At 35.9% G+C, this 57,671-nt stretch carries 50 protein-coding genes; 38 read left to right on the top strand and 12 right to left on the bottom strand.

Annotation, left to right across the window (positions count from 1 at the left end; all coding sequences use genetic code 11):
• Positions 1–71: 71 nt before the first annotated feature.
• Positions 72–980 (top strand): AEC family transporter, encoded by a 909-nt coding sequence (locus A5880_RS06435; RefSeq protein WP_086331036.1) that lies wholly within the window; start codon positions 72–74, stop codon positions 978–980.
• Positions 981–1,044: 64 nt separating this feature from the next.
• Here the strand turns inward: A5880_RS06435 and A5880_RS06430 are convergent, their stop codons facing one another.
• On the bottom strand, positions 1,045–2,568 hold the full coding sequence (locus tag A5880_RS06430; protein ID WP_086331037.1) for a UDP-N-acetylmuramoyl-L-alanyl-D-glutamate--L-lysine ligase: 1,524 nt from the start codon (positions 2,566–2,568) through the stop codon (positions 1,045–1,047).
• A gap of 458 nt (positions 2,569–3,026) precedes the next feature.
• Here A5880_RS06430 and A5880_RS06425 point away from each other — a divergent pair, with 458 nt between their 5' ends.
• The 5 genes from A5880_RS06425 (at position 3,027) to A5880_RS06405 (ending at position 8,879) form a co-directional block, all read left to right on the top strand.
• A complete protein-coding gene (locus A5880_RS06425; RefSeq protein WP_086331038.1) occupies positions 3,027–4,676 on the top strand; it encodes a putative polysaccharide biosynthesis protein in 1,650 nt (549 codons plus the stop codon).
• 515 nt (positions 4,677–5,191) lie between these two features.
• Entirely contained in the window at positions 5,192–6,127 is a 936-nt protein-coding gene (locus A5880_RS06420; protein ID WP_086331039.1) for an alpha/beta fold hydrolase, read from the top strand.
• Between the two features lie 187 nt (positions 6,128–6,314).
• Positions 6,315–7,037 (top strand): pseudouridine synthase, encoded by a 723-nt coding sequence (locus tag A5880_RS06415; protein ID WP_086331040.1) that lies wholly within the window; start codon positions 6,315–6,317, stop codon positions 7,035–7,037.
• Positions 7,038–7,173: 136 nt separating this feature from the next.
• Entirely contained in the window at positions 7,174–8,061 is an 888-nt protein-coding gene (locus A5880_RS06410; RefSeq protein ID WP_086331041.1) for an ABC transporter ATP-binding protein, read from the top strand.
• Complete coding sequence (locus tag A5880_RS06405) at positions 8,058–8,879, top strand: ABC transporter permease subunit (RefSeq protein WP_086331042.1); 822 nt, start codon at positions 8,058–8,060, stop codon at positions 8,877–8,879. Before A5880_RS06410 ends, A5880_RS06405 begins: the two co-directional genes overlap by 4 nt.
• Positions 8,880–8,896: 17 nt before the next feature.
• Here A5880_RS06405 and A5880_RS06400 read toward each other — a convergent pair whose 3' ends face one another.
• Positions 8,897–9,754, bottom strand: coding sequence for an NAD(P)H-hydrate dehydratase (locus tag A5880_RS06400; RefSeq protein WP_086331043.1), 858 nt, complete (start codon positions 9,752–9,754; stop codon positions 8,897–8,899).
• Between the two features lie 151 nt (positions 9,755–9,905).
• Here A5880_RS06400 and pepV point away from each other — a divergent pair, with 151 nt between their 5' ends.
• The 5 genes from pepV (at position 9,906) to A5880_RS06375 (ending at position 17,953) form a co-directional block, all read left to right on the top strand.
• On the top strand, positions 9,906–11,321 hold the full coding sequence (gene pepV / locus A5880_RS06395) for a dipeptidase PepV (protein WP_086331044.1): 1,416 nt from the start codon (positions 9,906–9,908) through the stop codon (positions 11,319–11,321).
• Between the two features lie 430 nt (positions 11,322–11,751).
• Complete coding sequence (locus tag A5880_RS06390; RefSeq protein ID WP_256924825.1) at positions 11,752–12,255, top strand: WxL domain-containing protein; 504 nt, start codon at positions 11,752–11,754, stop codon at positions 12,253–12,255.
• Positions 12,256–12,448: 193 nt separating this feature from the next.
• The gene (locus tag A5880_RS06385) at positions 12,449–13,402 is read left to right on the top strand and encodes an ABC transporter ATP-binding protein (RefSeq protein WP_086331046.1); all 954 of its coding nucleotides are present in this window, start codon (positions 12,449–12,451) and stop codon (positions 13,400–13,402) included.
• Between the two features lies 1 nt (position 13,403).
• Complete coding sequence (locus A5880_RS06380; protein ID WP_086331047.1) at positions 13,404–14,921, top strand: ABC transporter permease/substrate-binding protein; 1,518 nt, start codon at positions 13,404–13,406, stop codon at positions 14,919–14,921.
• 2,201 nt (positions 14,922–17,122) lie between these two features.
• On the top strand, positions 17,123–17,953 hold the full coding sequence (locus A5880_RS06375; protein ID WP_256924826.1) for a hypothetical protein: 831 nt from the start codon (positions 17,123–17,125) through the stop codon (positions 17,951–17,953).
• Positions 17,954–18,102: 149 nt separating this feature from the next.
• On the opposite strand, the gene A5880_RS06370 is transcribed toward A5880_RS06375, so the two are convergent.
• The gene (locus A5880_RS06370; RefSeq protein WP_086331048.1) at positions 18,103–19,353 is read right to left on the bottom strand and encodes a Fic family protein; all 1,251 of its coding nucleotides are present in this window, start codon (positions 19,351–19,353) and stop codon (positions 18,103–18,105) included.
• 391 nt (positions 19,354–19,744) lie between these two features.
• On the opposite strand from A5880_RS06370, the gene argR reads away from it, so the two are divergent.
• Both argR and A5880_RS06360 read left to right on the top strand, forming a co-directional pair.
• A complete protein-coding gene (argR, locus tag A5880_RS06365) occupies positions 19,745–20,200 on the top strand; it encodes an arginine repressor (protein WP_086331049.1) in 456 nt (151 codons plus the stop codon).
• Between the two features lie 37 nt (positions 20,201–20,237).
• Positions 20,238–21,758, top strand: a complete 1,521-nt coding sequence (locus A5880_RS06360; RefSeq protein ID WP_086331050.1) for a phosphohexomutase domain-containing protein — start codon at positions 20,238–20,240, stop codon at positions 21,756–21,758.
• A 180-nt stretch (positions 21,759–21,938) separates the two neighbouring features.
• Here A5880_RS06360 and A5880_RS06355 read toward each other — a convergent pair whose 3' ends face one another.
• The gene (locus A5880_RS06355; RefSeq protein WP_086331051.1) at positions 21,939–22,799 is read right to left on the bottom strand and encodes an RluA family pseudouridine synthase; all 861 of its coding nucleotides are present in this window, start codon (positions 22,797–22,799) and stop codon (positions 21,939–21,941) included.
• 46 nt (positions 22,800–22,845) lie between these two features.
• Entirely contained in the window at positions 22,846–23,433 is a 588-nt protein-coding gene (locus tag A5880_RS06350) for a YcxB family protein (RefSeq protein WP_086331052.1), read from the bottom strand.
• A 732-nt stretch (positions 23,434–24,165) separates the two neighbouring features.
• Between A5880_RS06350 and A5880_RS06345 the strand changes: the two genes are divergently transcribed.
• The 9 genes from A5880_RS06345 to A5880_RS06305 all read left to right on the top strand — a co-directional run bounded on the left by A5880_RS06345 (position 24,166) and on the right by A5880_RS06305 (position 35,162).
• Complete coding sequence (locus tag A5880_RS06345; protein ID WP_086331053.1) at positions 24,166–26,343, top strand: PBP1A family penicillin-binding protein; 2,178 nt, start codon at positions 24,166–24,168, stop codon at positions 26,341–26,343.
• A gap of 68 nt (positions 26,344–26,411) precedes the next feature.
• Positions 26,412–26,753: a YlbF/YmcA family competence regulator gene (locus A5880_RS06340; protein ID WP_086331054.1), complete on the top strand. Its 342-nt coding sequence runs from the start codon at positions 26,412–26,414 to the stop codon at positions 26,751–26,753.
• 231 nt (positions 26,754–26,984) lie between these two features.
• A complete protein-coding gene (locus A5880_RS06335) occupies positions 26,985–27,590 on the top strand; it encodes a CDP-alcohol phosphatidyltransferase family protein (protein ID WP_086331055.1) in 606 nt (201 codons plus the stop codon).
• Between the two features lie 18 nt (positions 27,591–27,608).
• The gene (asd, locus tag A5880_RS06330) at positions 27,609–28,478 is read left to right on the top strand and encodes an archaetidylserine decarboxylase (RefSeq protein ID WP_086331056.1); all 870 of its coding nucleotides are present in this window, start codon (positions 27,609–27,611) and stop codon (positions 28,476–28,478) included.
• Entirely contained in the window at positions 28,471–29,601 is a 1,131-nt protein-coding gene (locus tag A5880_RS06325) for a metallophosphoesterase (protein WP_086331057.1), read from the top strand. The genes asd and A5880_RS06325 overlap by 8 nt, the downstream gene beginning before the upstream one ends.
• 208 nt (positions 29,602–29,809) lie before the next feature.
• Complete coding sequence (locus tag A5880_RS06320; RefSeq protein WP_086331058.1) at positions 29,810–31,042, top strand: metallophosphoesterase family protein; 1,233 nt, start codon at positions 29,810–29,812, stop codon at positions 31,040–31,042.
• A complete protein-coding gene (locus A5880_RS06315; protein WP_086331059.1) occupies positions 31,039–33,735 on the top strand; it encodes an ATP-binding protein in 2,697 nt (898 codons plus the stop codon). The genes A5880_RS06320 and A5880_RS06315 overlap by 4 nt, the downstream gene beginning before the upstream one ends.
• Before the next feature lie 2 nt (positions 33,736–33,737).
• The gene (locus tag A5880_RS06310; RefSeq protein WP_086331060.1) at positions 33,738–34,682 is read left to right on the top strand and encodes a 3'-5' exoribonuclease YhaM family protein; all 945 of its coding nucleotides are present in this window, start codon (positions 33,738–33,740) and stop codon (positions 34,680–34,682) included.
• 18 nt (positions 34,683–34,700) lie between these two features.
• On the top strand, positions 34,701–35,162 hold the full coding sequence (locus tag A5880_RS06305) for an ASCH domain-containing protein (protein WP_086331061.1): 462 nt from the start codon (positions 34,701–34,703) through the stop codon (positions 35,160–35,162).
• A 39-nt stretch (positions 35,163–35,201) separates the two neighbouring features.
• On the opposite strand, the gene A5880_RS06300 is transcribed toward A5880_RS06305, so the two are convergent.
• From A5880_RS06300 to A5880_RS06290, 3 genes are all read right to left on the bottom strand, one after another.
• A complete protein-coding gene (locus A5880_RS06300) occupies positions 35,202–36,224 on the bottom strand; it encodes a peptidylprolyl isomerase (RefSeq protein WP_086331062.1) in 1,023 nt (340 codons plus the stop codon).
• A 305-nt stretch (positions 36,225–36,529) separates the two neighbouring features.
• On the bottom strand, positions 36,530–36,874 hold the full coding sequence (locus A5880_RS06295; protein WP_086331063.1) for a YtxH domain-containing protein: 345 nt from the start codon (positions 36,872–36,874) through the stop codon (positions 36,530–36,532).
• Positions 36,868–37,299 carry an HIT family protein gene (locus A5880_RS06290; RefSeq protein WP_086331064.1) on the bottom strand — a complete coding sequence of 144 codons (432 nt, stop codon included), beginning with the start codon at positions 37,297–37,299 and terminating at the stop codon, positions 36,868–36,870. The genes A5880_RS06295 and A5880_RS06290 overlap by 7 nt, the downstream gene beginning before the upstream one ends.
• 135 nt (positions 37,300–37,434) lie before the next feature.
• Between A5880_RS06290 and A5880_RS06285 the strand changes: the two genes are divergently transcribed.
• From A5880_RS06285 to A5880_RS06235, 11 genes are all read left to right on the top strand, one after another.
• Entirely contained in the window at positions 37,435–38,172 is a 738-nt protein-coding gene (locus A5880_RS06285; RefSeq protein WP_086331065.1) for an ABC transporter ATP-binding protein, read from the top strand.
• A 1-nt stretch (position 38,173) separates the two neighbouring features.
• A complete protein-coding gene (locus A5880_RS06280; protein WP_086331066.1) occupies positions 38,174–39,391 on the top strand; it encodes an ABC transporter permease in 1,218 nt (405 codons plus the stop codon).
• Between the two features lie 3 nt (positions 39,392–39,394).
• Complete coding sequence (gene dat / locus A5880_RS06275) at positions 39,395–40,258, top strand: D-amino-acid transaminase (RefSeq protein WP_086331067.1); 864 nt, start codon at positions 39,395–39,397, stop codon at positions 40,256–40,258.
• Positions 40,259–40,523: 265 nt separating this feature from the next.
• Positions 40,524–41,303, top strand: a complete 780-nt coding sequence (locus A5880_RS06270; RefSeq protein ID WP_086331068.1) for a phosphotransferase family protein — start codon at positions 40,524–40,526, stop codon at positions 41,301–41,303.
• Between the two features lie 114 nt (positions 41,304–41,417).
• Positions 41,418–42,074 carry a tRNA (guanosine(46)-N7)-methyltransferase TrmB gene (gene trmB, locus A5880_RS06265; protein ID WP_086331069.1) on the top strand — a complete coding sequence of 219 codons (657 nt, stop codon included), beginning with the start codon at positions 41,418–41,420 and terminating at the stop codon, positions 42,072–42,074.
• 250 nt (positions 42,075–42,324) lie between these two features.
• Positions 42,325–43,146 (top strand): PRD domain-containing protein, encoded by an 822-nt coding sequence (locus tag A5880_RS06260; protein WP_086331433.1) that lies wholly within the window; start codon positions 42,325–42,327, stop codon positions 43,144–43,146.
• 126 nt (positions 43,147–43,272) lie between these two features.
• Positions 43,273–44,040, top strand: coding sequence for a chitin disaccharide deacetylase (gene chbG / locus A5880_RS06255; RefSeq protein WP_086331070.1), 768 nt, complete (start codon positions 43,273–43,275; stop codon positions 44,038–44,040).
• A gap of 71 nt (positions 44,041–44,111) precedes the next feature.
• A complete protein-coding gene (locus A5880_RS06250; RefSeq protein ID WP_086331071.1) occupies positions 44,112–45,533 on the top strand; it encodes a PTS transporter subunit EIIC in 1,422 nt (473 codons plus the stop codon).
• 9 nt (positions 45,534–45,542) lie between these two features.
• A complete protein-coding gene (locus A5880_RS06245; protein WP_086331072.1) occupies positions 45,543–46,871 on the top strand; it encodes a family 4 glycosyl hydrolase in 1,329 nt (442 codons plus the stop codon).
• Positions 46,872–46,884: 13 nt separating this feature from the next.
• Positions 46,885–47,343, top strand: a complete 459-nt coding sequence (locus tag A5880_RS06240; RefSeq protein ID WP_086331073.1) for a PTS sugar transporter subunit IIA — start codon at positions 46,885–46,887, stop codon at positions 47,341–47,343.
• A gap of 112 nt (positions 47,344–47,455) precedes the next feature.
• On the top strand, positions 47,456–48,313 hold the full coding sequence (locus tag A5880_RS06235) for a GRP family sugar transporter (RefSeq protein ID WP_086331074.1): 858 nt from the start codon (positions 47,456–47,458) through the stop codon (positions 48,311–48,313).
• A gap of 170 nt (positions 48,314–48,483) precedes the next feature.
• On the opposite strand, the gene A5880_RS06230 is transcribed toward A5880_RS06235, so the two are convergent.
• Entirely contained in the window at positions 48,484–48,825 is a 342-nt protein-coding gene (locus A5880_RS06230; RefSeq protein ID WP_086331075.1) for a peptidase, read from the bottom strand.
• Between the two features lie 240 nt (positions 48,826–49,065).
• On the opposite strand from A5880_RS06230, the gene pepA reads away from it, so the two are divergent.
• The 4 genes from pepA (at position 49,066) to ytpR (ending at position 51,762) form a co-directional block, all read left to right on the top strand.
• A complete protein-coding gene (gene pepA / locus A5880_RS06225; protein WP_086331076.1) occupies positions 49,066–50,142 on the top strand; it encodes a glutamyl aminopeptidase in 1,077 nt (358 codons plus the stop codon).
• A 10-nt stretch (positions 50,143–50,152) separates the two neighbouring features.
• A complete protein-coding gene (locus A5880_RS06220; protein WP_086331077.1) occupies positions 50,153–50,467 on the top strand; it encodes a thioredoxin family protein in 315 nt (104 codons plus the stop codon).
• Between the two features lie 47 nt (positions 50,468–50,514).
• Complete coding sequence (locus tag A5880_RS06215; protein ID WP_086331078.1) at positions 50,515–50,973, top strand: universal stress protein; 459 nt, start codon at positions 50,515–50,517, stop codon at positions 50,971–50,973.
• 171 nt (positions 50,974–51,144) lie between these two features.
• Entirely contained in the window at positions 51,145–51,762 is a 618-nt protein-coding gene (gene ytpR, locus A5880_RS06210) for a YtpR family tRNA-binding protein (RefSeq protein WP_086331079.1), read from the top strand.
• 68 nt (positions 51,763–51,830) lie between these two features.
• Here ytpR and A5880_RS06205 read toward each other — a convergent pair whose 3' ends face one another.
• Positions 51,831–53,135 (bottom strand): S1C family serine protease, encoded by a 1,305-nt coding sequence (locus A5880_RS06205; RefSeq protein ID WP_086331080.1) that lies wholly within the window; start codon positions 53,133–53,135, stop codon positions 51,831–51,833.
• Positions 53,136–53,557: 422 nt separating this feature from the next.
• Here A5880_RS06205 and rlmH point away from each other — a divergent pair, with 422 nt between their 5' ends.
• Positions 53,558–54,037, top strand: a complete 480-nt coding sequence (gene rlmH / locus A5880_RS06200; protein WP_086331434.1) for a 23S rRNA (pseudouridine(1915)-N(3))-methyltransferase RlmH — start codon at positions 53,558–53,560, stop codon at positions 54,035–54,037.
• Between the two features lie 558 nt (positions 54,038–54,595).
• Here the strand turns inward: rlmH and A5880_RS06195 are convergent.
• A complete protein-coding gene (locus A5880_RS06195; protein ID WP_086331081.1) occupies positions 54,596–55,930 on the bottom strand; it encodes a DUF4872 domain-containing protein in 1,335 nt (444 codons plus the stop codon).
• A 14-nt stretch (positions 55,931–55,944) separates the two neighbouring features.
• The gene (locus tag A5880_RS06190) at positions 55,945–57,420 is read right to left on the bottom strand and encodes a phytoene desaturase family protein (RefSeq protein ID WP_086331082.1); all 1,476 of its coding nucleotides are present in this window, start codon (positions 57,418–57,420) and stop codon (positions 55,945–55,947) included.
• Between the last annotated feature and the right edge of the window lie 251 nt (positions 57,421–57,671).

Here is a 57,671-nt window from a genome sequence, read left to right as displayed (position 1 = left end):
GCGTAGATGTTTTTTTGAATGAAACCTATTACTTGTGGTACTGTTAGAAGGAGACAAGAGGAGGCACTTCGATGAAAGAGATTTTAATACAAGCGTTTGGTTTTTGCTTTATGATATTTTTAGGTTATTTGATGAAACGTATTGGTTTATTAAAAAAAGCTGACGGCGGAATGTTATCGGTTATTATAGTGAATATCACCTTACCAGCGACAGTGATTGTTAGTCTAGCGAATGCGGCTGTTTCAGGCACATTGTTTTTTTTGTTGGCAATGGGAATTATATTGAATATCGTGGTTATTTTAGTTGGCAGTCGAGTGAGTAAAAAGAGATCGAGTGTAGAACAACAATTTCAATTGTATTCGATGTCTGGTTATAATATCGGGAATTTTAGTTTGCCTTTTATACAAGGGTTCTATCCGTTAGCGGTTCCTTTTTTATTAATGTTTGATATTGGAAATAGCGTGATGTTAACTGGTGGAAGTACCTTGTTGATTGATAAAATGATCGGTTCACAAGAAGAGACGACATTAAAGAAAATTATCTTATCTTTATTTAAATCTGTCCCATTTACGGCATATATGGTCATGTTAGTGCTAGGAATTATTCAAGTGAGATTACCAAACGAATTGGTGAGTATACTAGAAATGATTGCTAAAGCCAATGGGTTTTTATCTATGTTTATGATCGGGTTATATTTTGAATTACGATTACCAAAAAAAGCATTGCAGTTAGTTAAAGAAGTCCTAGCTTGGCGTTATGTATGTGGCGGAATCTTAGCATTGCTGTTTGCTTTTGTTATCCCGTTAGATCCGATGTTGCGAATTGTTTTAGTGGTATTAAGTTTAGCACCGATGCCGACATTTTCAGTCATCAATAGTGTGAAAGCAGGGATGCCGGAAGAAACGGTTGGTTTTACTTCTTCTTTGAGCATTTTGATTAGTTTAGTTTTAATGACACTTGTGATGATTTTGATGGGATAAGTGATGGAAGAGAAAAAAGTAGTTAGCTAATTTTTGAAAAAGCTAACTACTTTAGAAATATATTTTATTGATGAATCAAGTGCTCTGCAATCACAAAATCACCTTCATAAGGTGTATCTTTGCCGCTAATTTTTTGATATAAATCAGCCCCTTTTCCGGCTAAAACAACCGCATCTTCAGGATTGCTCAGAGATAGTGCAATTTTGATGGCTTCAGCTCGATCGATTACCGTTTCTACTTGGATATCACTTGTAATGTGTGTCGCAATTTCTGCACAAATATCGGCTGGATTTTCATCGGCTGGATCGTCTGTTGTCAAAATAGCAATATCTGCAAGCTCTGATAAAACTGCTCCAAAATCTTTGCGCCGGGAAATGGCTTTGTTTCCTGTGCTGCCGATTACGACTAGTAAACGGCCATCAGGATGTTCCTCTTTGACAAACGTTAAAAGGTTCTTTAAACTGTCATAATTATGTGCATAATCTACATAGACCTTCGCACCGTTTTTATTCGTCAATAATTCCATTCTTCCAGGAACCGTGGTTTCTTTGACTCCTTGTTGACAATCTGTGTGGTCGGCACCAACTAAGGCGCTGGCAATAATGGCACTCAATGCGTTGCCTTTGTTAAAGTCTCCACCTAAGCGTAATTGATACTCCCCTGCAACCTGTAAAGAATCAGTCGTTGACTGAACAGTAAATGTAAGAGAATCATCTGTGTTTGCTTGATAGGTATAATCAATGTCTGGTTGATTTTGAGTGCCATTACCATAAGTAATATAAGGTGTTTCCAAAAATTCAGCCGTTTCTTTCAAAAGTTGGAAATAATCTGAGTTGTGATTCAAAATAATCGTTTTTGAATGGGCAATCAATTGACGTTTGCAGAAAAAATAATCATCGAATGTTGGATGCTCGATCGGGCTGATATGATCAGGTGTGATATTTAGAAAAATGCCTACATCGAAAAATAAACCATATACACGATTAGTTTTATAAGCCTGAGAAGAGACTTCCATAATAAAATGCGTCATCTGATTCTCGACTGCAGTTGCCATCATTTGATAAAGATCCAAAGATTCTGGTGTAGTCAAATGAGATTTAAAATACGTTTGTCCATCTAATGTTGAATTCATAGTAGACAACATCGCTGTTTTTTGATGGGTCGCATGATCCAGAATGAATTTTGTGAAGTAAGCCGCAGTCGTTTTCCCTTTGGTACCAGTAAAACCAATCAGCTTTAATTTTCTTTGGGGATAGTCATAAAATGCCATACTCAAAACAGCCATCGCTTTTTTGATATCAGTGACAATAATTCCAAGTTTGGCAGAAACGTCATAAGGTTCTTCCGCTATATAGACATCAAGACCAGATGCTACGGCATCTGCTAAATATTTTGCTTTGAAGTTCAATCCTTTGCAGAAAAATAGAGTGTTAGCACTAATCGTACGAGAATCGTAGGAAAGTGCGTCAAATGATTTATTGGCTAACGACTCAGGGATCGTCAAGGACCAACCTGAATCTGAAGTAAATTCTTTTAAAAGCTGTTCTTTCAGTAAACATTCACGGATTTTTTCTAAAGAAATAGTCATCATTACGCCTCCAAGTGGTAGTTAAATCTGAACGTCTGTTTTTAAATGGAAAAACTATTTAGGAATTTATCATACAATTTAAATGCTAAAACTTCAAGACGCTTGGCTAAGAGAGAAAAAAATCGTTGAACAACGAAATTCTTTTGAACAATGCGCGACCTTTTTAACTTTTATTAAAATAACAAATATATAATAGATATTTTTATTAGAAATCTGAAAAAAACGTAATAACAAGCGTTTTTTTAAGCGTTTTTCTTCTGAATATAAAAGAAAAACAAATAATTTAGAATGGAGTGTTCGCTTGGTTTTTAGATATTTAAAAAATGTGTAGTCACTGTTTTTGATGAAATCTGTAGATAAAGAATAAATTAGTGAATTTATTCGAGAAAGTCGTTGCATATACTTGATTTAACAATTAAAATAAAGGAAGCATGTTTGAAGAAAGTTGGAGGAGTTAAATGATAAATCAACCAAATCCTGCTGATCAACCAATCTTGACCAACCAAGAAAAAATGGTTAAAGGGTCAGCATGGATGACAGCTAGTAATATAATTTCTCGGTTATTGGGTGCGGTCTATATCATTCCATGGTATGCATGGATGGGAGAGCACGCCAATGAAGCAAATAGTTTATCCTCAATGGGGTATACTGTGTATGCTCTCTTTTTATTAATATCAACAGCAGGAATACCTGCGGCAATTGCGAAGCAGACCTCTTATTATAATTCATTGAATGAATATAAACTAAGCAGGCAATTGTTTTATAAAGCGCTCCAATTAATGGCTATTTTGGGTGCGATTTCTGCAATTATTATGTTTCTTGCAGCACCGCTATTGGCTAAATGGTCAGGTGGAGGCGAAGAACTGATACCGACCATGCGAGCTTTAAGTTTAGCTGTTCTGATTTTTCCTTGTATGAGCGTAGTACGTGGCTATTTCCAAGGGAATCAAGATATGATGCCATTTGCTTTGTCGCAAATTGTAGAACAAGTTGCCCGTGTTTTTTATATGTTATTAACAGCGTTCATCATTATGAAAGTGTTCAAAGGAGACTATGTTAGTGCTGTAACGCAATCAACATTAGCCGCATTTATCGGAATGTTAGCTAGCTTCGTTGTTTTATTTTTCTACATTCGTAAGCAAAAACCAATGTTTGATTATCTTGAAGCACACAGTGCCAATGAACATGAAGCTTCTACACGAGATTTGTTGACGGAAACGTTAAAAGAAGCAATACCGTTCATTATTGTAGGTTCAGGTGTGACGGTCTTTAAGTTAGTTGACCAGTTTACATTTTCTAATTTTATGAATACATTTACTACGTATTCTGGCAGTCAATTACGTACGTTGTTTGCCATTTTTAACGCTAATCCAGATAAATTAACGATGGTCGTTATTGCTTTAGCAACCTCAATATCAGCGACAGGATTACCGTTGATTACAGAAGCGATTACGTTAAAAAATTATCGTGATTTATCCAAACTAATTAGCAATAACTTGCAGTTGTTTCTGTTTGTGATGCTACCTGCAACATTTGGCATGATTGTTTTAGCTAAACCTTTATATACAATGTTTTATGCACCAGATGATTTAGGTGTATCTGTCTTGATTCAAGCCTGCTTTGCTGGTTTGTTTATGGGACTGTATATGTTATCGTCAACGATGTTGATGGGAATGTATGAAAATAAAGCGGCAATTAGATATTTTACCTTAGGGTTAGTACTTAAGTTATTAGTTCAATATCCAAGTGTGCGTCTGTTTGAAGTATACGGTCCCTTGATTGCTACGATGATAGCTTTTACATTCTCTTGCGTATTGATCATGAGGAAAATCAAAAAAGTCAGCCGCTTTAATTTTGGTTTAACCTTACGTCGGGGCTTATTGATATTTTTGATCACTCTAGTAATGATGGTAGCCGCTTTGTTGATGAGACAATTCCTATACCTATTTTTAGATCCTATGCGTAAATTCCAATCATTTTTGATTATTTTGATTGTAGGAGTATTTGGTGGAGGCGTTTATGGTTACATTACATTAAAACTCCGTCTAGCAGATAAGTTACTAGGATCAGGCGTAGTTAAGATTCGTCGCAAACTGAAAATAAAATAAAAACGTAAAGCCAGGAGCAAAAAAATTAATTTTGTCCCTGGCTTTGACTATGAATACTGTTAGGGAATGAAGATTCGTGTGGAGGATGTTTTTAATAAAGAAGATATTACAGTTATAGAAAGAGCCATTCCACGATAAAGAATGAGTGTTTTTTCTCATATTTAGTTGTGGAGAGTTATATAGCTTAGCGTCAAAAATGGTTTCTAAGCTCAGATTGATGACTGAAAAATATCGTTAAGCGCATTTTTCATTTCAAAGCTGACAGACTGTTGGCAAACCTCCATGATAATATTGTTGTTGCAAGACACTTTTATTTTAATTATCTAGCTTTGCAGGCTAGTGCTACACTTTGTTTTGACCCCATAAAATCCTAGGAGTTAAAGCTTCAAGGATTGAAAGTTTTTTGAAAAAAGATAAAGTCCAGTTGTGACAAAAAATGTCACTCTCAGATTTCCCTATTTTTCTGTCAGAACTGAACGTGCCTGCTCAGCTTTTAAAAATTAGGAGGATATTAAATGACAAACAAGTATGAATTCCCAACATCAACACTTATCGCAGTGAATGGTGTGGAGCTAGAGATTTTTGAAGCTGGACAACAAAATTATGGACGACCTATTGTTCTCTGTCACGGATGGCCCGAACATGCTTTTTCTTGGAGACATCAAGTCACGCCTCTTGTAGAAGCAGGGTATCACGTGATTATTCCTAATCAACGAGGTTACGGGGAATCTTCTTGCCCTAAAGAGGTCACAAAATATGATATTGAACATTTAACGGGTGATCTTGTAGCTCTGTTAGATTACTATCAGTACGAAAAGGCCATTTTTATGGGGCATGATTGGGGAGCAAGTGTTGTTTGGAGCATGGCGTTGCTACATCCAAAACGTGTTCATAAAATGATTAACCTATGTTTACCGTACCAAATTCGAGGTGAGAAACCTTGGATTGATTTTATGGAAGAATTTTTTGGAGATAATTACTATTTTGTTCATTTTAATAAACAACCAGGTGTTGCAGATGCTATATTGGACGAAAATGCCTCACAGTTCCTTCATAACTTATATCGAAAAAACGTACCCTCACAAGCTCCTGGTGAAGGAATGGAAATGATTAATCTAGCTAAAGCAACCAAGCCATTAGGTGAACCTGTGATGAGCGATGATGAGCTTGCTGTTTATATCAAAGCCTTCAATAAGAATGGCTTCACTCCAAGCATCAATTGGTACAGAAATTTAAATCGTAATTGGCATTTATTAGCTGAGGTATCTCCTATTCTTCATCAGCCAACATTGATGGTTTACGGCGAGAAAGATATTATTCCACCACTTCCAAACATCAAAGACTTTGTACCTAATATAGACATTAAGAGTTTAAATGTTGGTCATTGGATTCAAGAGGAAAAATCTGTTGAACTTAATCAAGTGATTTTAGAATGGTTAGAAAATGAGTGAAATCCTATTTTCAGTAATCAAATAGAACGGATTGATCGGATATTCATTCCCAAAAAGTTAGAAGAATTTAGATCGTGTTTTTTAAGAAAAAACAATGAATCAAGTCTGACTGACACATACAAAATTATAGAAGATAAAAAATATGAGGAAATTTCGTTTCCTAAAAACTTAGATCAAGGAGGACTTTATGCGTTTAGATAAATTTTTAGCGGATACCGGTGTTGGCAGCCGTAAAGAAGTCAAACAATTATTAAAAAAGAGTTTAGTCGCAGTGAATGGAACGATCGTTAAAGATGGAAAAATGCACATCAATGAAAACGAAGATACAGTGACATTTTCTGGAGAACAGCTTACCTATCAGCAATTCTACTACTACATGCTGCACAAACCTCAAGGAGTTATTTCAGCAACAAAGGACAAAAGGGATCAAACGGTGATCGACTTATTACAGGATGAAGATTTTAGAGAAGATTTATTCCCTGTGGGGCGACTTGATAAAGACACAGAAGGCTTATTACTTTTAACGAATGATGGACAATTGGCTCATCAATTACTGTCACCCAAAAAACATGTAGACAAAGAATACTTTGCAAAGGTTGCAGGAATAATGACAGAGGCAGATGTTCAACAATTTGCCGCTGGATTTGCTTTAACCAATGGAGAAGTGGTCAAACCTAGTACACTTACCATTGAGTCGGTAGATGAAATAAACGAAGAATCATCGATCCGTTTAATCATTCAAGAAGGAAAATTTCATCAAGTAAAACGCATGGTGGAAGCTGTGAATAAAAAAGTTGTGTATCTCAAGCGATTGCGTATGGGGGATTTATGGCTAGATGAGCGCCTAGAATTGGGTGAATATAGAAGCCTGACAGGAAAGGAACTTGAGCGGTTAAAAGGGAAAAAATAATGAATGAAACATGACTAGAAATGTAATCGAAGTTGTCGATTTCAAATGAAATCACAACATTCATTACATTTTTTTGACGGAATCATTCTTGTCGGGATATACTGCTAATGACAAAGCAGTTAGTAGGAGGGGTAAAATGAATGCCATTGAGCTAAAGGGTTTGACTAAGTTGTATAAAAAGCAAGCAGCGATCGACCATCTCGATTTGTCTGTTGCGCAAGGTGAAATCTATGGGTTTATTGGTCCAAATGGGGCTGGAAAATCAACAACAATAAAAACCATGCTGAATTTTATTTATCCAGATCAAGGAACAGCGACAATCCTTGGTTTAGACAGTGTAAAAGAAGCAAAAGAAATTAGAAAACGAACAGGTTATGTTTCTAGCGATGTTCGCTTTTATCCGAATATGACCACGTTGGAAGTCCTTAAATACGTGGCTGAGTTTCACCAACTTCACAATAGCAAACAACAAATTGATTATTTTATTGATTTATTTGATATTGATGTGGAGAAAAAAATGTCAGAGCTATCGTTAGGAAATAAAAAGAAGATTGCTGTGGTTGCAGGGATTTTACCTAATCCAGAATTATTGATTTTAGACGAACCAACAAATGGTTTAGACCCTTTGATGCAGCATCGCTTGTTTGAAGAACTAGAAAAATACAATAAAAAAGGCATGACGATTTTCTTATCGAGCCATGATTTAAATGAAATTCAACAATATGCTCACCGTGCCGCATTTATTCGTCAAGGACAGCTTATTACTGTTCAAGATATCACCCAAGAAAAATCATTAGGTAAGGTAATTACATTGATTGGCGATCATATTCCGTTGTCTTTGTTTGAAAAAATAGGTGCAGCGATTTTGAAACATCAAGGGAACGAAACTCGTTTATTTTATGAAGGTGATTTACATGAGGTATTGCCATTACTAAGTGATGCGTCGATCAAAGATTTTACCATCACGAATCCAGAATTGGAAGATCAATTTATGGCATTGTATGAAGGAGGGCAAACAAAATGATTACCGCTAAAATTGAAACTAGATCATTGATTAAAGGATTGATTATTTGGACGGTTCTTTTTGCAGTAATCATTTTTGGATTTAGTGCCGTCTACCCCCAAATGCATAACTCTGCAATGAAAGATCTGCTGGATGCTAAGCTTACAGGGTTGTCTCCATCCTTATTAAAAACATTCAATATTAGTGTAGATGGACAAACGAGTTTTTTAGTCTCTGTGGGCTTTTTTGCTTATTATTTTCAATATCTATTTTTAGCGGCAGCCATCTATGCGATGATGCTAGGTAGCCAAGCGCTAATTAAAGAAGAAACAGATGGAACGATTGAATTTTTATATGCTCAACCTGTCACGCGAACAGGAATCGTTACCAGTAAATTGGTGAGTAATGTACTTGTTTTAACTGTTTTTTGGCTTGTCTCATTTGGGGTTTCCTTAGGTTCGACAATATTGTATCGTCAATCGACAGATTCTACTGAAACAATTATTCGTGGAATCAGTAAACTATTTTTTCAAGAAAGTTTGATTCTGCTCTTTTTTCTAACCTTAGGATTCTTGGTTTCAACGTTTATAAAGTCAAGCAAACAAAGCACAAGTATTTCTTTAGGGATTGTGTTTGGTTTTTACTTGATTGGCGTTTTTTCTGATTTGAATGATTCCTTTAGTTGGGCTAAAAATATTTCTCCAACACATATGGGGATTCCTAGTAATTTGCTAGATAAAGGCTTAGCAACAGGACATATCGTGCTGTTAATTGTCTTGATTGCTTTATTTTTAAGTGGGACATATTTAATTTATCAACGAAAAGATTTAAATGTATAAATAAAGACGAGAGAAAATCAATAGTCGTTTCTCTCGTCTTTATTTTTTGAATGCTCAAATCGCTTCATATAAGTGGGTAAATGTTTGCTGAGCTCAGTTGGGAGAACGACATAATTTTCCTTACCCAATTCTTCTCCAATTAAGCTATGAAGATAAACTGCTGCACAGATGGCTGCTTCTTTCTCTGAGAATTGAGCCAAAAATCCAGTAATCATTCCAGCTAAAGTATCCCCCATTCCCCCTGTTGCCATTGCAGGTGTCCCTAATGGATTTTTGTAGTGTGTGTCGTTGGTATAAATTTCTGTTCGGTGACTTTTTAAGACAATCGTTGCATCTAGGCGTTTTTGACCCATTCGATTGTGTTCAACGGTTTGCTCAGCGAGACTAAATCCGCTTAATCGTTCCCATTCCATTTGGTGAGGAGTAAAAACAACTTGCTTTGGATAGTTTAGGGAATAATGATTTTGAGCAAACAATGTAATCGCAGAGCCGTCTATCACAAGCCACTGGGAAGCGTGTTGGGCGTGTAAGACATGCTTTAATATTTCCTGGCTGTGTGGATCTAAACCTAAGCCAGGACCAATCAAAATCACATCTGCTGTATTCAGTAAATCATTTAATTCATGCGTAAGCATCCAATCAAGCACCATAGCTTCAGGTAAACGAGCATGAAGTGCTGCGTGGTTTTTTCCTGCTGTCACAACGGATGTTAAACCGCAGCCAGATTTGACACAAGCTTCTGCGCTCATGATGATTGCACCGCCATAGGTATCATTTCCACCAATTAAGACCGAACGTCCGAAGGTTCCTTTATGAGCATTTTTCGGTCGAGGCTGGATGACTGCACTCAAATCTTCTTGTGTTAGTACGTTCATTTTAATCCTCTCCTTTGGTGAGTTAACTTTAGTATAAAGCTGTTTTAACGTAAGAGCAAAATATTGCAGAAAAAATTCTTCTCGCCTTTTTCTTTTACCCAAGTTAGTGGTATGATGGGAAGGTAGAATAATGAATTGGAGTGACTAAAAAATGACAATTGATTGGCAAAAAGAAGTAGACGCACGTAAAGATGCGTTATTAGAAGATTTACAAAATTTATTACGCATCAATAGTGAACGTGATGACGCAAAAGCAACGCCAGAAGCACCATTTGGACCAGGACCTGTAGCTGGTTTAAAACATATGTTGGCGTATGGCGAACGTGATGGTTTCGTCGTGAAAAATGTAGATAACTACGCTGGACATATCGAATACGGTGAAGGCGATGAAACATTAGGAATTTTTGGACATATGGACGTGGTTCCTGCTGGTGATGGCTGGGATACAGATCCTTACGAGCCTGTCATCAAAGATGGTAAAATCTTTGCACGTGGGTCAAGTGATGATAAAGGACCAAGTATGGCGGCATACTATGCGCTAAAAATCATTAAAGATTTAGGTGTACCATTGTCTAAAAAAGTTCGCTTTGTCGTTGGTAGTGACGAAGAAAGCGGCTGGGGCGATATGGAGTATTACTTCAAACACGAAGAAACACCTGACTTTGGATTCTCACCAGATGCGGAATTCCCAATCATCAATGGTGAAAAAGGAAATGTTTCTCTATATGCTCGTTTTGGTGGATCAAGCGAAGGCGATTATGTGTTAGAAAGCTTCAATGCTGGTTTACGTGAAAACATGGTTCCAGGCACGGCTACTGCTGTGATCACGGTTCCAACTGCTGAAGTGGCTGAAAAAATGCAAGGCGCATTTAGCGTTTTTGTGGATGAAGAACCAATTTCTGGCGAATTAGAAGCAAATGGTACAACAGTAACAATCAAAGTTGTCGGAAAAGGTGCACACGGCGCTAGTCCACAATCTGGGATCAATGCAGCGACATTCTTGGCCGCATTTTTAAACAGCTATGCCTTTGCTGGTGCAGCGAAAGAATTTATCCAAGTAGCAGCAACACTTGTTCACGAAGATTTCTATGGTGAAAAATTAGGCGTAGCCTTTGAAGATGCTAAAATGGGCAAATTAACAATGAATGCTGGTTTATTCGTCTTCAAGAAAGATGCTGAAGAAGGCAACTTTATGAGCTTGAATTTCCGTTACCCTAAAGGAACATCAGCAGAACAATTAGAAGCTGGTGTGAAAGCTACAGCAGGTGCAATCGGTGCAGAAATCGTTCAAGGTGGACGCAACCAAGAACCACATTATGTGCCAGCGGATGACCCATTGGTTGAAACATTATTACAAGTGTATGAAGATCACACTGGTCAAAAAGGCCATGAACAAATCATCGGTGGTGGAACATACGGACGTTTACTAAAACGTGGTGTGGCTTATGGTGCAATGTTCCCAGGTTACACAGATACAATGCATCAAGCCAATGAATTTATGGCATTGGATGATTTATTCCGTGCAACAGCTATTTATGCGGATGCGATTTATCGTTTGGCTAAATAGTAAACATCAAAGATTGTGTGAATTGTTTTTCAGTTAATCTTTATAGATAAAATTGATTACATTAAAAATAAGGTAGGATATCGCTAACGAAACTAGTGATATTCTACCTTATTTTTGGTTTAAAGAACGAAAATCTTCAGCCGATGGTCATTTTTTTGAATTTTGGGTGAAAATATGTAATCCCATAAAAATGATAGAGGTCACGTACTTATATGTTGTTAAAAAACGCTTACTTGTTGTTTTTATGTTTAGAAATCAAGGTATTATGACTAATGATATCTTGACTGAAACAGGTTGAGCTGATCAATATAAGAAACTTTTCTAATAAAAAAATTGTATGAGAGAATATTGATTTCTTCTATCTCTCCACTAAATAGTTAAAAGAAAGAAGGGCGTGTAAGATTAATGAAAAAATTTTTTCAGATTTTAAGTGTCTTCCTTTTTTAATTTCCCGAACGTACCAATCGGTACAATGCGAGCAAGTAAATTAAATAAAGTAACACCTGAACCCACAGAAGGTGCTAAAGGCTATAGTTCAGGTATTGAAGTGGCGGATATGTCTGGGTCTGCTAAGGGCTGGAATGTAAAAGTTGCTATGACAACACCACTGCAAACAACTGAAGGGAAAGAATTAAAAGGCTGGGAATTGTATATTCCAACTGAAAAAATAAAATCTGCTGGTTTAGAAACTAACGAGGTCATTGGACATGCGGTCACATTGACGAAAGAAGGAGCAACTGGAACAGTCTTTCGTGCAGTGCAGGGGAAAGGAAAAGGCCGATTTGCAAACATATTTGAATCCTATACAGAAGCAGCAGCAACAGAAGAAGGACTTACTCGTAAAAAAGGTGTCCAACTGACTGTTCAAAATGGAGCATACAAAGGGGCATACCAAGGCAAATTGACTTGGACATTACAGAATGTGCCAAATTAAACAATTTGATGAACTATTTTTAGACAAATGATTAAAACCTGACAGACAGTTGTCAGGTTTTTTTCTGTAGAATAGAAACAAGTCGTTAGATACAAATAACATTTTCAAGTATACTTATAAACATACTGAAAAATAATGAAAGATTACCTAAAGATAAATAGTATACGCATACAAGAAAAAATGAGGTGAACAAATGATTAAGTTTCAAAATGTATCTAAAAAATACCACGATCAATTGGTATTAGAAAACTTCGACATTTCAATTAAAGATGGTGAATTTTTTGTATTAGTAGGCCCGAGTGGAAGTGGAAAAACAACCACTTTAAAAATGATCAATCGGTTGATTGAACCAACGGATGGGGATATCTATTTTAATGACCGCAGACTAATTGATTACAATCTAAAAGATCTACGCTTAAAAACTGGCTACGTTTTACAGCAAATCGCACTTTTTCCTAATCTAACCGTTGCAGAAAACATCGAATTGATTCCAGAAATGAAGCGCTGGAGCAAAACGAAAAGACGGGAAAGAACAGAAGAGCTATTAAAAAAAGTCAGCTTGCCTCCAGAAGAATATCTTCACCGAAAGCCTGCTGAATTATCTGGTGGTGAACAACAACGTATTGGCATCTTACGAGCAATTGCGGCTAAACCAGATATTATCTTGATGGATGAACCATTCAGCGCGTTAGATCCAATTTCCAGAGGGCAACTCCAATTATTGATCAAAGAGTTGCATAAAGAATTAGCAAGTACCGTTGTTTTTGTAACCCATGATATGAATGAAGCCTTACTTTTAGGTGATCGAATTTGTGTGATGAAAGAAGGAAAAATCGTTCAAACAGATACGCCAGAAGCAATCAAGAATCACCCTGCTAATGAGTTTGTAGCACAATTCTTCCAACATGAACACACTAATTTGGCGAATTATTGTGTAGAAAACTTAGTAGAATCTGGATTGATAGAAGATGGGCAAGTAGCTAGTGAGACCACCGTGAATTTAGGTACGGATTTACCAAGTGTGATTCGTTTACTTATAGAGGGGAAAACGGTTGTACTAGTTGACGAATCTGGTCCAGTTGGTGAAATTACAGAGCGAATGATTTTACGTTTTATAGAGACGAAGATAGAAAAAGGTGATCAATAATATGGGAAAACTGATCGAAACATTTGCGGCCCGTAAAGAAGAGTTTATTCAAGCGGTTGTAGAGCATATCCAATTGTCTTTACTGTCCTTGCTGATTGCAATTCTTATCGCAATTCCGTTAGCTATTTTACTAACGAATTATAAAAAAGTGGCTGAATTTGTCTTACAAATCACAGGGATTTTCCAAACGATTCCGTCACTAGCATTATTAGGATTATTGATTCCATTAATCGGTATCGGCAGTCCACCAGCCATTGTGGCTTTAGTGATTTATGCGTTATTTCCCATTTTACAAAATACCTATACAGGCTTGACCGAAATTGATCCTTCACTGGAAGAAGCGGCCGAAGCTTTTGGGATGAACAAACGGGAAAAGCTAATCAAATTTGAATTGCAGTTGGCGTTGCCGTATATCATTTCAGGCATTCGCACAGCAACAGTGATGATCATTGGAACAGCTACCCTTGCGGCATTGATCGGCGCAGGTGGTTTGGGAACGTTTATTTTACTGGGAATCGACCGAAACAATGTGTACCTGATTTTGATTGGGGCCATTTCTTCTGCTGTCTTGGCTGTCCTGTTTAATTTTGGGATTCACTTATTAGAAAAAGCCACGGTTAGACGAATCATAGCAGCCTTCATGGTCTTACTTGCCTTATTAGTGGGTTCATTTGTTTACACGCATCAAGAAGCAGAAAAAAAAGAGATCACCGTTGCAGGGAAATTAGGCGCAGAACCGGATATCTTGATCAACATGTATAAAGAATTGATCGAAGCAAATAGTGACATCCATGTAAACTTAAAATCAAACTTCGGAAAAACCAGTTTCTTATTCAATGCCTTAAAATCGGGTGAAATCGATGTCTATCCTGAGTTTTCGGGAACCGTTCTTGAAACCTTCTTAAAGGACAATAAGAACACCTCCCACGATCCAAAAGAAGTCTACGAATATGCACGAAATCAAATCAAAAAACAAGAAAATATGGATTATTTAGAACCAATGCGTTATCAAAATACCTATGCTGTTGCGGTGAAACGATCATTTGCAGAAGAAAATGGACTGAAAACGATTGAGGATTTGAAAAAAGTTGAGACTCAGTTAAAAGCTGGCTTCACGCTAGAATTTATCGACCGTGAAGACGGGTATAAAGGGTTGCAAAAATTGTATAACTTGAATTTTGATGTGAAGTCGATGGAACCATCCTTGCGTTATCAAGCCATCAATAATGGGGATGTTAATGTAGTGGACGCTTATTCGACAGATAGTGAATTGAAGCAATATGATTTGGTGATTTTAGAAGATAACAAAGAACTCTTTCCACCGTATCAAGGAGCGCCATTGTTGAAAGCTGAGACACTTAAGAAATATCCGGAATTAAAAGAATTATTGCAACCATTAGTTGGTAAAATCACGGAAGAAGAAATGAGTGAGATGAATTACCAAGTGAATGTGGAGCAAAAAGATCCAGCGACTGTTGCACATGATTATTTAGTGGAGCATAAAATGTTGGAAAAATAGTAATTGATAAAAGAGCAGATATAACGAGGGAGGTGAATCGCTATCTTCCTCGTTGTATCTGTTCTGACTATCATAAGTTGTTTTTTGTATGCTTTATAAGGTATAATAAAAAAGAAGGTAATCATTTTTATGATGATTACAAAAAAAGTCAGTGCGGAAACACTGACTCTTTAGTTGAATTTTGGCTAAAGCTCGAAAGTGTAATACATTGCCACTATCTTACTTTAGCGGGTCAGATAGTGGCCTTTTTTTACCTGAAAATCAAAGTGATAAAGATTTTAATCACTTCAACTATATAGTGAGCCACTAGCGTGACAACTATTTTTGAAGCGATATCTTTTAACAAATCTTTCAAGGACCGCTTTTCCAATGCACTAAAGCAGGACAAAAGCGATAAAGACATATCTTTATGGCATCAACTCCTTTTTCAGAGCTTCAGCCGTTATTCAACTAGTTATAGTATATCAAAAAATGTATCGATAGTGTATTAAATATTTTACAAAAATTAGTATGATAAGTTGCTTTCTAAAGACTTTATAAGGTATAATTAATGAGAAGGTAATCGATAATTATTACGATTACAAAAAAGCCAGTGCTGATAACACTGACTCTTTAGTTGAATATTGACTAAAGCTCGATAAGACGAATTGCCACTATCTTACTTTAGCGTGGAAGATAGTGGTCTTTTTTTACTCAAAAATAGAAATGATAAAGATTTTAATCCCTTCGACAATATAGTAAGTCACTAGCGTGACAACTATTTTCGAAGCGATATCTTTTAACAAATCTTTCAAGGACCGCTTTTCCAATGTACTAAAGCAGGACAAAAGCGATAAAGACATATCTTTATGGCATCAACTCCTTTTTCAGAGCCTCAGCCGTTATTCAACTAGTTATAGTATATCAAAAAATGTATCAATAGTGTATTAAATATTTTACAAAAATTAGTATGATAAGTTGCTTTCCAGAGACTTTATAAGGTATAATTGACAAGAGAGTAATCGATAATTATTACGATTACAAAAAAGCCAGTGCTGATAACACTGACTCTTTAGTTGAGTTCTGACTAAAGCCCGATTGTTTAATGTTGCCACTATCTTACTTTAGTCGAGCAGATAGTGGTCTTTTTTTACCTAAAAATCAAAGTGACAAAGATTTTAATCCCTTCGACAATATAGTAAGCCACTAGCGTGACAACTATTTTTGAAGCGATATCTTTTAACAAATCTTTCAAGGACCGCTTTTCCTATGCACTAAAGCAGGACAAAAGCGATAAAGACATATCTTTATGGCATCAACTCCTTTTTCAGAGCCTCAGCCATTATTCAACTAATTATAGTATATCAAAGATTACATCAGAAATGTACTGAATATTTGACAATGATGTTAGTAAATAGGGTTGATTTTGCAAGTGAAAAATGGAATAATAACGAGGAAACAGTCAGCCTTTGATAATAAAGCTCTGATCGAATGCTATGTAATAATCTGGTAGATAGCATTCCTTTTATGCATTGACTCGGGCAACTTGATTGTTCAGTGTATGCTGATTATATTCGGCTTCAAAAAGGTTGGTTACTGCCTAGCCTTTTGAGGTGTCGGCTGTTTCCTCGTTATCATCGTGCTGAAACGATCTGTCACAACATGAAATGGCTTGCCTCGTCAAAGTAAGCACAAACACACAGACGTTTACAGCAGTTTCTAAAGATGAGCAAAACGTCAAACGTGCTTCCATCCTTAGAGATAGAACGAAAAAAAACGGTTTCGGACACCTGCCGAAACCGCGCTAAGTACAATTAAGAAGCATTGAACTGTTTTTGTCGTTAAACTCAGAACATCAGAAAAAACACTAGTAATTTCATGAAATATTGAGTAAAATAAAAACAGTCAATGAAAATTGACTAAGGGCAACTTGTACGATCAGGTCGTGCTGATTGTATAAGGCTCTGTGGGATGACGACCAATCTTCCTGCAGAGTGCCTTTTTATTTTGTCTAGCTGAACGAAGTTCGTTTGGCTAGATTTTTTTCGTTCTATCTCATTCCATTTTAATTTAAGTGAGGTGGAGAGTCAATGGGGGAATGTAAGTTTGTGTGAATAAATTTTGTTTTAGAAATAATATAAGTTTATTTGGGATGTAATATATAACTTTTCGTTTGTTTTTGATATAATGATGAAGAGTTTATCATTGGATGGTGATAATAAATGATAAAACGAACAATAACAGCACTTCTTTGTTTCAGCATCATTTTAACTGCTTGCAACAATACCTCTTCAAAAAAAACCGAAGTCAAAGAAGCTCCTACAGAAAAAAGCGAAGCAAAAGTCACAACTGAAAAAGAAAAAACACCAGAAGTCAAAAAAGAAAAATACTATTCCTACCTAGACGAAGTTGATCGTTCCAACGTACAATCATCAACAGTAGAATCATTTCTAATGTACGATAATACCAACCCAAGAAGCCTTCAAGAAAACACAAACACTATTTTCTTAGCGCGGGTAACGTCTATTGATAAAGCAGATGTAGACGCCGATCTTGCTGAAACTGACAGTAACAGCATATTACCTGATACGTACGGAAAGCTAGAAGTATTGAAAAATATCGAAGGAACAACAGAAAAAGAAGTAGCATTTATCCGTTCAGGCGGTGTTATCAAAGAAAAAGATCGCTTTAAAAATGCCGAAAAAGAAGAAGTAGACAAACACAATCGTTTGAGAGCAGATTCAGGTCGACCTCCTATTACTCAAAGTGAAGATTGGGTGGAAGTAAGAGAAGGTGGCGATATCGAACTTCAAGCAGGCGAGGTATATTTGTTCTTTGCAACATATAGTGAAGAAAGAAAAGCTTATATTTTAGAAGGTTATCAATATGGTGCTTTGCTATTAGAAGACCAAGAACAACCAATTACAAGAACACATTCTCTCCCTAATGAGATTGGAAAAACATGGAAAATCAAGAATGTTTCTACAGGTGAGGAACAAGATTTAGGCGGGTATTTAAAAAATGAGTTAGGAATTGAGATGAAGGAAAACTAAGTCAACAAAAATAAAAAGGAATGAGATAAGAACAGGAGTGTTTAAGTCTGAGAAGCAAGACGAAATTGTTTCTTTTCTCACAGTGCATTCATTTTTTAGGTGGTTGGGATATTGACTCATAGAGTGATGGCCCAACCACCTCTTTATCTTTAATCTATCAACCGATTGATTTCGCTAATAAAAGATTTTGAAAGAGCATGAGTTTTAGGTTTTTGTTTCACTTCGACAATAAAATCATTCGCTTTTAAAAATTCCATAGCTGTATTTATTTTTTTTCTGCCTACTTCACAAATATCAAGAAAGTCTTTATCTTTAATATTATCACCTGCGGCAGAAAATAAATAATCTTGGGAAAGGATGAATAAAATATTATATTGAAGTTCATTTAGTTCTAAGGTATCTAAGTAGGCAATGATTGTCTTTAAAGAATTGATTCCTAAAACTAAGTTATCAATAATATTTTCTTGTCCTTTTGATAAGAGTTCAAACATTTCAATGATGAAAAGTGTCAATTCACCATGATTACGTGGATGTGATACTTCAGAAAATGCGGTACCATAAACGCCTTTTTGTTTTTTTATTGAACTACTAAAACTTATTGCTGAAAGAAAATCTAGTTTTCTAGATAAATAAGAACAAGCAATGAAACGTCCTAATCTACCATTCCCATCGTAAAATGGATGGATGTATTCTAAATAATAATGAGAGGTTATGCATTTTTCAAGAGATGGAACTTCATGATTATTCATGAAATTAACAAGGTTTTGGAGAGCATTAGATATGTCTACTTCGGTTGTATTTTGATTTCCTATACCTTCATGTACATGTTTGCCGTTTTTACTTATATATACTTTATTTGTTCTGAACAATTTTCCATCTGGTAAATCATTTTTGTCTATTTCGGCATCGAGAAGAGCATCATAAATCGTGCGGATATCTTCGATTGTTTTAATCTCGCTATATTCACTATCTTGGAATTTCATATATAAATTTACTAAACCATGAAATCTTTTGTTCTTTGTTAGGTTTTCTTCAACTTCAGCAATCGCTTCTCCGATTTCCTTTCGAGTACTGTGTATTCCTTCTATATCATTTGTTGCTTTGATTTCTTCAATCAAATTGTTAAAGAAAACCTTTTTTTGAGCAACAGGGGGAAGATTTCCCATTAAACTGGTTATCTTTTTAGAATTTTCGTATAATTTTTCTCTGAGAAAACTGATTTCTTTTATAGGAAGATAAAACAGTTGGAAATTTTTGTCGTATTGTTTTTGCTCCCTTGAAAAAGGATTAATATGAAACGGAAGCTTTACTGCAACAAAATTATTAGTACGTTTCATAACTTCATCGGAATATTTAACGGGGTCATCATAACTATATTTCCTTAGGTGTTTATAAGTCATAATAAATCTCCTTTTTTCGTTCTGTATTTTAACAAACTATATCAAAAGTAGAAATACAAGTCAATATTTCTTTGATAATAAGTATATCAAAATAAAAAATCATAAAACGCCCAATATTCTCCTTAAATTCTGTCAAATTTTCAGAAAGTCTAAGTGCTTGGTATTTAGGGGTAGGAAAAACAGATTTCTAATTTGAATAAATTAGCGCTAAAAAATGATGATACTTCTATAATAAATTTAGCTTTAAGTAATCAGGATTTTGTTTTTTATAATGGATGCAAAAGTGGTGATAACACTTTTCTCATAATAAAGTAATTTTTACCAAAAAGAAATGCAAAATCTGCCAACTTTCGCTATAATAAAGAAAATAACCAAAACAGGAAGTGGAACCATGAAAAAAACAGATCGACAACGGTTAATCAAACAACTAATCACAGAAAATGAAATAGAAACCCAAGACGACCTGATTGCACTTCTTGAACAATCAGGTGTCAAAGCAACTCAAGCGACTGTCTCAAGAGACGTTCGTGAAATGAGCATCGTTAAAACCCATGGGTCAGATGGTCGAGTGAAATACGCCTTATTCTCGCAACAACAAGCTTCTAGCAGTGAAGACAAACTAAAAGAATCTGTCAAAGATTCAGTGATTCGTATGGAACGTGTCCAGTTTATGGTGATTGTCCATACCGATATGGGAGCAGCCGATGTGGTGACGAACTTTTTAGACGAAGTCAGCTACGAAGAAATTGCAGGAACTGTTGCAGGAGTCGATACAATCATTATCATTGCTCGCTCAGAAGAAGACGCAAAAGCGGTCGTTGCACGTTTTGAAGCGATGATGGATTAAGTATAGCCAATCAAAAAATGAAGGGAGATTTGGTTACATGGATTTGAAAGCGTTACAAAATGGGTCGGATATCAGAGGAATAGCGGTAGATCATGAGGGAAAAACAGCGAATTTAACCTCAACACAAGTCGGGAAAATCGCAGTAGGGATGGTTTATTGGCTTCGTGATGAAAAGAAGTTAGTTGAAAAGCATCAATCAGGAAAATTAAAAATCGGTATCGGTCATGATAGCCGTATTTCAGCAGATAGCCTAAAACAAGCATTGCTCGACAGCTTCGTTGAGCAAAATATCGAAGTGTTGGATTTTGGTTTAGCCACAACGCCAGCCATGTTTATGTCCACTCAGTTTCCTCAATATGATTGCGATGCGGCGATCATGATTACAGCGAGTCATTTGCCTTATTATTTTAATGGATTGAAGCTATTCACAAAATCTGGTGGTGCAGAAAAAGCGGATATTGCGTATATTTTAGCACATGCTGACGAGCCGGCACTTAAAGCGAAAGGAACTGTAACCAAAACCTCGATTTTAGAAGATTACTCCGCTGATTTAACTGAGAAAATTCGTAAAGGGATGAAAACGACAGAAGAAAAACCTTTATCTGGTTTTCATATTATCGTAGATGCAGGAAACGGGGCGGGCGGTTTCTTTGCAGAAAAAGTCTTAGCCCAACTTGGCGCGGACATCACAGGTTCTCAATTTTTAGACCCTGATGGCATGTTCCCCAATCATATTCCCAATCCTGATAATAAAGAAGCGATGGAAAGTATTCAACAAGCTGTTTTGAGCAATAAGGCCGATTTAGGTGTGATCTTTGATACAGATGTGGATCGTTCTGCGGTGGTGGATGCCTCTGGTGAAGTGATCAACCGAAACAACCTGATTGCTGTTTTAGCAACGATTGTTTTGGCTGAATATCCAGACAGCAGCATTGTGACAAATTCTCCAACATCAAGTCATTTAAAAGCCTTTATCGAATCTCTAGGCGGCAAACAAGTGCGCTATATTTCTGGCTATCGGAATGTCATCAATAAAATGATTGAACTTAATGATGAAGGAATCAACACGCCGCTAGCAATCGAAACAAGTGGACATGCGGCTTTTAAAGAGAATTACTATTTAGATGATGGAGCGTATGTTATTGCGAAAATTCTGATGCTACTTCCTAAACTAAGAAAAGAAGGATCAACGCTTGGTGAGTTGATTAGTTCCTTAAAACAACCAGCAGAAACCCAAGAATTACGTTTTGAGATTTTAGCAGATCATGTTCGTGAGTATGGGGAGCAAGTGATCCGAGAGTTAAATGCTTTTGTGACAAGTCATAGCGGTATGAATGTCGACCCAGAAAATCATGAAGGAATTCGAGTAAATGTTTTTGATGAATATGGTAGTGGTTGGTTTTTACTGAGAATGAGTTTGCACGAACCGCTGTTAGTCTTGCAAGTCGAAAATGATCAAGTTGGAATGAATCAAGCCGTTTTCAAAGAATTAGCGGGTTTCTTTAAAAACTATAAACAGTTAGACTTAGCGAAATTAAATGAAGTATTGAATAAATAATAAAGAGGTTGAGACCAAAGTCGATTAGGTTCGAGCAATTGGAGTAAAAATCGAACAATACGCTTCTTGTATTGCTCGAATTTTGCGAAATTGCCGAAGAACCTGGCTTTTGTCCACCGTTTATTAGGATTTAGAGTGTGAAACAAAACTGATTTTTAGTTTTGTTCCACACTCTTTTCGTTACCACAGACTTGGCTCAGCGACGGCCATAATTGTTTCCCCAGTAAATGGGTGTGTCAGGTGTAGTTCATAAGCATGAAGCATCAAGCGACCATTAGGTTTTGGATGATATAAAGGATCACCCATGATCGGATGTCCAATACTTGCTAAGTGCACGCGGATTTGATGGGTTCGACCCGTTTCAAGCACACAGTAAACGTTGGTATGGTTCATTTGGTCATCAAAAGATTCAACTTCAATATGGGTAACGGCCATATCACCACGGCGTTCATCAATCACTCGTTTTCGACGATCATGTCGGTCACGACCAATTTTTTTCCGAATGGTCAACGACTCTTTTAGATTGCCTGAAATGACTGCTTGATAGCGCCGATAGATTTGTTTACTTTCCAATAAGCGACCTAAAATCGGTAACACAAAAGGATTCTTAGCAAATAAAATCGCGCCGCTAGTTTCTTTATCTAACCGATGAACCACATAGGGAGTTTGTTTTTTAGGTGCTAAGTAAGCGGCTAAGTGGTTCAGTAGTGTATCCTCTTCATCAGGTTGATTAGGGTGGGTTTTCATACCTATCGGTTTATTCAGAATAATCAAGTGTTCATCTTCAAAGAGTACCTCAACCTTAGCCTCATTGCCTAAAAGAAGGGCAGGAGTGGGATAGTCTTCTGACTCAAACTGCAAAGTAATGATATCCCCACTTTTTACAGGAAAATGGAATAAAGCAGGCTCTCCATTGATCGAAACATTTTTTCGAGTGCGCAAAAAGTGACGTACTTTACGTGGAACGAGCCACTCTTCTTCAAGTAATTCTCGAACGGTTTGTTCTTTAAAATTCTTCGGTAACTGGATGGATAAGTCCATTTGTGTTCCACCTTTTCATTAGCATAATAAAGTAAAAGAAAAAATATCAGTCTAAATAAATATAATGAGCAGATAAGTGTTTATAAATAGCCGATTGAAGTTGTTCAAGTTGATAAGACATCAGGTTTTGCTTAAGGATGAGCAAAACGGTTGATGAATTAATGAATAATCCAATTGCTACATCTGTTTCAACGACTTCAATAAAACTTGGCCATGCGTAAACGGAAGAAGTGAACTCAGAAGTAATCTCAATCGTTTCATCGGTAATCGTATAGTGTCTGTCGATAAAAATAGATGCATTTTTAGGATTTCTCAAAAATCTTTTCATCATAAAATCAAGTTGAAAGCGATAGAGAACAAAAAATTCAATTGCAAGAAGTAAAAAAATCATTGACGCCCAAAAATAGATAGGGCAATAGAGAAGTAAATTATGTAAATTTATTTCAAAGAACATGTTGACTGGTTGTTGAAAAATTCTCCAGATATTAAAAAGTGAAAAGAGTAAAAATAGTACAGAAAGGACACCCAAGGTAAACAAGAGTCGTTTTCTCTTTTTAAATTTATAATTGTAATATTTTTTATTAAAGTTCGTCCAATTTTCTTTGGTTATTGCTTGACTAAAAGTTATATTCATTCATTTCACCTCATGAGTAGTATACAACGAATGTCTATTTTATTAAAATAGATTTTTTATTGATCGTGAAAAATAAAAAGAGAAATGCCAAGCAAAAAAACACCCGTCCTTTGGGGAAGGACGGGAAAGGAGTTAAAATGAAAAAGTGTTTTGTTAGGGTTGTTTGTTGGTATACATATATAATACAAATCAAATATGAAGTTTTTGTGTATTAATTTATTGAAAACTGTAAAATTTTTCTAAAGTAGTGTTTAAGTTGTACTCACTTTTGCATTGTGTTAAATGAAAGTTTGGGCCAATCCTGATCTTCTGGGAATTTAGTGTGATTGGATGTGTACAAGTATTTATAGATGAACACGGACGAAAAAAAAGAACCCACTCTTGGGGAAGAGTGGGGAAAAGGAGTTAAAAATGAAAAAGTGTTTTGTTAGGGTTGTTTGTTGGTATACTTATATAATAAAGGCAAGGTATGAATTTTTTATGATCAAATATATCTTAAATTAGCATTTTTTTTTAACGAAAATAAGAACGTAGGTTGAAAAGAATGATAGAAACAAGGAAAATGACTGATTTCTTGATGGATTCTTAAGTTTTTCTATACAAAAATAAAAGAAAACCATGGTAAAATAAGCAAAACTAAATAGATATATATTATTCATGCTAAAGCCCTATGAATAGAATCAATTTTCTGTGGTAAAATGGCTTAGAAACTTTTATATAAGAGGGAGTATTATGGACGTTAAAACAATTATAGAGAAAATCAAAGCAGGTCTTAAACGCTTTTGGATTTGGATCAAACCATACCTTATTCGGTTTCATCAATGGAGAAAGCGGATATGGAAAAAATATCAAATCAATAAAATCATTTTATTACTAGGGTTAGTTGCCGTTTTAGTGACGAGCATTTATTTATTTACGTTAGCGAAATCAGCGAATGTAGGAGCTTTAAAGAAAGGGCTAGAAGAATCCACGGTGATTTATGATAAAAATGGGGATGAAGCAGGAAAGCTCTTTGGGCAAAAAGGAACCTTTGTCACGATTGATCAGATTTCTCCTTATGTCAAGGATGCCTTGATTTCAACTGAGGATCGAAACTTTGAAACCCATCATGGGTACGATATTAAAGGGCTGCTTCGTGCAGTCGTGGGGAAACTAAGTTTTGGAAAAATCGGCGGTGGTGGCGGAGGAAGTACGATTACGCAGCAATTAGCCAAAAATGCCTATCTCACACAGGAACAGACAATGACGCGTAAAGCACGAGAATTGTTTTTAGCAATCGAAATTGAGAAAAAATATGATAAACAGCAAATTTTAGAAATGTATTTGAATAATTCATACTTCGGTAATGGTGTGTGGGGGATTGAAGATGCCTCTCACAAGTATTTTGCGGTAAGTGCGAATGAATTATCCGTTGGTCAAGCAGCGACATTAGTCGGTATGTTAAAAGGACCAGGGATTTATAACCCAATTGATTATGTAGAGAACGCTGTGAATCGACGGAATACAGTCTTACAGTTAATGGTAGACAATGGTAAATTATCCCAAGGTGAAGCAGACGGGCAAGCAAGTGTAGATATGGGTGCAATGTTAGTTGATAATTATTCGGATCAAAACTCAGATTATCGATACCCGTATTATTTTGATGCAGTTATTGATGAAGCAGTTAATAAGTATGGCTTAAAAGAAGAAGACTTATTAAATAAAGGCTACAAAATTTATACAGCCTTAGACCAAAATTATCAACAATCAATGGAACAAACCTATGCCAATGATGCGTTATTCCCACCAAATGCAGAAGATGGAGCAATGGTTCAAAGTGGTTCTGTTGCGTTAAATCCAAAAACAGGTGGCGTACAAGGTGTGGTCGGCGGTCGTGGGGAACACGTTTATCGTGGATTTAACTTCGCTACTCAAACCAAACGTTCGCCAGGTTCATCATTAAAACCAATTTCAGTTTATACGCCTGCCTTAGAATCTGGGATGAAACCAAACAGTATCTTAGAAGATAAGCCGCAAGACTATTATCCGGCAGAAAATTATAGTCGAACAAATGCAGGTGAAGTACCAATGTATCAAGCATTAGGCGAAAGCTTGAACTTGCCGGCAGTCTGGACGTTGCATAAAATTGGTTTGGATCGAGGATTTGAAAAAACACAAAAATTCGGCATTCCGTTAGCCAAAGAAGATAAATATTATGGCTTGGCTTTAGGTGGTTTGAAAACAGGAGTCTCTCCTTTAACGATGGCAAATGCTTATAGTCCTTTTGCGACAGGTGGTTCTCAATCAGAGGCGCATTTGATCACAAAAATTGTTGATTCAACAGGGGCTGTGATAGAAGATAAGACGACTGTAAAAAGCAAACAAATCATCACTAAAGATGTAGCCGATCAAATGACTAGTATGCTTTTAGGTGTTTTTAGTTCAGGAACAGGAATTAATGCTGATCCGCCAGGGTATGTGATGGCTGGAAAAACTGGAACAACTGAAACGAATTTTGATACTGACAAAACCAATGACCAGTGGGTAGTTGGGTTTACGCCAGATGTTGTGATTGCAACATGGCTTGGTTTTGAACAAACAAGTGAAAGTCATTATCTACAAGGAAGTAGTGCCACACACGCGTCAACAGTCTTTAGTAGTCAAGCACAAGGGATTATGGCCAATACACCGCAAACACCATTTACAGTGGCAGATGCATATGCAACAGGCGGAGAAGTGATGCCGGCAGGACAAACACCCTCTGAAAACAACAATAATGAAGCATGGAAAGACAGTGTGAAAGAAGGAGCAAAAGATATCGGTGGTAAGCTAAAGGAAGGTGCCTCTGATATCGGCGGTAAAATCAAAGAAGGCTGGGATAAAACGAAAAATGGATTGAAAGATCTCTTTGGTGGCTTGGCGGGAGAATAATCGGTTTGAAAACAAATAAAAGAATGGTACAATCAAAGAGAAGAAATTACAGAAACGAGGGAAATAAAATGAGCAATATCTATGATACAGCCAATCAAGTAGAACGTGAGATTCGTGAATTAGCAGAATTCAAAGCGCTAGAACAAGCGTATGATGAAGTGAAAGCTGACGAAGAAGCCTACAAATTATTTAAAGAATTCCAAACATTCCAACAAAGCTTACAAGAAAAACAAATGCGTGGAGAAGAATTTTCGGAAGAAGATGCTGAAAAAGCACAAACTTTAGCAACAGAAGTTCAAAAAGCAACAGTCATCAATCAATTAATGGAAAAAGAACAAGCATTTAGCTTAATTGTGAATGATTTGAATCGTATTATCATGACACCAATTCGTGATTTGTATAATGATTAAGAAGTAAGAACAAATGATTTGCTGAATAAAATGTCCTTTAAAGGGAGGTGAGAGAGAAAACTTTTTCATTAAACTTTAAAGGACATTTTCTGTTGAGGCATGGAAATGATAAAGGGATTTAGCAGTAAAGTTAATTAAAAAAAATGAGATGAATCTTAAAATTTCTTCTAATTCTCTCTATTTTAATGGTATAGTAGTATTAAACGAAAAAAGAATTGAGGAACAAAAGGTATGATTGGTATTTATGATTACACGGTAATACTGACTTATGGAAATGCAGTTTTTTCTATAGTTGGGATGTATTTAGCACTTACACAACATATTGTTGAAGCTATTTTTTGTTTAGTGTTTTCTGGCATTTGTGATATGTTTGATGGATTTGTTGCGAATCTCAAAGACCGTAATAAAAGTGAGATGAATTATGGAATTCAGATTGATTCCTTAGCGGATTTAATTAGTTTTGGTGTTTTTCCTACAGTACTTGGTTATGCATCTGGTTTGACGCAAGCTATTTATTTGCCCTTATTCGTATTTTATATTCTAGCAGCGTTAATTCGTTTGGCTCATTATAATGTGACTGAGATGGAACGAAAAGAACAGTCAGATACATGTAGAGAATATTATGAAGGATTACCGGTAACGAGCAGTGCAGCGTTGATACCGATTTTATTCTTTATTGCCGGTCGTTTTCAAATTGCAATTTCATTGGTCTATCCAGCGACATTGTTGATTATTGGTTTTTTATTTATTTCCAAAGTAAAAATCAAAAAGGTTGATCCTAGAAAATTGATTTTCGGCGCCTTTTTAGGAGCTATTCTAGCTTTTATTATTCGTTAAAGAGGTTAGGAGGAGACGATGGATAAACAGTTCAAAACAATCCCTATAACGGAAAACGATAGTCGATCTTTGAATTTTTTATATAAAAATAGGCTAGGTCGTTTCTTCTTGAAAGGGATGATCCAAGCACCTCTTACAAAGCTTGCAGGTGTCTATTTAAATAGTTCGTTTTCAAAAAGTATGATTAAAAACTTTATCAAAAAGAATAATCTCCAAATGGAAGACTACCAAAAGACAACCTATCGCTCATTCAATCATTTTTTTATGCGGGAAATCAAGCCAGATGCACGTCCTTTATCAGAGACTGTCAATTTGGTGCCAGCTCCTTGTGACGCGAAAGTGACCGTTTATCCAATTAATGAACAAAGTATTTTTCGAGTGAAGCATTCTGATTATAATCTTTCTGAATTACTTGATAGCAAAAGCCTTGCTGAGTCGTGGCATGGCGGCAGTGCTGTCATTTTTCGTCTAACCCCAGATGACTATCATCATTATTACTTTATTGATGAAGGAAAGATTCTGGAACATCGAGACATTGCAGGGATTTTTCATACAGTTCAACCAATAGCAACGCATAATGAACCGGTATTTTCTAGAAATGCAAGAGAAGTAACAATTATCAAAACGAAGCATTTTGGCAAAATTGCTCAAATTGAAGTTGGTGCCTTAATGGTTGGTAAAATCAAAAATGTAAAAAATTCTGGTACGTGCCAGCGATTTGAAAAAAAAGGTTGGTTTGAATTTGGGGGATCAACTGTGATTCTATTGTTTCAAAAAGATACAGTTACGATAGATCCTGAAATTAGTCAAAATACCAAAAATAATCAAGAAACAATCGTAAAATTCGGACAAGTTGTTGGTCAAGCTATAGGAGAGATGGATGAATAAATTCGCATTTTTGGTTATTGTCTTGTTATTCTTTTTGGGAAATGTTTACATTGGTCGCAAAGTTCTTTTTGTATTGGAATCATTTCGCTTTTTTAAGCAACCGATTATTTTATGGTTAGTGATTGGTTTATTGACAGTTGCATCAATGGTGACATTACTTTTATCCAAGACAAACGTTGGTGGACTTGTGGGTAAAATTGGCAGTTATTGGCTTTCTATATGGTTTCTTTCATTAGTTATTTTTGGGTTGACTGATCTGGTTTTAATGATTATCCGTAAGAGCGCAACTATCTCAGCTAAAGGGAGTTTATTGATTTGGGTTGGAGCTGTCATGGTAGTCTTTGGTTTGTTTTGTTATGGTTCTTGGCAGGCTCAGCAATTGAATACCGTGAAGTATCAGGTGACAATAGATGGGGCTGGTAAGTCTGACAAGAAGAAATTAAAAGCCGTTTTAATCAGTGACGTACATCTAGGGTATATCAATGATGCGAAAAAACTAGAAAAAATTGTTACTAAAATTAACCAAATTCAGCCAGATTTTGTTTTAATTTCTGGGGATTTATTTGATGGGAATTTTAAAGCACTTCAAGAGCCAGAACAGATCAAAAAACAATTCAATCGTCTTTCTTCTACTTACGGAACGTATATGTGTTGGGGGAATCATGACGCTGGAGCAACATTTGACCAGATGAAAGACCTTGTTGAAGCCTCAAATATCACCTTACTGGAGGATGAAGTAACCGTTGTTGATGAATCAATCATTATTGCTGGAAGAAAAGACAGTCGTCCGATAGGCTCTCAAGATGGTAAGAGAAAGAATATCAATGAACAACTTAAGAAATCAGATAAGCATTTACCGAGGATCATTTTAGATCATCAACCATCGACTATTAAGGAGTACAGAGAGTCGAATGAATTGATTCTCTCTGGTCACACACATAAGGGGCAGATTTTTCCATTTAGTTTAGTAACAAAGGCTTACTTTACGGTAGATTATGGTTATTATCGTAAAGATAAGAAGCAACCACAAGTGATTGTCTCTTCTGGTGTAGGAACATGGGGACCGCCGATGCGGATCGGAACTCAAAGTGAAATTGTTCAGATTGATCTTACAATAGAATAGCTTAAGGAGGAAATCGTTGCTTTTGCTCCTACTGTCTATTCTGAGTGTATGTGACTGGGATATGACTCGCAGAGTTATGAACCAGTTTTTTTTATTTTTATGATCGCAAAAAAATAAAAAACGAACAAATTTTCGTATATTTTTACTGACCGATTCTTCATAAAATGATATGATTAACTAAATGAATTAGGATGAATAGGAGGAGCAAATGAAAGTATTACATACAGCGGATTTACATTTGGATCGGTCTTTTGAAGGGTTGAAAATAATACCCAAACAAATTCATGAGCGATTACAGCAGGCAAACCAAAAAGTACTGGCAGCAATTGTCGATATAGCTATCAAAAATCAAGTAGATGCAGTGATTTTGGCGGGTGATACCTTTCATCAAAGTCGGACCTCAATTCGGACGCAAGCCTATTTTATCGACGAAATGAAACGATTGGAGCAAGTGAAGATACCTGTAATTATGACCTTCGGAAACCATGATTACTACATGGAGCAGAGATATTGGTTTGATTTTCCGGCGAATATGTTTCTTTTTAAAAAAGAACAAGTTGAGACGCATTATTTTATGACGAAAAATCAAGAAAAAGTGGCCATAACAGGGTTTAGTTATGAACATCCTTGGATCAACGAGAATAAATTAGATCAATTTCCGCTAAAAGACCAAACCGTAGATATCCATATTGGGATTTATCATGGTGATACTTCAAATAATGGACAGCAAAATTATGCACCGTTTTCGTTTAGCCAAATGAAATCAAAAGGATACGATTATTGGGCTTTGGGACATATCCATCAGCCTCAAGTGGTTAGTGCGAATCCTTTGATCGTGTATCCTGGAACCCCTCAAGGTCATACTAAAAAAGAACGAACAGTTCAAGGTGGCGCGATTGTATCTATACAGCCAGGTCACGCAACGGTTCGTTTTCAACAAACAGAGCAAATTAAGTGGCAATCACAAGAATGTTCATTAAGACAGGCTAAAAGCTTACAAGAGGCATTAGTCCTTCTTCTAGAAACGATTTTGGCAGAGAACAAAGAACAGGGGGAGCTTACGCTAAAAGAAATTCAGTTAGTAGAAACCGAACAGCTTGGAGAAGAATTTCGAACATCTTTTGAAAGTGGAGAATTACTTCAATACTTGCAAGAAAGGTTGTTGTTAGAATCTAGCCAGGCATTATTAGTCTATCAATTAGACGTAAAAGATCGGACGACGGATATAAAAAGCGAAATTTTTGCCGATCCTGAATTGCTAAAACAACTAGAAAAAAACTATCTACAACCTGAAATTTTTTCAGATACGTTGCAAGAGTTACTTCAGAACCCATTATTTTCAACAGTTGTTCATGTGAATGAACAATGGCGAAAACGTAGTATTGAAGCGGCAGATCAAAGAATCAATCAAGATTTTGTCATTCGGGAGGATCAATCATGAAACTCATTGCAATAGAACTTGTCGGCTTTGGTAAATGGCAACAGAAAAAAATTGATTTTCTACCCAGCAATCAACTGCTATTTGGTGAGAATGAAGTAGGCAAATCAACCATTTATCAATTTATTCAAGCAATGCTTTTTGGCTTTCCAGCGAAAGGAAAAAGAAAAAAAGATTATCAACCAAAAAATGGTGCGGCGTTTGGCGGACGTCTTTGGTTTTCACATCCTGTTTATGGTGAGGTCCAAGTAGAACGTTTTAAAGCGCAAAATAAAGGGCAGGCTAAAGTTTATTTTAATGGTCAAATTGGGGATGAAGGGACATTGGAAAAGATATTGCATCCACTAACAAAAGAGTTATTTCAATCGGTTTTTACCTTTCAACAAGAACAACTCAGCCAATTAGATAAATTGAACGAGGAAGAATTACAGACGTCATTACTTTCATTAGGATTATCAGGAAGTCAGCAGTTATTATTGAATAGAGAGGCTTATTTTAAACATGCACAGACGATCTACAAAGGGAAAGGAAGTCAACCGCCGTTAAATCAAAAATTACTTGAATATCAAAAATTACAAAAGCGAATCAATGAAAAAGAGCAACAAGAGCGTCCGTATCAACAGCTAGTTGCTGATTTGTCAGACACAGAACGCAAAATAACGGAAAGCCGTTTATCCCTCCAAGAAATCAAACAACAACAAGTTTTAATTGAAAAGCAAGTAATGAATTTACCATTGTATGAAGAACTGCAAAATATAGAACAATCAAAAGCAACGGCCGTGATCAGTAATGACGAACAAGAAACGCTACGTTCAATATATCAGCAATATCATTTTTTAAGTGAAGAACTAACACGTTTCAATCAAAATCTGGCGGTACAAAGTGAGAGTGAAGATCTATCGAAGGAGTATGCCTTTTATCTAGAAGAAGAAGATAATATTCAGCAATTACTAAATAAACGCTATGAGATTGATAAACTACTTTCAGAAATTGATTGGATGAGCCAATCATTCCAGCAAAATTTACAAGAAATGCATCCGTTAGAAAAACAATGGGGTTGGACGGCAGCCCAACCGCCTCAATTGCCCTTTGAAGAGCAGGAAGTTAACGAGATGCGAGAAACGCTAGTAGCTCGTACGGTCAAACTTCAAAAAGCACAAACGGATTTACGCTTACTTGAAGAAGAAATTGCGACGCGGGAAGAAAATTTGAGTACCTTTGAAACGCTAAATAAAGAGATGTTTCGAAAAAATCACCGTCAAAAAAACAAAAAAGTTAATCCATTTCTTTGCGGTGTCGCTGTTATTGTTTTTGGATTGAGTTTTTTCATATCTGTACCGATTAGATATGTGGCGTTTATCCTCAGCATAGGTTTGATGAGTATCGCTGTGTTACCACTGTTTTATCAACCAAAGGATACGTACAAAAATGAAAAACGACAATGGCAAGAGAAGCTTTCACAACTAGATTATTTGAATGATCAATTAATCAAAATAAAGTCTGATATTAAAAAAATCACTGAAGAAGAAAATCAAACCGCCCATTTAATTACTCAAAAGGTCAAAGAAAATCATTTAGGCAGGATGGATCGAGTAGAATTTTGGTTGAACCATCGTGCAGATATTACACGATATTTGATTTTGATCAAAACAAATCAAGAACTGGAACATCAATTAAAAGAAGATCAACAGCGCGTGGCTGATATGTCTCAACAAACTGACAGATTCACGGCTATACTGCCTATTGCAGGAACGTCACTAGCTGATAGAATCCGAGTAATCAGTGAATTTGCGGATAGAATGGAAAAAGTTCGCTTTGCTCAAGAATATCAAGCGGATGCCTATACACGTCAGATGATCCGCGAATTAAAAGATAAGCAACAACAGGTAATAGAACAAGGACAGCCATTAATGCGTCGCTTTCAAATTGAGTCAATCAATGAAATTCCTATCAGATTGCGGGTCTATCAAGAAGCGTTTGACAATCATAAGAGGAAAGATGAACTTCAAAAGATGTTAGCTGGTTTGTATACTGAATCAATTGAGCCAAAACAATTAGTAATCAAACAGCAAGAATTAGTCGAAACAATCAAAGAGTTGGAAGAAGCCCTCCATCAATTACAGAAAAAAGAGCAAAAGTTACTTTATCAACGGCAACAAATGTTATCTGATGGGACATTAGACGAACTTTACCAAGAACAAGCAATGTTAAAAGCCGAAATTGAAGAGTTGGCCTTAAACTGGTCGGCCAATCAATTGGCAGGACAGCTTTTGATCGATCTTTTGACAGAGTTATCAGAACAGCAATTGCCTAATTTATTGAAAAAGGCAACGGATTATTTTTCACTATTAACAGCTCAGACCTATCGCTCAATTGAATTGCATGAAGGGCAATTGGTTGTTATTCGTGAAGAGCAGCAACGTTTTATGTTACATGAGCTATCCACAGGAACAAGGGATCAAGTGATTATGGCTGTTCGTTTTGCTTTTCTTTATTTACAGGAACAACGTAGCGTCTGTCCGATTATAGTAGATGATGGCTGGCTTCATTACGATAGTCCACGAAAAAAACAGTTAGCTCAATTATTTGCTGTTTTTTCCCAACACCAACAAGTCATCTGTTTTTCTTCTGATAAAGAAATGGTAAGCTATTATAAAGAACTGAAACAACCGATTATAGAATTAGAAGGAGTGTAAGTATGAAAAAAATCCGTGAATTAACAGTAGATGAAACGTTTGAACTATTTCTATTGATCAAAAATGCAGATGTGCGTGTAGCAAAAAATGGAAAAAAATTCATTGCATTCACATTTCAAGATACATCAGGTACAATCGATGGAAAATATTGGGATGCATCAGAAGAAGAAATCAGTCGTTTTTTGGCGGGGAATGTGATTTTATTAAATGGCAAAAGAGAGGTTTACCAAGGGAATCCACAAGTCAAAATTATTCATATGCGTTTAGCGCGACCAGAAGAACCTAATCAACCAGCTTTATATATGGAACGAGCGCCATTAAAACGAGAAGACATGGTTGAAGAGATTAATCAAACGGTATTTGAAATCACCAATGCTCATTGGCAACGAATTGTTCGCTACCTGTTAACACAGTACCAAAAAGAGTTTTTTGATTATCCTGCAGCGAAGAGAAATCACCATGCGTTTGCAAATGGCTTGGCTTACCATACTGTTTCTATGTTGCGTTTAGGAAAATCAATCTGTAAAGAATACAATGAATTAAATGCAGCGTTGCTTTATTCTGGGATTATTTTACATGATTTAGGTAAAGTCAAAGAACTTTCTGGAGCTATGACAACAGAATATACGCTAGCAGGAAATTTGATTGGGCATTTAGTTCTTGTAGATGAAGAGATCACAAAAGCCTGCATTGCTCTGAAGATTGATGAAAATGATGAAGATGTTATTGTTTTACGTCACATGGTTTTAGCTCATCATGGTTTATTAGAGTATGGTTCTCCCGTTCGTCCACGAATTATGGAAGCAGAAGTGTTGCATCAAATAGATAATATGGATGCATCAATTCAAATGATGTTAGGATCTATTCGTCAAACTGAGCCAGGAGAATACACCGATCGAATTTTTGGATTAGATAATCGAAGTTTTTATGTTCCAAAAAATATTTAACTGGAATAGGAGAGCGAAATGAATCAATCTGCAATTAGCCTATGGGAACGATTTAAAAAAGAACAGTCAATGACTCATGATAAGTATGGAGTTTGGGCGTTTGGAAACTCACCAGAAATGGCAGATGAATTATTGGCTCATGTTCTTAGTGGAGAAAAGACAGGAACCTCTTCTTTACATCTGCTATATAAACGAGCGTTTGAAAATGAGAAGCTTCCAGAAGTTGGTGATTACAGTATAATTCTTGATGGGGAAGAACAGGCGCAAGCAATTATTTGTACAAAAGTCGTAGATATCTTGCCTTATTCTGATATTTCAGAGGTACATGGTTATCTTGAAGGAGAAGGTGCGAGGACCTTGGCTTATTGGCGCAGTGTTCATCAGCCATTTTTTGAGCAAGAGTTAGCAAAGTATCAAGTACCTTTTTCAGAAGAGTTGTTAGTTGTTTACGAACTCTTTGAGCTAGTATTTAAAAACTAACCAAATAAAAAAGAGAGGGAAACCTCTCTTTTTTGTTTACTATTTAGAAGATTCTTCTGTTTTACTTGATGAATCTTCAGTTTTGCTTGAAGAATCTTTAGATTTTTTAGAGTCTTTTTCTTTAGAGTCTTTTTTAGCAGAATCGCTTGATTTAGCAGAGTCTTCAGTTTGGATCAAACCAGCTAAGACATCTTTAAATGCGTCGTCTTTGATTTTAACATTTGCTTCTTTTAATTCGTCAGAAATTACTTTGTTTCTGAATTCTTGATCGTTTTGTTTGTTTGTTTCAGCAACTTTTTTCAACTCTTTTTTGTAAGGAGCCATGTCATTGCCTTTTTCTTTGTTTTTAACCATTTTTACGATAGAGAATGTTGTTTGGTAACCAGTCGCATCTGTTGCTTGGATTGGTTCAGAAACTTCACCGTCTTTTAATTTGAAGGCTGCTTCTTTTACTTGTGCTGAAACAGTTTCTGTTTGAGAATCAAACTTGATTTTGCCACCGTCATCTTTAGTCGCAGCATCTGTTGATTTTTCTTTAGCGATTTTAGAGAAGTCGCCACCGTCAGTTAATTGTTTTTTAATATCTTTTGCTTCATCTTCAGTTCCAACTTGAATGATTTGTGCTTCTACCTCTGGGTGGAATGTTTCCCAAGCAGCTTTCAAATCTTTGTCAGTAATTTTGATATGTGCATTGATACCAGCTATAAATGCAAGGTTTTGCTTGATTACTTCTTTGTAGCTTTTTTCTGTAAAACCAGATGCTTTTAATTGCTCATCAAAATTTTGACCTTGTTCTTTTACACTTTTTTTCGATTCGTCAAATTTTTCTTGAACTTCTTTAGCTGAAACATCTTTTCCGTATTTTTCTTCAAATACTTTATAGATGATCATGTTTTTCACATCTTGTTGGCTTTGTTGGCTAGCTTTTACTTGGTTGTAAAAATCATCAACAGTGATTGTGCCGCCTTTCATTGATGCGATGTCTTTTGAGCCGCCAGTACATGCTGCTAATGCAAAAATACTAAATACGCCTGCTGCAGCTAAGATTAATTTTTTCTTCATTCTTTTAAGCACTCCTAGGATTATTTTATTTTTATTATGTAGAAATTAATTCTCACGATTATAACTATACCACATTATCTTTCAGAAAAGAAACACCCAAATCATAGTTTCAATAAATTTTCGAATTTAGGACACACTTTCATCTATAAGTGTGGGAATTTTAGCTAAAATCTATAGTTATAGATTTTAAAATAAAATTAAATGAGGAAATAGACAATAAGAGAGTATTAAAAATAATAAAATTTTATCTATTTTAAGGATTTTCCAATACGTTCTTTCTTATATAGAAGTTAATCAAGTAACTATTAAACTATTTCTGGTATTTCAGGTAATTCAGATTGAATTTGTTCAGCTTGCTCTTGGATTTGAGCTAGTCTTGGTTCAGCTTGAAACTTGAAGTTTTCGATATCTTTATTGATTCCTTCAATAAAAGGTTCAATGTATAAATCAGCTGTTTTTTGTAATGCAGCGGCTGATTTTTTGACTTGTTCTAACTTATCAGTAAAATCTTCTTTTAAGTCAGTCCATTCATCTAATTCATCTACAATTTTTTGACGTGTATCTTTCCCACTTCTTGGTGCAAAAAGTAATCCGCCAATAGTTCCTGCGACAGCTCCAAATAAAAGACCTTTAGAAAATTTACTCATGATTGTTCCACCTGCTTTACAATTTTTGTTGCAATGTCTTGCATGTCTTCAGAAGAATAGTCTTCTTGATTGTTGCCAAAGTGAATGGAGAAATCATCCGTTTTTCCATAACGAGGAATAAGATGGATATGAGAGTGAAAAACAGATTGATAAGCCAATTCTTTATTATTGTTAATAATATTTAAACCTTCCATCTCTGGAAATGCTTTTTCTAAGGCACGGGCAACGAGAGGTACACGAGCAAAAACGTCACCAGCGAGAGTTGGTTCATAGTCAAAAATATCTGTGACGTGTTCTTTAGGAATCAACAAAGTATGACCTTTAGTCACTTGTGTGATATCTAAAAATGCATAAACTTTATCATCTTCGTAAACTTTATAGCTAGGAATTTCTTGGTTAATAATCTTACAAAAAATACAATCTGTCATAGTTTCCCTTCTTTCATTTAACTGTTATGTTTACTTTAACATATCTTGAATTCTATTTGGGAGAAAAAGTTCATGAAACCTTCAAAAAGTTCGTGGTATAATAGATTCACGATAAAATTAGTTGGAGGTATATGAATGAGTTTAGTAATTGAACATTTAACTGGGGGCTATGGCCATATTCCTGTTTTAAAAGATATTAACTTTGAAGTGAAATCTGGTGAGATGGTCGGTTTGATTGGATTGAACGGCGCAGGTAAAAGTACTACGATCAAAAATGTAATTGGTTTATTGACTCCGCAAAAAGGAAAAGTTTCTATTGATGGTGAAACACTGAAGCAGCAGCCAGAAAGCTATCGAAAAAAAATTGGCTATATTCCAGAAACACCGTCTTTATATGAAGAATTGACACTAAGAGAGCATATTGAAATCACGGCAATGGCGTATGATATTCCCACCGAAGAAGCATTTAAACGCGCGGCTACTTTGCTAAAAACATTTCGTTTAGAAAATAAATTAGATTGGTTCCCTGCAAATTTTTCAAAAGGGATGAAACAAAAGGTGATGGTTCTATGTGCCTTTTTAATTGAGCCGAGTTTGTATATCATTGATGAACCATTTTTAGGCTTAGATCCGTTGGCGATTCATGCGTTATTAGAGTTGATGGACGAAATGCGTAATCAAGGCGCTGCAATTTTGATGTCTACTCATATTCTTGCAACTGCAGAAAGATATTGTGATCGTTTTGTAGTATTACATGAAGGTGAAGTTCGGGCAATGGGCTCAATGGAGGAGCTACAAAAAGAATTCAATTTACCAGGATCATCCTTGGACGATATTTATATCGCATTAACAAAAGAAGAAAAGGTGGGGTAGTATGTCTGGATTTTATGGCATTCGTTTAGCACGTCATCTTAGAAAAATGATGAAATACATGCGGTATGTTTTTAACGATCATTTTATATTGGTGTGTGTCTTTTTGTTGGGCGGTCTAGGTTTTTATTATTCACAAGTATTAAAAACACTACCTGTACATTTTGTATGGGGAAGACCACTCGTTTTACTTTTATGGCTGGCGATCATACAGATTGGTCGTATTGCGACATTAGCAGAAGAGGCAGATAAAGTCTTTATCCTACCCAAAGAACCCGAAATGGATAGTTACTTAAATAGAGCCTTGCGTTATTCTTTTTGGGTGCCCTTAGTAGCACTATTCTTGCTTGGTGGTATGTCAATGCCGCTAGTCGTTGTATCTACAGGTTGGGCATTTTCAACATTTTTCTATTTCATCGTGATGTTAGGAAGTTTAAAAGCGAGTCACTTGAGAGTGCAAAAATATGAATTATATCAAATTTCTTCAAAAGAGTATGTGCAGTGGTTTGTATTATGGTTGATCACCAGTCTACTGGCGATCGTTTGTAGTCTATATATAATGCCAGTGGTAGGGCTGTTGATAGCTATCCTTCAATTTGTGTTCTTTTGTTTAGCGTTAAAGAAAAAAGAGCAATCTGTTTCTTTAGATTGGGAAAAGATGATCCGACAAGAAAAAAATCGAATGCATCGAATCTATCAGTTTATCCATTTGTTTACCGATGTACCAGAAATATCTAGTAGTGTTAAACGTCGGAAATATCTGGATCCATTATTAAGTAGAATCAAGGCAACAACTACAAATACCTATTTATATCTCTATGCCCGCAGTTTTTTAAGAGGTTCTGAATATAGTGGATTATTTATTAGACTGGTACTAGTTGGAGGCGTGATTTTATTTTTCCTTAAAGAATTTTGGATTTCAATGGGCGTGTCGGTCCTGTTTATTTATTTAATTGGTTTTCAATTGATTCCAATTTATACACAGTTCGATTATATGGTGATGACACATTTATATCCTGTGCCAGTGGGACAAAAGAAGCAGGCTGTTAGTAAGTTAGTAACTGTCTTGTTGTTTGTAGCAGCGATTTTGTTCAGCGGCTTTGTTTTAATTGCTTTGCCTGATTTTACAGAGGGGTTGATGGTTGTCATCGTGTTACTTGTGGAAGTTGTCCTGTTTGCAAAATTGTATGTTCCGTATCGTTTGAAGAAAATGGAGGCTTAAAAAATGCATGTTTTATGGAATGATCAGATTGTTAAACGTGATGAAGTAAAAATAGATATCGAAGATCGAGGGTATCAATATGGCGACGGGCTGTATGAAGTCGTACGTGTTTATAATGGACATCTTTATATGTTAGAAGCTCATTTGGAGCGTTTGTGGAATGGGGCTGAAAAAATCAACATGCATTTGCCCTTTTCAAAAGAGGAACTGACAGCAAATTTGAATAAGTTAGTGGAAATTGAAGCAATTAAAGAAGGTAAATTATATTTTCAAGTAACGCGCGGTATTGATTCGCCAAGAAACCATGCACTACCTGATCCAAAGAAAGTTAAAGGAGTATTAACAGCTAATATCTTGCCCTATCAAAGACCCACGCAAAAAATGGAAACAGGGATCAGTGTTGCTGTTGTACCAGATACACGCTGGTTGCATTGTGACATCAAGTCATTGAGTTTAATGGGGAACATTTTGTCCTTAGATGAGGCTAGACAAAAAGGATTTGACGATGCGGTACTGATTCGTGAGGATAAGGTAACCGAAACTTCAGCAGCAAACTTTTGGGTGGTCAAAGATGGAATAGTATACACACATCCAGATGGACATTTAATTTTGCCAGGAATTACCAAAAAGAAAATCTTAGAACTGGCAAATGAGTTGGACATTCCTGTGAAAGAAGAAGCTGTATATGAAGAAGAGTTATTTACAGCAGACGAATGTTTTGTTTCAGGTTCGCTTACTGAAATTGTCCCTGTAGTTAAAATAAATGATCATGTTGTTGGTACTGGAAAGCCCGGAGAAATCACGAAAAAATTGTTGAATGCGTATATTGCCAGCGTTAATAAGATATGCGGAAGCGCAGAAAAATAGGATGTCTGCTAAAAGTACAAGAGTGATGCTTGACGTTGAACGCTATGGAAGCTAAAATGATAGGTACTGTAAATAATGAAGATTTCTAAATTCACAGGTTAGGGCTGTACTCTACTTCAACATCAAAGGAAATACTTAAGGTTGAAGTTCTTTAGAAATAGACAAAAGATGAACGAGAGAAAATATCTCTCAGACATTTTAGGGAGAGACTGGATGATTCCGTTATGCGTTCATTTAAATTGTGTTAAGATAGGAGATAAATTCCATGGCATTTCAGTTGGATAAGGAGTGGCGCTTGCAGCCAATAAAAGGCGCAACTGGCCAAACTTTCATGGGTATACGTGCGACTGAAAGAGTATTTATTAAACGAAATACTTCTCCTCTTTTGGCTGCCTTGTCTAAAGAAGGGATTGCCCCTAAGTTGGTTTGGACTAAACGAACAGTGACAGGTGATATTTTAACAGCGCAAGAATGGCTGGATGGGCAAGTGTTGAAAGCACAAGAAATTGGACAAAGAAATGATGTTGTAGATGTGTTGTATCATTTACATCATTCGCATATGCTGAAAAGTATGCTTGAAAAAATCGGTGGGCAAATCAAAACACCTGCTATGATGCTTCAAGAATATGATCAGAAATTGCCAACTGAATTGCGAAATAACACGTATCTTGCTAGGGTGTATCACTATCTACAGGAGCATATTCCAAACTACTCTGTACATAATTATATGGTGGTTCATGGTGATGTTAATCATCGTAATTGGATTGTATCAAATAATTACCTCTATTTAGTTGATTGGGATTCTGTGATGGTTGCTGATCCGGCGCTGGATTTAGGAATGCTGTTGGGACATTATGTTCCACGGGCAAGCTGGAATAAATGGCTGTTGTCCTACGGGATGCGTCCAAGTGAAGAGGCGTTAATGAGAATCAAATGGTATGCGTTATTTAATTTCTTACAAGAAATTCTCCGTCATTATCAGTCAGGAGAAAAACGTGAAATGAACGCAGAAATTTTGAAATTAAAACAAGCATTTGGTTATTAGTGAGGACAAGGACAACAATTGCTGTTTCTCACTGCTTACTTGAATATCAGAGGGCAGCACAAAACGTCAGTTTTGTTCTACCCTCTTAAAATTTGTTACAGAGGAGATAGATACATGCGAATGAGAAAAAGACCAGGAGCTGCAGAATTATTGGCGAGTCATCCTGAATTGGTCGTAGATGAACCGTCTAAATGGCAAGGACGCTGGGAAGAGCGTTTTGGGAATAATCACCCGATTCACATTGAAATTGGTTCTGGTAAGGGACAATTTGTGGTAGGAATGGCCAAAGCAAACCCAGATATTAATTATATTGGGATCGATATGCAATTGAGTGTTCTTTCAATCGCTCTAGAAAAAGCATTAGAAGAAGAATTGCCTAATTTACAATTACTTCATGTAAATGGAGAAGAACTAACACAATACTTTGCTGAAAATGAAATAGATCAAATTTATTTAAACTTTTCTGATCCTTGGCCAAAAACAAGACATGAAAAACGTCGTTTAACGTTTAAAACATTTTTAGCAACCGATGAAGAAATTCTAAAATCAAATGGCGAAATTCACTTTAAAACGGATAATCGAGGTTTATTTGAATATTCATTAAGCAGTTTTTCTAAATATGGGATGATTTTAGAACAAGTTTGGCTGGATCTACATGCCAGCGATTATGAAGGCAATATTATGACAGAGTACGAACAGAAATTCTCGGCAAAAGGACAGCCTATTTATCGTGTGGAAGCAAGGTTTCAATCTGAGAATAAACAAATATAGAAAATAGGGTTTGACAACGCTTTCACCTTGTGGTATATTTTAGCCATAAAACACAGGGTGTAACTATTAGATTAGGCACGACCTAAGAAAAGTTTCTTTTCTTAGGTCGTTTTTGCGTAAAAAAGTTACTTCATTTGGCCATTTCCTGAGATTAACGCGTTAGTAATAATATGGAAAGGAGCGATTAAATAGAATAAAATCAGCAGTAAAAATTTATTTTGCCTTTCAGGAGAAGGGATTGTTAATGAATATGCGTATCGTGAAAAAAATCAATCACAACGTCGTTTTAGTGAATGATAATGGGGTAGAAAAAATTGCTATGGGTAAAGGGATTGGGTTTTCAGCAGTTGTAAATGAAGTGTTCGATGAAAGGGTAGCGGATAAATTTTTTGTCTTAGATTCCAAAGAAAAAACAAAAATGTTTAGTGAGATGGCTGCACAAATTCCACTTGAATTTATTGAGTTTTCAGAAGAAATTATTCATTTTATTCAGTCGGAGATCAAAGCCACATTGGATTCGAATATTTATATTGCTTTGACAGATCATATCTATTTTGCGATTCAACGAAGAAAAGAAGATAGTCAGGTTACAGCGATCATGTTGCCTGAGATGAAGTTGTTATATCCAGAAGAATATCAGACAGCTGTTGAGGTTGTCCGATTGATCAATAAACGTTATGAGACAGAATTAGGTGCCAATGAAGTTGGATTTATTACTATGCATATCATTAATGCAGAGCTAGGCGAAAAAAACAGTTTAAATAGTTTAAAAATTCTTGAGATGACAACTGAGATTTTGCAGTTGTTAGAAAAGAAGTATTTTGGGAAATTGGATCATGAGTCTCTAACCTATCATCGTTTGATGATCCATGTGAAATTTTTAGTGAAACGCTTGATTTATCAAGAAAAGGTGCCGGAAGAAGATTTTTCTTTTTTCAATGACTCGTTTCATCAGAGTGTTCCTTATAGCATCGCAACGTTTATAACAACTAGCATAGAAGAGAAATACGGGATCACCATTCAAGAAAATGAGACGGTTTATCTAGCGGTTCATTTGGCAAGAATTAAATAAAATAACAGTTAGGGTGTAACTATTCGGTAGGCGTAACCTAATAAGAGATCATTCAGTGTAGTGCTGAGGAGATCCTTATTAGATTGCGTCTTTTTTAGTGTCAATCAAAAAGAAAAGAGGAAGAAAATGGGAAAAGTAATTATAAACTCAGATGATTTCGGGTATAGTCGGGGCGTGAATTATGGAATTATAGATGCTTATCGCGAAGGCATTTTGACGTCAACTACGATAATGGCTAATATGCCCGGATTTGAACATGGAGTAAAGTTAAAGAAAGAATTTCCTGATTTGGGCGTAGGTGTTCATTTAACATTGACTTGTGGGAAACCGATACTGAATAATGTAACAACTTTAATAGATGAAAATCATGCATTTAAGAAATTAGCTTTTTATGAGCAACCTTTTCAAATCGATTTGGATGAATTATACCAAGAATGGAATGCGCAAATCCAGAAAGTCTTTCGGGCGGGGATTATACCAACACATTTAGATAGCCATCACCACACCCATACTTTTGGGCAAAATCAGGAAGTAGTGATTGCTTTGGCAAAAAAATATGACTTACCTGTTCGTGGCAATTTTGAACGCAAAGCAGAAGTACGCCATGTCGCAAACTTTGAACGCTTTTTTGATGATGTCGGTGTGGAGGATCCGAAAAAGCGTCAGATCAGTCAATCGCTGGATAGCTATTTAGCAGAATTGATGGAGCGTTTAAAGGAAGAGGAAACCACAGAAATCATGTGTCATACAGCGTACATTGATCAAATGCTATATGAAGGTTCTGGTTTTGTTTTTCCAAGGATCAATCAGGTGGAGTTTTTGATTCATTCTGAATTTGCGAAAAGTGTGAGGCAGGATAAGACTATCGAGTTAGTCAATTATGGGGTTATTTAGGGGCGTATTTAAACAGTTGGTTCAATCAAGACTAAGGAAACCGTTACGTTTTTATATTAAGGAGGAAAAAAATGTCGAATTTTAAAGCAAATATACAAAAATTAGGACGAGCGATGCTTTTACCTGTAGCAGCGATGCCTTTGGCTGGGCTGATCATGCGTTTATCTGCGGATGATATGTTGAATATTCCAGTGATTGGTGCTGCTGGGAATGCTGTTTTTGGAAATTTGGATATTTTGTTTGCAATTGGTGTAACGATTGGTTTTGCCAAGACGAAGGATAAGGGGATTCCTGCATTAACAGGATTTCTGGCAATCGCAACCTTAAAACAAGGCTTAGCGATCATGAATCCAGATGTAAGTATGGGGATTTTTGGCGGGATCATTTCTGGTTTAGTTGCTGCTTGGACATATAATCGTTTTAAAAACCAAAAATTACCAATGGTTTTCTCTTATTTTGCAGGAGAGAAATTTCCATTGACGATGGTGATGCTGTTACAAACAGTTACAGCAGTTGTTTTTGGTATTATTTGGCCGATTATTCAAACGGGGATCGATAATTTTGCGAAGTTACTAGTAGATATGGGTGCTTTTGGTGTGGGAATCTTTATGTTCTTGAACCGTTTATTGATTCCATTTGGACTTCATCATGTACTGAATACCTATGTTTACTATGATTTAGGGAGTTATACAGCGCCAAACGGTGAAGTGTTCCGAGGAGAAATGACCCGCTTCATTAATGGTGACCCTCAAGCAGGACTGTTCTTATCAGGATTTTTTGTGGTGATGATGTTTGGGATTCCTGCGATTTGTTTAGCGATTTATCGTGCAGCATTTAAAGAAAATAAAGAAATGGTTAAAGGAATCATGGGAAGTGGAGCGGCAACTTCTTTTATTGCGAATATCACTGAACCTGTTGAGTTTAGTTTTATGTTTATTTCACCGATGCTATACGTGGTTCATGCATTTTTTGCAGGTTTAGCAGGGTTCGTGTGCTATTTATTTAATATCCGGATTGGGTTTACTTTTGGGGCTTGTATTGTGGATTATTTGATCAATTTTAGGATCGCAACCAATGCGATTTTGATTCTCCCAATCGGCTTGGTCTTTTTCGCTCTGTATTATTTCACGTTTTATTATCTGATTACTAAACGAAATATTCCGACATTAGGGCGAGAAGTTGCAACTGAATTTGGTACAGAAGTTGAAGCAGAAGAAAAAGAGTTAAGTTTAGCAAGCAAAAATTATGAGTATATGGCTAAAAAGTTGCTTGCCGCTTTTGGTGGTAAAGAAAATATTGCTGATGCGTATAGCTGTAATACACGTTTGAGAGTGGAAGTGCTGGATAACACGATTGTCGATGAACAAAGAATCAAGCAGCTAGGGGTAAGTGGACTGATTAAACCAACGGAAAAAAATTATCAAGTGATTATTGGTTTAGAAGTGACCTATATTATGGCTGAGTTTGATAAATTATTAGAAAGTGAAGGATAGGTGGAAAAAATGACAAAAAAACAAATTATCACGATAGCTGGAGGCGGAAGTACCTATACGCCAGGAATCATTCAAGCTGTTTTAAATAATGCAGATAGATTACCAATTGCGGAAATCCGTTTATACGATATCGATAAAAAAAGAAATGATGATATGTACTTGATTATCGAGTTTATGCTGGCTAAAGATGGGTATGACGAAATACAGCTATCTTCAACAGAAGATCCGAAAACGGCCTTTACTGGTTGTGATTTTATTTTTTCTCAAATACGTGTCGGCGGTATGAAAATGCGGGAGAAAGACGAAAAAATCGCCTTAAAACATGATTTGGTAGGACAAGAAACATGTGGTTTAGGTGGTTTTGCCTATGGTATGCGCTCAATGGGTGGGTTATTAGAAATCGTAGGTTATGTACAGGAATTTGCCCCTAATGCGTGGATTTTAAATTATACGAACCCTGAATCGATTGTTTCAGAAGCTGTTCGTAGGACTTATCCTAAAGCGAAAATGATTAATGCTTGTGATATGACAATTTCTATAGAAGAAACGATTGCAGTGAATTACGGATATGATCGGAAAAACTGGATTCCAACTTATTATGGCTTAAATCATTTTGGCTGGTATACAGCAATTTATGATAAATCATTAGGTCGGGATATAATGCCGGAAATCATTGAAAAACTAACCAGCCAGGAAATGAATGTTGCAGATTTCAATGCAGGAGATAAAACTTGGCAGGAAGCATTCAAAATGATGTCTGTCATTACCAAAAATTTTCCCACCCACATTCCTAATAACTATTTGGAATACTATTTATACCCTGACATGGTGGTTGAACATAGCGATAAACAATATACTCGAGCAAATATGGTAATGGATGGGCGTGAAAAAAATACTAGAGAAATGGCACAGAAAATTCGCGATGGATTGACGGAAGATGTCCTGAATTTCAATTTTGGGGAACATGGACAATATATCGTTGATATGGCTACATCATTGTTAAACGATGAACGTCGTCGCTTTATGTTGATCGTCCCTAACCAAGGCGCGATTCCTAACTTACGAGCGGATGCCGTAGTTGAAGTGCCAGCATATGTAGGAGCGACAGGTGTTGAGCCAATCTCATTAAGACAGCCAATCAATGATTTTCATAAGGGACTGATGGAAGCACAGGTAGCGGCTGAAAAATTATTAGTGGATGCTTATTTTGAAGGATCTTATCAAAAAGCGTTACAAGCATTTACTCTAAATCAATCCGTTCCTAATGCAAGAGTTGCAAAACTTGTTTTAGACGAAATGATTGAAGCAAATAAAGAGTATTGGCCAACATTGGCTTAAATGGAGGTGGAAAATGAACTTTTTCAAAAAGAAACGAGTATTAAAAGCTGTTACATCTGGGCAGTTGATTTCCTTAGCAGACGTTAATGATGCTGTTTTTTCAGCAAATATGATGGGAGAAGGCTATGCAATTGCTGATCATTCGGGTCAAATTTTTTCTCCAGTGACAGGACAAGTGGTCAGTATTTTTCCTACCCTTCATGCCATTACACTTAAAAGTAAAACAGGTGATACGGTACTGATTCATATGGGACTAGATACGGTTGAATTAAAAGGTACGCCATTTTCGATCCATGTCACAGAAGGTCAGCATGTAACAACGCATACACTTCTTGCACAAATGAATCTACCACTCCTTGCTGAAGAAGGAAAAGATGAGATCGTTATCGTTGTTTTACCAGAAGTTGCTGAAGGGCAATTACTAAAAGGAAACAGCCAAGTGGTGTTGGAAGAGGATGTCTTTCAATTTTAACTTCTGATAGAGGTTAGCAGTATTCAAAAACAAATGAGAAATGATAAGAGAGAAACAGTCGTTAAAGTGGCTACCTTCTCTCTTTTTATTACAAAAGCTTAAGGAGTGAAAGATGTTTATTTTCTATTTTTTACCAGCGGTTGGTTGGGGCTTGATGCCAGTGATTGCGGCTTTAACGAAAGCAAAACCAATCAATCAGCTAATAGGTACAGCAATTATGGCATTTGTCTTTAGTTTGTTATTTTTTTTAGTAACGAAGCCTCCATTTGATTGGTCGATCATGTTGTTTCCTTTTTTGTCAGGCTGTTTTTGGGCGATAGGACAATATTTTCAATTTTATGCCTTTCAATTACTACCAGTTTCAGAGGCAATGCCAATATCAAATGGGACACAATTGATTGGCACAACGTTGATTGCTGCTTTATGTTTTAAAGAATGGACCTCTATACAGGCGTTTATTATTGGAATAAGCGGTATTGTGGTCATTATTCTCGGTATTATTTGTACATCGTATAAAGAACAGACACAAAGACCGATGTCTTTTGAAAAGCAAAAACGGGCAATTACTTGGTTATTAGTTTCCTCCGCGGCTTTAACTATATATGTGATTCTACCAAGATTACGCCAAACGCCTGCTGCCGCAGTTATTTTCCCCCAATCGCTTGGAATGGTGTCCATGGTTTTTATATTAAGCATAAAAGAGAAAAAGCAATTGGTCATAAGAGATATTTCAACTAATCTCTTTACAGGGCTTGCTTGGAGTAGTGCAAATCTGAGTTTATTTTCACTGATGCCGATCATGGGCGTAGCGAAAAGTTTTACTTTTTCCCAATTATCTGTGTTGATTTCGATCGCTGGTGGTTTGCTTTTTTTTAATGTCAAGAAAACGCCAAAAGAAAAAGGGAGGATTTTATTCGGTGCATTATTAATGTTAATGGGAATATTTTTAATTGGTTCGATAAAAAGATAAAAGGTATCAGTAGTAGGGAATAGGAAGGAGTGAAATTTGCTTGATGGACAATAGAATAATCTGTCTCTCTCATCCGATACCTCTTATGACCAAAGGATAGTAGACAAAAAAACAATTGAAACAATACGTGTATTAACGTACGGTTTCAATTGTTCTTCTTATTACTCTTTTTACTCTTTAATTCGTTTTACATCAATCACAGTACCCGTAAAGGCATCGGCAGTGAACGCATACTGTACCATCACACCATCTTCCAAACGAGAAATTCCGCCAGTATATGTTTTTGAATGAATAGCAAATTTTCGCAATGGTTTTTTCTCAAATTCAATCCAAGAACCCTCAATCGGTCCTTCCTTTAAAAACGCAGCTTTCACATTTTCTAAAACTAAATCAGCATCTAATGTCCGTTTTTTTTGATACCATAATGTAGAAGCAATGCCGCTTATAATACCTAGACTGACACCGATTGCCAGGCCGCCTTTAAAATAACTTAGTTCATTTTCTTCATTCATGGGGAATAACCTCCGAGTATTTTCAAATGTTTGCTAAAAGACTTCAGCTTTAACTCTATTCTAACACATTGTATAAAAATATCGAAAAACAAAAAACGTGGGCAATTGAAAAAATTTGCGTTATAATGAATGTGAAATCATATGAAAGGAGTATCTGCCGTTTTTGCTTGAATGTACTGTTATTTTTTAGCAAAAAGAGTGGGGGGATCCTGAGTAGGAGAACTGGCAGATAATACAACAATGGAAGAAAAAACATTTCAACGCATTAAAGAACTGACAGAATTACAAGGAACAAGCGGATTTGAAGATGATATTCGTGCCTATATGAAAAGAAATATGACACCATTAGTAGACGAGATTCAATATGATGGGCTGGGCGGTATTTTCGGCTTGAAAAGAGCAAAAGAGCAAGATGCACCGCGTGTAATGGTTGCTGCTCACATGGATGAAGTTGGCTTTATGTTAACACAAATTAAAGATAATGGGTTATTCCAAGTGGTTCCTTTGGGTGGCTGGAATCCTTATGTCGTCTCTGCTCAACGTTTTACGCTAAAAACAAGTAAAGGGAACTACCCTTGTATCTCATCTTCTGTGCCACCGCATTTATTACGTGGAACAAGTGGTCAAAAACAGTTAGAAGTAACAGATATTTTATTTGATGCTGGTTTTGAGTCAAAAGAAGAAGCTGAAAGTTTTGGTGTAAGACCAGGGGATTCAATCGTACCGCAAACAGAAACAATCAAAACAGCGAATGGCAAAAACATTATCAGTAAATCATGGGATAACCGTTATGGCTGTACTTTAGTATTAGAAGCGCTAGAAGCATTGCAAAATGAACAATTAGGTCACACATTGATTGCTGGTGCGAATGTTCAAGAAGAAGTTGGGTTACGTGGTTCTAAACCTTCAGTGCATAAATTCAATCCAGATTTATTCTTTGCAGTAGATTGTTCCGCGGCAGATGATATCCAAACGAAAAAAGGGACGTATGGACATCTTGGCGAAGGAACATTACTACGTATCTATGATCCTGGTATGATTACATTACCTCGTGTCCGTGAATATTTATTAGATACAGCGGCAACACATAACATTCCTTACCAATACTTTGTATCAAAAGGGGGAACAGATGCTGGTGCGGCTCATACAACAAATAATGGTGTACCAAGTACTGTTATTGGCGTTTGTGGGCGCTATATTCATACGCATCAAACAATGTTCAATATCAAAGACTTTGAAGCAGCTCGTGAAATGTTGATTCAAGTATTAAAAGGTTTAGACAAGACCACAGTCAACACGATCATTTATGGAAAGTAGGAGATAGTTTATGATTATTCCAACTTCTTATGAAGAGCTGGCAAGTTATGTGTCAGAGGGGAAAAGTGTGTTCTTCTTTACAGCTGATTGGTGCGGTGATTGTCTCTTCATCAAGCCGGTCATGCCTGAAATCGAAGCTTCTTTTCCAGATTTTCGTTTTATTGAAGTCGATCGAGATAAATTTATGGAGCTTGCTTCTGAGTGGACTATTTTTGGGATTCCAAGTTTTGTTGTGACTGAACAAGGAAAAGAGTTAGGGCGTTTAGTGAATAAAAATCGCAAAACCAAAGAAGAAATTACGTCATTTTTGAACAGTATTAGTTGATTTTATAAGTGGAAAAGACAAAATACATCAATCAGGAGATGAATACTGTGCTAACACAAACGTACAAGACGATTTTAGTTGGTGTCGATGGTAGTGAACAAGCCGATTTAGCATACAAACAAGCAATCGAAGTAGCTAGAAGAAATAATGGACGAGTAATCGTTGCCCATGTTATAGAAAATCAAGTGTATACGATGATGGGGTATTCTTCTTTAAACGATAGTTTATTGGATCAAGAAACAGAAAACGCCAAAGAAATTTTGAATGAATGTGAACAGTACGCCAAAAGTGTAGACTTTACTCAAGTAGAAACAATGATTACTTATGGTGCGGTAAAAGAAGTGATGTGTAAAACATTACCAGAAAAATATGATGTAGACCTAATCATGGTCGGACAATCTGGATTAAACGCAGTTGAACGCTTTATGATCGGTAGTGTCAGCAGTTATATTATTCGCCATGCGCCATGTGATGTATTGATTGTTCATCCTGATAAAGAAAAATAAATAAGCCCAATGTATAAAATAGGTGAAGCAAGGCGTTAACCGTTTTGTTTCACTTATTTTTCTTGGAAAAAACTAAAATGTCATGCAGTCAGACTCTTTTTTTGTTAAGATAGGACAGGGACATAGGTTTAGCCAATAGATTGGAAAATAAAATTGAAAAGAGGGAATAAAATGATTTTTTCATATAATAAAGAACATGTCGGTGATGTTTTGATGATCATCGTATCTGATGATAAAGGACAAGAGAACCGTGTTGAGCGTAAAGACAACGTGGCACGAGTAAGTGTAGCTGAAAATAATCAAGTTGTTGCTTGGAATATTTTTGATGCGTCTACACTTTTAGGGCGAATTGAAGGCAACGGTCAAGTTGAGCTGACAAACGAACAGTTAATCAAAGTAAATGAGGAACTTGCCAAAGCCGGTTTTTCTGAAACGTTAGTTGAAGATAATGAACCTAAAATCGTTATCGGTTTTGTAAAATCTTGTAAAAAACATCAAGACTCAGATCATTTATCGATTACACAAACAGAAGTTGATAATGGTAAAGTGTTACAAATCGTTTGTGGTGCACCAAACATCAAAGCTGGGCAAAAAGTTGTTGTAGCTAAGCCTGGTGCAATGATGCCAGATGGTTTGATGATTTGGCCAGGTGTTTTACGTGGCGTAGAAAGTTTCGGGATGATTTGCTCGGCAGGCGAGTTACGTTTGCCAGATGCACCTGCGAAAAAAGGGATATTAGAGCTACCTTTTGATGCAGTTGTTGGAGAAGCCTTTCCTGTAGGAAAATAAGAAATGAAATAAGGCTGCAACAAAACTATTGGTAGTTTTGTTGCAGCCTTACTTTATTTTTAGTGTAATTATTCGTTTGTTTGTTTCCCTGATTTTAGCGCTGACTGATCAATTGTCAAATCAACATTTACACTTTGTTCTTTACCATCACGGTAGAAGGTAACTTTCATTTTGTCACCGACTTTTTTCTTGTAAAGAGCACTTTGTAGGTCTGTCACAGAATCGATTTCTTTATCATCGATTTTAGTGATAACATCATATCTTTCAATGCCAGCTTTGTCCGCAGGTGTAGCAGTTTGAACGGTACGTACAAGAACACCCATTTGAACTGATTCAGGAAGTTTCAAGATTTCTTTTCGTTGTTGAGTTGAAACGTTTGTTAGTTCATCCATTGAAATACCTAGTGCAGGACGTGTTACTTTTCCTTCTTTTTCCAATTGGTTGATGATATTCACTACATCGTTACTTGGAATCGCAAATCCCATTCCTTCAACACTTACTTGGCTTTCAGATTGAACGATTTTAACGGAGTTGATTCCGATAACTTGTCCTTCGATATTGACTAATGGACCGCCTGAATTTCCTGGGTTGATCGCTGCATCGGTTTGGATTGCGTTGATATTGATTGCTTGACCATTGTTTTCATTTTGAATGTTTCTATTTAACGAAGAAATAATCCCTTGCGTTACTGAGTTAGCATAAGCTGAGCCTAATGGAGAACCCATAGCTAGCGCTGGCTCGCCAATTTTCAGATTATCAGAATTTCCAAATTCTGCGACTGCATCAACTTTATCAGATGAAATTTTGATTACAGCAAGGTCAGTATAGGAATCAGTTCCTACTAACTCACCTTGGACTTTGGTCCCGTCATGTAAAACCACTTCTAGTCCTTTTGCTTTATCCACTACGTGATTATTGGTAACAACGTAGGCTGTTTTCCCATCTTTTTTATAAATTACGCCACTACCTTCACTAGCTGCTTGTAAATCACTGCCGTCTGATTGCCCGTCCGATTGGCTATCTTCGTTTCCACCAAATAAACCGCCAAAGCCGCTCATATCGCTATTTTGGCTAGGACTTTGTAGGTTAATAACTGAAACAACAGAATCTTTCACTTTATCAACAGCTTTTGTGACATTACTGTTTACGTCTAAATTAACATTTGTTATTTTAGTATTTCCTTTATTATCTTTTACTGAATTTGTTGTTGTAGATGAATTAGATGATGCTGGTGTGTTTTGTCCAATAATAGCGTAGGCACCACCAAAAGCAAGTGCACCACCAAGTAACCCTCCAACTAAACCAATCCCAAATTTTTTGAACAATCCATTTTTTTTATTATCTGAATCAGGTGTAACATCTTTTCTTTGCATACAAGCAACCTCCTAATTAATTTCATTATATATTATAGTAAGTATAGTCTTTCAAGACAAGATTAGTCTACCGAATAGCTTTGAATTTTTTATGAACAAGTTAGGGAGAAAAACAGATACAATTGATGAAAAATGTTTTTATCCAAAAACTTATACACAACATAGTGTGAAAAACTTGTAAAAAATAGAGGAAAACACCTGTTAAAAAGTTATCCACAAAATGTGGATAATGTGGATAAATAAACGGGAATAGGTGTTTGTATCTCAAAATACTATAAAATAAAGGATAATAAGCCAATGTTCTGTGGATAAGTCTGTGCATATGTGCATAACTTTGTGGGAAAGTATGTGGAAGAGTAAATATATTCATGATAAAATTGTTAACAACTACAAGAACAGAAAAAGAAAGAGACGTGAAACCAGTGAAAATAAAAATTATTACCGTAGGAAAACTTAAAGAGAAATACTTAGTTCAAGGAATCAATGAATATATGAAACGTCTGCAAAGCTATGCCAAAATAGAAATTATTGAAGTTGCTGATGAAAAAGCCCCAGAAAATTTAAGTGACGCAGAGATGTTGCAAGTAAAAGGTAAAGAAGGCGAGCGCATTTTAGCCAAAATTTCAGATCAGGATCATGTCTTTGTTTTAGCAATCAATGGGAAACAATTCAGCAGTGAAGAATTTTCAAAAGAGATTGAGCAATTAGGCATCAATGGAAAGAGTCAAGTGGCTTTTGTGATTGGTGGTTCGTTGGGATTGAGTGATGAGGTGTTGAAGAGAAGTCAGCAACAGATGTCATTTGGGAAGCTGACGTATCCACATCAGTTGATGCGATTGGTTTTGGTGGAACAGATTTATCGTGGGTTTCGGATTATGCGGGGGGAACCGTATCATAAGTAGGGAGATAAAGAAAATGCGAAATAAATCATACCTGATTTGTTGGGTATGGTCTATTTTTGTTGAAAGATCAAGATTAATGAACTAATAGAATTTTATATATTGTTTAATTCATCACGTTTTCCAGATATTTCAAGTATTTATTTGGGGGCGTAACAGCTAGAAAGTCTAGTTTTCTTACGAAAGCATATGAAATTGATATTAAAAGGATAAGGCTGGTGTGCTCAATATTTTGCTTTTTTGATGTAATATAATAACTATTAATTTGTTTACAGACACGTTTTTTATATACTGCATGACGATGTCTGCATTATTTTTATCTAAAGAGCTAACTACTTAGTCAAAAATATAAACTTCAGCATTTTTTTAAATCGCCCTAGCTATACAAAGCCCCTGAGATTGTCCTCAATAGGGATATATTGTTATAGGTTTGTGATTAGGAGGATTAGCGGTGATCCATATATTATTATTGCTAGCTGGATAAGTAGCTGAGTAAATAAGTCTTCAAAAAGAAACCAGAAATAAATGAAGATTTCTTTTTGAAGGCAGAGAAATTGAAAATTAACCAGCTATTTTATCAATAAATTCTTCTGATTTTAAGATAGTTGCATCTTTTAAGGGTCTGGTTTTAAAACAGTAATTTAATGTACCTTCCCAAAATTCTTCTGATATTTTATTGTTTGAAGGTGTCCAATAGAATATTTGATCATTAGAAGCAATGTTTAAATCGATTGTATTTTTTTTAGTTACAATTAAATCGAATTCAATTCGGCTATTCATAAAATATCGAATAATTTCTTCAAGTGTATTAAAAGAAGTAGTCTCTATTTTTTGAGTAGGAAAACTGGATGTAAATGTAATTGATTTACTTAATTGATTTTCAGTCCAAGTCCACAATGTGTACATAGCTTTTTTTTCAACAAGAGTCACTTCTTGCAACAAGTTTTCTATTTCACTGGTAACCTGTTCCAAAGAAGCTGAGTGAATGTCTATAGAAGCAATTTCTTTTGCTATTTTTTTCCATTTTTTTTGAGCAATCTTATATAAACTAATAATCTCTTTAAGGATCGTGGCTTCTTCCGGGTAAAGAGACGTTACTTTTTTTAAAAATTTTATATAGTCTCTTCTATAAAGGCCGCCATTTCCAGCAAGAATACAGAAGTAATAGAAGAGCTTTTTATTTTTTTCCAGATGTTCTTTTTCAGACAAGATAAGTGACAGTTCTTGAGACATGTGATTAAGACCATTTAGACCTTTACTTTCCCAATTAGACAGAAGAAAGAGCTCAGCTGTGTGGTGGATAGCTTCTAAGATTGTTTGTTTAGACAACTGATCTAAGTTCCTTTGTTTAGTCCGATCATAGTAAAAAATTCGACCTTCAGAGGGATAAAAGACATTGGTGCCTTTTGGATAGACTGCACAAAGAAAATCTGAAATGGATAATTTTCTTATTTTGAAACTGAAATTATCATAAAAGAAAACAAAATCTGAATCTATTTTATGAACCGTTACATAGTGGTTTACATTGCTTTCTTTTATATATGAAAATAATTCTTCACTTTGAGGATCTTTCATATAATCTCTTACAGAGATTTCAATAATTGCAGACGAGTGTTCTTTGATAATATTTGATAAAGTTGCAAGGTAGCTTTCTTCATCGACCAAAATAATACTGATCTCCCTGTTTAGCAACGTAGAGAGTGTGTATATTCCTTGGTGGGTTGAACCTATTGTCGAAAAGGTCCATCCTGATTGAGGCAGGTTGGTGTAATTATACATGAAACTAAAACTTTGGCTGATTCCAAAGAGAAGTTCATCTGTGATTGATAGATCGTTTTGAGCAAGAAGATTACTGAATGATGCAGTATAGCATGAACTATGCATTGAGTGTTTCATTAAATGACCTCCATTTATTCTTGATATTGATAGATTTCTTTATTGTCTAGCGATAAAATATGATTGGCAGCTCGGATACCTTCTTTCACTGCTCCATATGTACCGCCTGCGATCGAGGTCCATTGGCTGCAGAAAAATAGATTTTTAATGCTTGTATTGGTAGTTTCATGTCTTTGACTACTGATGACAAATTCTTGTTTTTTTTCAAAACCATACATGGAACCTTTTCGATTATGAGTATAGCGCTCATAGGTTAACGGTGTCGCAGAAGCTTTACAGATAACTTTAGTTTCATCAATAATTGGAAAATGCTCTTTTAGAAGAGCGATGAAAAGCGCCTCGATTTCTTTTTTTACATCTTTATAAATGCCGCGAGTCTGACATTCTTTCATAAAATCAAAATTCATAGCAAAACCTAAACATAGCTGTGACTTATTTTCAGGTGTACTTTTTGGATCTTTGGAATATAGGAAAGATACCATTAAAAATTCTGTTTCTACCGGAATTTTTTTCTGAGCAACTTCACTGTAAAAAGTCCGATCACCAATGTAAATGCTGTGATAAGTTTGACTGATTCCTAGTGAGTCAAAAGGCTGGTCAAGTCCTAACCAGATAGCAAAACTAGAACTGGAAGGAATAAAATCATTTCTAAGTTTTGGGTCCCAATATTGTTCATTATTTAAACGATAAAAATTGTTATAGTCGTTCGCCCAAACCACATAATCAAAATTCGAATACGCTTCTCCATTTTTAAATTGAAGTTCCGTCAATGATCCATCATCTATCCGTGTGGCACCCACTTCTTTTCTCCGATGGATGGTCCCTTCAAACTTCAAAAATAATGTTTCTAAATCTGCAATTACTTGTTTTCCCCCGCCAAAGACCATCTTATTTTCAGGAGTATCCTTTCCGACACAAAGAGTTGCGGGGATTGTGATTGCTGACATATCTGCGGTTAAATCAAATAAGGCATAAAAAACATTTGCGAATAGAGCATCTTCTCCAAAGAATTCAATAAGAACAGTTTCGATTGTTTGTTTTGTGAATGTCAGGTATTCTTTCAAACGTTCCACTGAAATAGATAAAATATTTCCGCCAGATTGATCAATTTCATTGAGAATATCTAATACATCATCCATTTTTTCTTTGAATCGTTCTACATTGATACGTTGGTGAGGGAACTCTCTTATGAGGACATTCAACAGGTCATCATCAATTAGAATTTTGCGATCATTAATATGGTACTGCATATAATAATATAAGAAATTGTCATAGGTTAAATCCAATACTTGATCGAGGATCGTATAGACAGTGGAAGGAAAACGATAAACAGAAGTATGAAAAGTAAAGCCTTTTTTCTCAAACCCATCACCATATCCGCCAAGAACAGAATGTTTTTCAAATAATTCTACGTTGTATCCTTGTTTTGCCAGTAATGTAGCACAGGTCAATCCAGAATACCCACTACCAATAACAGCTATTTTTTTCATTTATAAATAACCTTCTTTCGTTTGCTGTTTATAGAAATAGTATCTATGAAAGTGAAATAGAATGTTTCGATAAATCATAAAACATGGTTTTCTGATCAAATTTGAGTCTATTTTATGCTATTCAAACGGATATGACAGAGTTATTGTGAATGAAGGACTTTGAGGACAGAAGTTGTTCATAGCGAAAAAATGATTCGTTTGTTAGTTACTTATAATAGGTAAAAATTTTTTTGCCCCTATCTTAGGGGTAT

It is taken from the genome of Enterococcus sp. 4G2_DIV0659 (assembly GCF_002140715.2).
Lineage (GTDB): Bacteria > Bacillota > Bacilli > Lactobacillales > Enterococcaceae > Enterococcus_L > Enterococcus_L mansonii.
Note: the sequence above shows the minus strand (reverse complement) of the source record. Positions and strands in the feature narration are given on the sequence as shown.

Coding starts and splice junctions, on each gene's coding strand:
- ytpR (WP_086331079.1), top strand. CDS start 51,145: ATGATTTTTTCATATAATAAAGAACATGTCGGTGATGTTTTGATGATC.
- A5880_RS06325 (WP_086331057.1), top strand. CDS start 28,471: ATGAATAAATTCGCATTTTTGGTTATTGTCTTGTTATTCTTTTTGGGA.
- argR (WP_086331049.1), top strand. CDS start 19,745: ATGAAAAAAACAGATCGACAACGGTTAATCAAACAACTAATCACAGAA.
- A5880_RS06340 (WP_086331054.1), top strand. CDS start 26,412: ATGAGCAATATCTATGATACAGCCAATCAAGTAGAACGTGAGATTCGT.
- A5880_RS06335 (WP_086331055.1), top strand. CDS start 26,985: ATGATTGGTATTTATGATTACACGGTAATACTGACTTATGGAAATGCA.
- pepV (WP_086331044.1), top strand. CDS start 9,906: ATGACAATTGATTGGCAAAAAGAAGTAGACGCACGTAAAGATGCGTTA.
- A5880_RS06220 (WP_086331077.1), top strand. CDS start 50,153: ATGATTATTCCAACTTCTTATGAAGAGCTGGCAAGTTATGTGTCAGAG.
- A5880_RS06315 (WP_086331059.1), top strand. CDS start 31,039: ATGAAACTCATTGCAATAGAACTTGTCGGCTTTGGTAAATGGCAACAG.
- dat (WP_086331067.1), top strand. CDS start 39,395: ATGCATGTTTTATGGAATGATCAGATTGTTAAACGTGATGAAGTAAAA.
- A5880_RS06415 (WP_086331040.1), top strand. CDS start 6,315: ATGCGTTTAGATAAATTTTTAGCGGATACCGGTGTTGGCAGCCGTAAA.
- pepA (WP_086331076.1), top strand. CDS start 49,066: ATGGAAGAAAAAACATTTCAACGCATTAAAGAACTGACAGAATTACAA.
- A5880_RS06355 (WP_086331051.1), bottom strand. CDS start 22,799: ATGGACTTATCCATCCAGTTACCGAAGAATTTTAAAGAACAAACCGTT.
- A5880_RS06425 (WP_086331038.1), top strand. CDS start 3,027: ATGATAAATCAACCAAATCCTGCTGATCAACCAATCTTGACCAACCAA.
- A5880_RS06370 (WP_086331048.1), bottom strand. CDS start 19,353: ATGACTTATAAACACCTAAGGAAATATAGTTATGATGACCCCGTTAAA.
- A5880_RS06420 (WP_086331039.1), top strand. CDS start 5,192: ATGACAAACAAGTATGAATTCCCAACATCAACACTTATCGCAGTGAAT.
- A5880_RS06310 (WP_086331060.1), top strand. CDS start 33,738: ATGAAAAAAATCCGTGAATTAACAGTAGATGAAACGTTTGAACTATTT.
- A5880_RS06300 (WP_086331062.1), bottom strand. CDS start 36,224: ATGAAGAAAAAATTAATCTTAGCTGCAGCAGGCGTATTTAGTATTTTT.
- A5880_RS06405 (WP_086331042.1), top strand. CDS start 8,058: ATGATTACCGCTAAAATTGAAACTAGATCATTGATTAAAGGATTGATT.
- A5880_RS06235 (WP_086331074.1), top strand. CDS start 47,456: ATGTTTATTTTCTATTTTTTACCAGCGGTTGGTTGGGGCTTGATGCCA.
- asd (WP_086331056.1), top strand. CDS start 27,609: ATGGATAAACAGTTCAAAACAATCCCTATAACGGAAAACGATAGTCGA.
- A5880_RS06430 (WP_086331037.1), bottom strand. CDS start 2,568: ATGACTATTTCTTTAGAAAAAATCCGTGAATGTTTACTGAAAGAACAG.
- A5880_RS06290 (WP_086331064.1), bottom strand. CDS start 37,299: ATGACAGATTGTATTTTTTGTAAGATTATTAACCAAGAAATTCCTAGC.
- A5880_RS06320 (WP_086331058.1), top strand. CDS start 29,810: ATGAAAGTATTACATACAGCGGATTTACATTTGGATCGGTCTTTTGAA.
- A5880_RS06435 (WP_086331036.1), top strand. CDS start 72: ATGAAAGAGATTTTAATACAAGCGTTTGGTTTTTGCTTTATGATATTT.
- A5880_RS06410 (WP_086331041.1), top strand. CDS start 7,174: ATGAATGCCATTGAGCTAAAGGGTTTGACTAAGTTGTATAAAAAGCAA.
- A5880_RS06285 (WP_086331065.1), top strand. CDS start 37,435: ATGAGTTTAGTAATTGAACATTTAACTGGGGGCTATGGCCATATTCCT.
- A5880_RS06195 (WP_086331081.1), bottom strand. CDS start 55,930: ATGAAACACTCAATGCATAGTTCATGCTATACTGCATCATTCAGTAAT.
- A5880_RS06230 (WP_086331075.1), bottom strand. CDS start 48,825: ATGAATGAAGAAAATGAACTAAGTTATTTTAAAGGCGGCCTGGCAATC.
- A5880_RS06385 (WP_086331046.1), top strand. CDS start 12,449: ATGATTAAGTTTCAAAATGTATCTAAAAAATACCACGATCAATTGGTA.
- A5880_RS06350 (WP_086331052.1), bottom strand. CDS start 23,433: ATGAATATAACTTTTAGTCAAGCAATAACCAAAGAAAATTGGACGAAC.
- A5880_RS06280 (WP_086331066.1), top strand. CDS start 38,174: ATGTCTGGATTTTATGGCATTCGTTTAGCACGTCATCTTAGAAAAATG.
- A5880_RS06240 (WP_086331073.1), top strand. CDS start 46,885: ATGAACTTTTTCAAAAAGAAACGAGTATTAAAAGCTGTTACATCTGGG.
- A5880_RS06270 (WP_086331068.1), top strand. CDS start 40,524: ATGGCATTTCAGTTGGATAAGGAGTGGCGCTTGCAGCCAATAAAAGGC.
- A5880_RS06380 (WP_086331047.1), top strand. CDS start 13,404: ATGGGAAAACTGATCGAAACATTTGCGGCCCGTAAAGAAGAGTTTATT.
- A5880_RS06190 (WP_086331082.1), bottom strand. CDS start 57,420: ATGAAAAAAATAGCTGTTATTGGTAGTGGGTATTCTGGATTGACCTGT.
- A5880_RS06400 (WP_086331043.1), bottom strand. CDS start 9,754: ATGAACGTACTAACACAAGAAGATTTGAGTGCAGTCATCCAGCCTCGA.
- A5880_RS06260 (WP_086331433.1), top strand. CDS start 42,325: ATGCGTATCGTGAAAAAAATCAATCACAACGTCGTTTTAGTGAATGAT.
- trmB (WP_086331069.1), top strand. CDS start 41,418: ATGCGAATGAGAAAAAGACCAGGAGCTGCAGAATTATTGGCGAGTCAT.
- A5880_RS06345 (WP_086331053.1), top strand. CDS start 24,166: ATGGACGTTAAAACAATTATAGAGAAAATCAAAGCAGGTCTTAAACGC.
- A5880_RS06245 (WP_086331072.1), top strand. CDS start 45,543: ATGACAAAAAAACAAATTATCACGATAGCTGGAGGCGGAAGTACCTAT.
- A5880_RS06305 (WP_086331061.1), top strand. CDS start 34,701: ATGAATCAATCTGCAATTAGCCTATGGGAACGATTTAAAAAAGAACAG.
- A5880_RS06375 (WP_256924826.1), top strand. CDS start 17,123: ATGATAAAACGAACAATAACAGCACTTCTTTGTTTCAGCATCATTTTA.
- chbG (WP_086331070.1), top strand. CDS start 43,273: ATGGGAAAAGTAATTATAAACTCAGATGATTTCGGGTATAGTCGGGGC.
- A5880_RS06205 (WP_086331080.1), bottom strand. CDS start 53,135: ATGCAAAGAAAAGATGTTACACCTGATTCAGATAATAAAAAAAATGGA.
- A5880_RS06250 (WP_086331071.1), top strand. CDS start 44,112: ATGTCGAATTTTAAAGCAAATATACAAAAATTAGGACGAGCGATGCTT.
- A5880_RS06360 (WP_086331050.1), top strand. CDS start 20,238: ATGGATTTGAAAGCGTTACAAAATGGGTCGGATATCAGAGGAATAGCG.